The organism is Stenotrophomonas mexicanensis, from assembly GCF_032911605.1.
Taxonomy (GTDB): Bacteria; Pseudomonadota; Gammaproteobacteria; order Xanthomonadales; family Xanthomonadaceae; genus Stenotrophomonas; species Stenotrophomonas maltophilia_A.
The window spans coordinates 1-56,052 of record NZ_JAWJTG010000022.1 but is presented as its reverse complement, the minus strand read 5'-3'; the positions used below and the strand labels follow the sequence as shown (position 1 = coordinate 56,052).

General features: G+C 65.4%; 52 protein-coding genes and 1 tRNA gene (1 of these 53 only partly in view). 33 read left to right on the top strand and 20 right to left on the bottom strand.

Going from position 1 to position 56,052, the window contains the following annotated elements; all coding sequences use genetic code 11:
* Positions 1 to 869, bottom strand: partial view of a diguanylate cyclase gene (locus tag R1L06_RS11300; RefSeq protein WP_317217746.1) — the 5' portion only. The gene continues 475 nt to the left of window position 1, outside the view; only the first 869 of its 1,344 coding nucleotides appear in the window; its start codon is at positions 867 to 869; its stop codon lies off the left edge, out of view.
* A gap of 95 nt (positions 870 to 964) precedes the next feature.
* A complete protein-coding gene (locus tag R1L06_RS11295; RefSeq protein WP_317217745.1) occupies positions 965 to 2,518 on the bottom strand; it encodes an MASE1 domain-containing protein in 1,554 nt (517 codons plus the stop codon).
* Positions 2,519 to 2,867: 349 nt separating this feature from the next.
* Here R1L06_RS11295 and R1L06_RS11290 point away from each other — a divergent pair, with 349 nt between their 5' ends.
* Positions 2,868 to 3,212 (top strand): hypothetical protein, encoded by a 345-nt coding sequence (locus R1L06_RS11290; RefSeq protein ID WP_053092140.1) that lies wholly within the window; start codon positions 2,868 to 2,870, stop codon positions 3,210 to 3,212.
* 120 nt (positions 3,213 to 3,332) lie between these two features.
* Here R1L06_RS11290 and R1L06_RS11285 read toward each other — a convergent pair whose 3' ends face one another.
* The gene (locus R1L06_RS11285; protein WP_049399959.1) at positions 3,333 to 4,937 is read right to left on the bottom strand and encodes an MASE1 domain-containing protein; all 1,605 of its coding nucleotides are present in this window, start codon (positions 4,935 to 4,937) and stop codon (positions 3,333 to 3,335) included.
* A gap of 202 nt (positions 4,938 to 5,139) precedes the next feature.
* Positions 5,140 to 6,417 carry an NAD(P)/FAD-dependent oxidoreductase gene (locus R1L06_RS11280; RefSeq protein ID WP_317217744.1) on the bottom strand — a complete coding sequence of 426 codons (1,278 nt, stop codon included), beginning with the start codon at positions 6,415 to 6,417 and terminating at the stop codon, positions 5,140 to 5,142.
* Positions 6,418 to 6,578: 161 nt separating this feature from the next.
* On the opposite strand from R1L06_RS11280, the gene R1L06_RS11275 reads away from it, so the two are divergent.
* The 3 genes from R1L06_RS11275 to R1L06_RS11265 all read left to right on the top strand — a co-directional run bounded on the left by R1L06_RS11275 (position 6,579) and on the right by R1L06_RS11265 (position 9,935).
* The gene (locus R1L06_RS11275) at positions 6,579 to 7,340 is read left to right on the top strand and encodes a gamma-glutamyl-gamma-aminobutyrate hydrolase family protein (protein WP_317217743.1); all 762 of its coding nucleotides are present in this window, start codon (positions 6,579 to 6,581) and stop codon (positions 7,338 to 7,340) included.
* Positions 7,337 to 8,734, top strand: a complete 1,398-nt coding sequence (locus R1L06_RS11270) for a glutamine synthetase family protein (protein WP_317217742.1) — start codon at positions 7,337 to 7,339, stop codon at positions 8,732 to 8,734. The genes R1L06_RS11275 and R1L06_RS11270 overlap by 4 nt, the downstream gene beginning before the upstream one ends.
* A gap of 91 nt (positions 8,735 to 8,825) precedes the next feature.
* Positions 8,826 to 9,935: a polyamine ABC transporter substrate-binding protein gene (locus tag R1L06_RS11265; RefSeq protein WP_317217741.1), complete on the top strand. Its 1,110-nt coding sequence runs from the start codon at positions 8,826 to 8,828 to the stop codon at positions 9,933 to 9,935.
* A 39-nt stretch (positions 9,936 to 9,974) separates the two neighbouring features.
* Here the strand turns inward: R1L06_RS11265 and R1L06_RS11260 are convergent, their stop codons facing one another.
* Positions 9,975 to 11,375, bottom strand: a complete 1,401-nt coding sequence (locus tag R1L06_RS11260) for a flavin-containing monooxygenase (RefSeq protein ID WP_317217740.1) — start codon at positions 11,373 to 11,375, stop codon at positions 9,975 to 9,977.
* Between the two features lie 274 nt (positions 11,376 to 11,649).
* Here R1L06_RS11260 and R1L06_RS11255 point away from each other — a divergent pair, with 274 nt between their 5' ends.
* From R1L06_RS11255 to R1L06_RS11240, 4 genes are all read left to right on the top strand, one after another.
* On the top strand, positions 11,650 to 12,786 hold the full coding sequence (locus R1L06_RS11255; RefSeq protein WP_317217739.1) for an ABC transporter ATP-binding protein: 1,137 nt from the start codon (positions 11,650 to 11,652) through the stop codon (positions 12,784 to 12,786).
* Positions 12,783 to 13,715 carry an ABC transporter permease subunit gene (locus R1L06_RS11250; RefSeq protein WP_012510577.1) on the top strand — a complete coding sequence of 311 codons (933 nt, stop codon included), beginning with the start codon at positions 12,783 to 12,785 and terminating at the stop codon, positions 13,713 to 13,715. Before R1L06_RS11255 ends, R1L06_RS11250 begins: the two co-directional genes overlap by 4 nt.
* Positions 13,712 to 14,554 carry an ABC transporter permease subunit gene (locus R1L06_RS11245; protein WP_008267688.1) on the top strand — a complete coding sequence of 281 codons (843 nt, stop codon included), beginning with the start codon at positions 13,712 to 13,714 and terminating at the stop codon, positions 14,552 to 14,554. Before R1L06_RS11250 ends, R1L06_RS11245 begins: the two co-directional genes overlap by 4 nt.
* Before the next feature lie 83 nt (positions 14,555 to 14,637).
* On the top strand, positions 14,638 to 16,002 hold the full coding sequence (locus R1L06_RS11240) for an NAD-dependent succinate-semialdehyde dehydrogenase (protein WP_317217738.1): 1,365 nt from the start codon (positions 14,638 to 14,640) through the stop codon (positions 16,000 to 16,002).
* A 140-nt stretch (positions 16,003 to 16,142) separates the two neighbouring features.
* Here the strand turns inward: R1L06_RS11240 and R1L06_RS11235 are convergent, their stop codons facing one another.
* The 7 genes from R1L06_RS11235 to R1L06_RS11205 all read right to left on the bottom strand — a co-directional run bounded on the left by R1L06_RS11235 (position 16,143) and on the right by R1L06_RS11205 (position 22,070).
* Entirely contained in the window at positions 16,143 to 17,165 is a 1,023-nt protein-coding gene (locus R1L06_RS11235; protein ID WP_317217737.1) for a magnesium and cobalt transport protein CorA, read from the bottom strand.
* A gap of 6 nt (positions 17,166 to 17,171) precedes the next feature.
* Positions 17,172 to 18,422: a lipoprotein N-acyltransferase Lnb domain-containing protein gene (locus tag R1L06_RS11230; protein WP_317217736.1), complete on the bottom strand. Its 1,251-nt coding sequence runs from the start codon at positions 18,420 to 18,422 to the stop codon at positions 17,172 to 17,174.
* Positions 18,419 to 19,300, bottom strand: coding sequence for a CorC family transporter (locus tag R1L06_RS11225; protein WP_005408827.1), 882 nt, complete (start codon positions 19,298 to 19,300; stop codon positions 18,419 to 18,421). Before R1L06_RS11225 ends, R1L06_RS11230 begins: the two co-directional genes overlap by 4 nt.
* 64 nt (positions 19,301 to 19,364) lie before the next feature.
* On the bottom strand, positions 19,365 to 19,952 hold the full coding sequence (locus R1L06_RS11220) for a hypothetical protein (protein ID WP_317217735.1): 588 nt from the start codon (positions 19,950 to 19,952) through the stop codon (positions 19,365 to 19,367).
* Complete coding sequence (locus R1L06_RS11215; RefSeq protein WP_317217734.1) at positions 19,952 to 20,560, bottom strand: hypothetical protein; 609 nt, start codon at positions 20,558 to 20,560, stop codon at positions 19,952 to 19,954. The genes R1L06_RS11220 and R1L06_RS11215 overlap by 1 nt, the downstream gene beginning before the upstream one ends.
* A gap of 41 nt (positions 20,561 to 20,601) precedes the next feature.
* Positions 20,602 to 21,087 carry an rRNA maturation RNase YbeY gene (gene ybeY, locus R1L06_RS11210; protein ID WP_049399905.1) on the bottom strand — a complete coding sequence of 162 codons (486 nt, stop codon included), beginning with the start codon at positions 21,085 to 21,087 and terminating at the stop codon, positions 20,602 to 20,604.
* A complete protein-coding gene (locus tag R1L06_RS11205) occupies positions 21,084 to 22,070 on the bottom strand; it encodes a PhoH family protein (RefSeq protein WP_033834734.1) in 987 nt (328 codons plus the stop codon). The genes ybeY and R1L06_RS11205 overlap by 4 nt, the downstream gene beginning before the upstream one ends.
* Positions 22,071 to 22,551: 481 nt before the next feature.
* On the opposite strand from R1L06_RS11205, the gene R1L06_RS11200 reads away from it, so the two are divergent.
* From R1L06_RS11200 to R1L06_RS11190, 3 genes are read left to right on the top strand one after another with little or no spacing between them, the layout of a single operon-like run.
* Positions 22,552 to 23,508 (top strand): HlyD family secretion protein, encoded by a 957-nt coding sequence (locus R1L06_RS11200; RefSeq protein ID WP_317217733.1) that lies wholly within the window; start codon positions 22,552 to 22,554, stop codon positions 23,506 to 23,508.
* Positions 23,509 to 23,528: 20 nt separating this feature from the next.
* Positions 23,529 to 24,452: an ABC transporter ATP-binding protein gene (locus tag R1L06_RS11195; RefSeq protein WP_049399907.1), complete on the top strand. Its 924-nt coding sequence runs from the start codon at positions 23,529 to 23,531 to the stop codon at positions 24,450 to 24,452.
* On the top strand, positions 24,449 to 25,561 hold the full coding sequence (locus R1L06_RS11190; protein WP_049399908.1) for an ABC transporter permease: 1,113 nt from the start codon (positions 24,449 to 24,451) through the stop codon (positions 25,559 to 25,561). The genes R1L06_RS11195 and R1L06_RS11190 overlap by 4 nt, the downstream gene beginning before the upstream one ends.
* Before the next feature lie 79 nt (positions 25,562 to 25,640).
* Here the strand turns inward: R1L06_RS11190 and miaB are convergent, their stop codons facing one another.
* Positions 25,641 to 27,059, bottom strand: a complete 1,419-nt coding sequence (miaB, locus tag R1L06_RS11185) for a tRNA (N6-isopentenyl adenosine(37)-C2)-methylthiotransferase MiaB (protein ID WP_317217732.1) — start codon at positions 27,057 to 27,059, stop codon at positions 25,641 to 25,643.
* Positions 27,060 to 27,261: 202 nt separating this feature from the next.
* Positions 27,262 to 27,882, bottom strand: coding sequence for a glutathione S-transferase family protein (locus R1L06_RS11180; protein WP_012510589.1), 621 nt, complete (start codon positions 27,880 to 27,882; stop codon positions 27,262 to 27,264).
* Positions 27,883 to 27,962: 80 nt separating this feature from the next.
* On the opposite strand from R1L06_RS11180, the gene R1L06_RS11175 reads away from it, so the two are divergent.
* The 7 genes from R1L06_RS11175 (at position 27,963) to R1L06_RS11145 (ending at position 34,033) form a co-directional block, all read left to right on the top strand.
* Complete coding sequence (locus R1L06_RS11175; protein ID WP_317217731.1) at positions 27,963 to 28,931, top strand: helix-turn-helix transcriptional regulator; 969 nt, start codon at positions 27,963 to 27,965, stop codon at positions 28,929 to 28,931.
* Positions 28,932 to 28,977: 46 nt separating this feature from the next.
* A complete protein-coding gene (locus R1L06_RS11170) occupies positions 28,978 to 29,904 on the top strand; it encodes a lytic transglycosylase domain-containing protein (protein WP_049463568.1) in 927 nt (308 codons plus the stop codon).
* A 200-nt stretch (positions 29,905 to 30,104) separates the two neighbouring features.
* The gene (petA, locus tag R1L06_RS11165; RefSeq protein WP_010486121.1) at positions 30,105 to 30,725 is read left to right on the top strand and encodes a ubiquinol-cytochrome c reductase iron-sulfur subunit; all 621 of its coding nucleotides are present in this window, start codon (positions 30,105 to 30,107) and stop codon (positions 30,723 to 30,725) included.
* A complete protein-coding gene (locus R1L06_RS11160; RefSeq protein WP_317217730.1) occupies positions 30,725 to 31,984 on the top strand; it encodes a cytochrome b in 1,260 nt (419 codons plus the stop codon). Before petA ends, R1L06_RS11160 begins: the two co-directional genes overlap by 1 nt.
* Complete coding sequence (locus tag R1L06_RS11155; protein WP_317217729.1) at positions 31,977 to 32,726, top strand: cytochrome c1; 750 nt, start codon at positions 31,977 to 31,979, stop codon at positions 32,724 to 32,726. Before R1L06_RS11160 ends, R1L06_RS11155 begins: the two co-directional genes overlap by 8 nt.
* 134 nt (positions 32,727 to 32,860) lie before the next feature.
* Positions 32,861 to 33,496, top strand: a complete 636-nt coding sequence (locus R1L06_RS11150) for a glutathione S-transferase N-terminal domain-containing protein (RefSeq protein WP_032128879.1) — start codon at positions 32,861 to 32,863, stop codon at positions 33,494 to 33,496.
* Between the two features lie 84 nt (positions 33,497 to 33,580).
* Positions 33,581 to 34,033, top strand: a complete 453-nt coding sequence (locus R1L06_RS11145) for a ClpXP protease specificity-enhancing factor (RefSeq protein WP_019659028.1) — start codon at positions 33,581 to 33,583, stop codon at positions 34,031 to 34,033.
* 121 nt (positions 34,034 to 34,154) lie between these two features.
* Here R1L06_RS11145 and R1L06_RS11140 read toward each other — a convergent pair whose 3' ends face one another.
* From R1L06_RS11140 to R1L06_RS11125, 4 genes are all read right to left on the bottom strand, one after another.
* A complete protein-coding gene (locus R1L06_RS11140) occupies positions 34,155 to 34,505 on the bottom strand; it encodes a DUF3301 domain-containing protein (RefSeq protein ID WP_012510594.1) in 351 nt (116 codons plus the stop codon).
* Positions 34,506 to 34,572: 67 nt separating this feature from the next.
* Positions 34,573 to 35,574, bottom strand: coding sequence for a DUF2272 domain-containing protein (locus tag R1L06_RS11135; protein WP_032128881.1), 1,002 nt, complete (start codon positions 35,572 to 35,574; stop codon positions 34,573 to 34,575).
* Positions 35,575 to 35,649: 75 nt separating this feature from the next.
* On the bottom strand, positions 35,650 to 36,501 hold the full coding sequence (nadC, locus tag R1L06_RS11130; RefSeq protein ID WP_049423252.1) for a carboxylating nicotinate-nucleotide diphosphorylase: 852 nt from the start codon (positions 36,499 to 36,501) through the stop codon (positions 35,650 to 35,652).
* The gene (locus tag R1L06_RS11125) at positions 36,498 to 36,767 is read right to left on the bottom strand and encodes a Trm112 family protein (protein WP_005408847.1); all 270 of its coding nucleotides are present in this window, start codon (positions 36,765 to 36,767) and stop codon (positions 36,498 to 36,500) included. Before R1L06_RS11125 ends, nadC begins: the two co-directional genes overlap by 4 nt.
* Positions 36,768 to 36,825: 58 nt before the next feature.
* Between R1L06_RS11125 and purE the strand changes: the two genes are divergently transcribed.
* The 3 genes from purE to R1L06_RS11110 all read left to right on the top strand — a co-directional run bounded on the left by purE (position 36,826) and on the right by R1L06_RS11110 (position 38,928).
* Positions 36,826 to 37,329: a 5-(carboxyamino)imidazole ribonucleotide mutase gene (purE, locus tag R1L06_RS11120; RefSeq protein WP_005412808.1), complete on the top strand. Its 504-nt coding sequence runs from the start codon at positions 36,826 to 36,828 to the stop codon at positions 37,327 to 37,329.
* A complete protein-coding gene (locus R1L06_RS11115; RefSeq protein ID WP_317217728.1) occupies positions 37,326 to 38,474 on the top strand; it encodes a 5-(carboxyamino)imidazole ribonucleotide synthase in 1,149 nt (382 codons plus the stop codon). The genes purE and R1L06_RS11115 overlap by 4 nt, the downstream gene beginning before the upstream one ends.
* A 112-nt stretch (positions 38,475 to 38,586) precedes the next feature.
* A complete protein-coding gene (locus R1L06_RS11110) occupies positions 38,587 to 38,928 on the top strand; it encodes a carboxymuconolactone decarboxylase family protein (RefSeq protein ID WP_004152082.1) in 342 nt (113 codons plus the stop codon).
* A 114-nt stretch (positions 38,929 to 39,042) separates the two neighbouring features.
* Here R1L06_RS11110 and R1L06_RS11105 read toward each other — a convergent pair whose 3' ends face one another.
* Positions 39,043 to 39,621 carry a superoxide dismutase gene (locus R1L06_RS11105; RefSeq protein ID WP_032128886.1) on the bottom strand — a complete coding sequence of 193 codons (579 nt, stop codon included), beginning with the start codon at positions 39,619 to 39,621 and terminating at the stop codon, positions 39,043 to 39,045.
* A gap of 120 nt (positions 39,622 to 39,741) precedes the next feature.
* On the opposite strand from R1L06_RS11105, the gene grxD reads away from it, so the two are divergent.
* From grxD to R1L06_RS11050, 11 genes are all read left to right on the top strand, one after another.
* Positions 39,742 to 40,062, top strand: a complete 321-nt coding sequence (gene grxD / locus R1L06_RS11100; RefSeq protein ID WP_005408852.1) for a Grx4 family monothiol glutaredoxin — start codon at positions 39,742 to 39,744, stop codon at positions 40,060 to 40,062.
* A complete protein-coding gene (locus R1L06_RS11095) occupies positions 40,059 to 40,835 on the top strand; it encodes an SDR family NAD(P)-dependent oxidoreductase (protein ID WP_317217727.1) in 777 nt (258 codons plus the stop codon). Before grxD ends, R1L06_RS11095 begins: the two co-directional genes overlap by 4 nt.
* Before the next feature lie 231 nt (positions 40,836 to 41,066).
* The gene (locus tag R1L06_RS11090) at positions 41,067 to 44,315 is read left to right on the top strand and encodes a TonB-dependent receptor (RefSeq protein ID WP_317217726.1); all 3,249 of its coding nucleotides are present in this window, start codon (positions 41,067 to 41,069) and stop codon (positions 44,313 to 44,315) included.
* Between the two features lie 252 nt (positions 44,316 to 44,567).
* On the top strand, positions 44,568 to 45,956 hold the full coding sequence (ppnN, locus tag R1L06_RS11085) for a nucleotide 5'-monophosphate nucleosidase PpnN (protein WP_010486098.1): 1,389 nt from the start codon (positions 44,568 to 44,570) through the stop codon (positions 45,954 to 45,956).
* Positions 45,957 to 46,117: 161 nt separating this feature from the next.
* The gene (locus tag R1L06_RS11080; RefSeq protein ID WP_032128889.1) at positions 46,118 to 46,633 is read left to right on the top strand and encodes a GspH/FimT family pseudopilin; all 516 of its coding nucleotides are present in this window, start codon (positions 46,118 to 46,120) and stop codon (positions 46,631 to 46,633) included.
* Positions 46,630 to 47,127 (top strand): type IV pilus modification protein PilV, encoded by a 498-nt coding sequence (pilV, locus tag R1L06_RS11075; protein WP_189719760.1) that lies wholly within the window; start codon positions 46,630 to 46,632, stop codon positions 47,125 to 47,127. Before R1L06_RS11080 ends, pilV begins: the two co-directional genes overlap by 4 nt.
* An 8-nt stretch (positions 47,128 to 47,135) precedes the next feature.
* A complete protein-coding gene (locus R1L06_RS11070; protein ID WP_317217725.1) occupies positions 47,136 to 48,293 on the top strand; it encodes a PilW family protein in 1,158 nt (385 codons plus the stop codon).
* A 5-nt stretch (positions 48,294 to 48,298) separates the two neighbouring features.
* Positions 48,299 to 48,820, top strand: a complete 522-nt coding sequence (locus R1L06_RS11065) for a pilus assembly PilX family protein (protein WP_032128892.1) — start codon at positions 48,299 to 48,301, stop codon at positions 48,818 to 48,820.
* Between the two features lie 13 nt (positions 48,821 to 48,833).
* Positions 48,834 to 52,592, top strand: coding sequence for a pilus assembly protein (locus R1L06_RS11060; protein ID WP_317217724.1), 3,759 nt, complete (start codon positions 48,834 to 48,836; stop codon positions 52,590 to 52,592).
* A 23-nt stretch (positions 52,593 to 52,615) separates the two neighbouring features.
* A complete protein-coding gene (locus R1L06_RS11055; protein WP_317217723.1) occupies positions 52,616 to 53,023 on the top strand; it encodes a type IV pilin protein in 408 nt (135 codons plus the stop codon).
* A 47-nt stretch (positions 53,024 to 53,070) separates the two neighbouring features.
* Positions 53,071 to 53,147 (top strand) — tRNA-Asn (locus R1L06_RS11050).
* 53 nt (positions 53,148 to 53,200) lie between these two features.
* On the opposite strand, the gene R1L06_RS11045 is transcribed toward R1L06_RS11050, so the two are convergent.
* The gene (locus tag R1L06_RS11045; protein WP_032128895.1) at positions 53,201 to 53,695 is read right to left on the bottom strand and encodes a GspH/FimT family pseudopilin; all 495 of its coding nucleotides are present in this window, start codon (positions 53,693 to 53,695) and stop codon (positions 53,201 to 53,203) included.
* A 170-nt stretch (positions 53,696 to 53,865) separates the two neighbouring features.
* On the opposite strand from R1L06_RS11045, the gene uvrB reads away from it, so the two are divergent.
* Positions 53,866 to 55,890 carry an excinuclease ABC subunit UvrB gene (gene uvrB / locus R1L06_RS11040; RefSeq protein ID WP_032128896.1) on the top strand — a complete coding sequence of 675 codons (2,025 nt, stop codon included), beginning with the start codon at positions 53,866 to 53,868 and terminating at the stop codon, positions 55,888 to 55,890.
* Positions 55,891 to 56,052 lie beyond the last annotated feature (162 nt).

Sequence of the window (56,052 nt, the reverse complement as noted above, 5' to 3'; positions counted from 1 at the left end):
CTCTGTTCCAGGAAGCAGCGGCGGTTGGGCAGGCCGGTAAGGAAGTCTCGGGTGGCCAGATCCTGCAGGGTGCCGATCAGTTCCAGCTGGTCCACGTTCTGCGAGACCCGGCAGAAGAATTCCTCGCGCGAGAATGGCTTGCGCAGGAAGTCGTTGGCACCGTTCTTAAGGAAGCGCGGGATCAGCGAGGCGTCGGTGTTGCCGGAGATACCGATCACCGCCACCTTGTCGCGCGAGCGCAGGGTGCGCAGGCGGCGGGTGAATTCCACGCCCTGCATGCCGGGCATTTCCTGGTCGACCACCGCCAGGCGGATCGCCGGATGCGCCTCGATCGCGGCCAGGCCCTCGTTGCCATCGGCCGCTTCGTGCACCTCATGGCCATACATGCGCAGCAGGGCCGCGGCATAGCCGCGCGCGGACGGCGAATCGTCCACCACCAGCGCCGCGATGCGACGGTTGCGTTCCAGCCGCTGCACCAGCCACACCAGGTAGTCGATGCTGCCGGGGGTGTTCTTCAGTACGTAGTCGATGATCTGCTGCTGCAGCACGCGCTTGCGCAGGTCCTCGTCGTACACGCCGCTGACCACCACGGTCGGCAGGTCGCGCTTGAGGAAGAACTCGACCACCGCATCGCGGTCGCCGTCGGCCAGCACCAACCCGGTCAGCACCAGGAACCAGCCGCCACCCTCGCTCAGCAGGCGATCGGCCTCGGCCAGGGTGGAGGCGATCACCACCGGCAGTTCCAGGCGCTGCTCGATGGCCTCGCGCAGCATGCCGGTGAACGCACGGGAGTTTTCGACCAGCAGGATCCGCTGTGGCAACGGATCGGCCAGGTCGCCATCGACGGCGGCCTGCGGCAGGACGGGCATGATGCGGTGGCTCACGAAGGAGGGCTCGGCACGGATAGCGGCGGTTTCGGGTGTAACTTTAGCGGCGAACGTTGCGCGCCGGGCCAGATCCCGTGTCAGGCCGCCGCTGGCGAGGCGTGGGTGATCGATTCATGCAGGACCAGTCGCAGGCGATTGCCCCGGCAGTGGACCGTTCCGCCGTAGGCAAGCATCCGTCCGGCCAGACGCTCGACGGCCTGTTGGGTGGTGCGTGTCGACAGCGTGCAGTCACGGTCGAGCAGGCTCACGACGGCAACGATGCCGCGACGTCCGCCCGCACGGCCACTTCGGGCACGCACGCAGACCTGCCCCGTCTCCAGTTCCAACAGCAGTGACACCGCCTCGATCAAGGAGCGGTAGATGGCCAATTGCAGATCCACGGTCAGCAGACAGGGGTTACCTGCCAGCCTGGGCGGAATGACGCGGTGCGTGTTATTCCAGATTTCGCTTGCACCACCGGCTTGCAGGGCGATGTACAGCCCCACCTGCTCCAGTCCGGTGGGATAGACCAGGCTGGCCTGTTCACGGAACAGCCGTGAGTGCACGGATGAAGCGTGTTGCAGGCTGTTCGCCACTGCATGATGGCCCTGAGCCTTCAGCCAGCTGACCATTTCAACGAGCGAGCTGTCCATGCCGTCGCTCAGATGCTTCAGGTGGACGGCTCGTTCACGCAGCTCCCGCTCGCTGGTCTGGTGGGAACTGCGTGCCAGGCGCAGCGTCGTTTCTTCGGCCAGGCCGCGGGACCGGGCGCGCTGATGGAGGTAGCTGATGCTGGACCCGAGCGCGAGCAGCGCGACACTCATCACCGCCATGTTCTGCTGGGTGGCGAACGTACCGAGATCGAAGGAGGAGGGCAGGCCGGTACTGGGCGTAGCGCCGTGAAGTGGGAGATTCAAGAGCGGAATCGCGATGGCAGCGCCGCGCCAGCCATGCATGAAGGTCAGGGCGATGGCAGGTAGAGCCGCCAGCAGGACAAGGTGTGTTCGGGTGGTATGTGCGCTACTGTCTGTCAGCTGCATGCCCAACCCCAGTATCAGCATCGCCAGGATCGCCGCAGCTGTAGGCGCAACAAAGCGGGTGCTCCACCTGGGATCCGCGTGCCGCTGCGCCCAAAGGAAGGCCAGCGGGAGCAGGGTAATGATGGCCGCGAAGTGACCAAAGAGCGTTCGGTCGACCGCGTCCAGCAGGTTGCTCGGCGGAGGGTTCGACCAGAGGACATATGAAATGCTCAGGTTGAGACCCGGGACGAACAGTGCCGTGCAGATCGACAACGACAGCAGCCAGAGACCGGTGGCGGCCTCGGACGGTATTCTCCTGAGGTGAAGGTGGACCACCAGCATCGCCATCGGCATCAACAGTGTTGACGCCAGGATGACCCACGCCAAGCCGTAGGCATCAATCATGGGGATGCGCAGCGTCGCGAAGTAGATGTATTCGCCCAGCAACAGGTAGGGCCACAAGCGGGGCGGGACGATCAGCAGTGCTGCTGCCCGGATGCCTGCGGGCAGGAAGAACTGATCGAGCGAGAACTGACGCGATATGAGGCAGCTGGCCGCATAGGCGGCGGCCAGCACAAGACCGACCGGACGGATCCGGAAGCTCAGTTCAATTGCCTTCTTGAATCTGTCCAAAAACAAGACTCCTTTGCTCCCGCCCAGCCACCGCTGGCCCGCTACTGGACACTATCCAATAGATCGTCGCAGGCGCAATCAGCACCGTCCTTCTTCTGCAGATGACATGGTGCGGGCAGGGGGGAAGGGGGCAGGGGGCACGAATGAAACTAAATCGTCCGGATTATCCGTCAATCACTTTGTTGTGGCGGGAAGACGCTACTATCGTCTCGAGGTTGTTTGCTCTCATTCCGACCAGGAGGTCATTGTGCGATCCATATTTGTTGGTGTTGTAACCGGGGCAACATTGTTCGCCGCAGCTCCGGTATTCGCGAGTGATAGAGGGGGCGGTGACTACCACGGCAGTCCCTTGGCAAGTGCCGCAGTTTCGAAGGCAGGCCTTGGTGAGACCAACCCTGCCGCCGCAGACATCAGCGCCGATCCCGCTTGGCAGGTGTATGCCTTCCAACGCGATGGCATGGTCTACCTGCAGGTCAACGATCTGACCGGGCAGGTAAAGCTGATCATCGGCAATGCCGCTGGTGCGTACTTTGCATTGCCTGCCGGCAAGTCCGCAGCACTTGTTTCGCTTCCCGGTCAGCGACTCACTGTTCCATCCACTGCAAAGCGTTCCGAGGTGTATCGTGCGCAGGACGTGGTACTGGTGCGGTATGCCACCGCGGATGGCGACATCTGGTCTGTCGAAACACCGTAGCGCCCGGACCGGAGGGCTTGAGGCGTGCGAGCGATCAAAACCGCTTGCACGTTTCCGCGACCACGCTCAAGGCGGGGGCAAATGCCTGCTATCGAAACAGAAGTCAGTAGACCTTGTCATTCAAGCCTGAGCGCGTGAGGGACCCGCTTCGAGTCCCGAAAGGCTGTTCCGGGCATCTGATGAAAAAGCATCCAGAGGAGCGGCTGTACCCGTTTCCTTCATTGCCAGCACGATGCGATTTCGGTTGCATTTCAGTGTGCCGCCGTAGGCAAGCGTCCTGCCGGCCAGTCGTTCCATCGCGGCGGCGGCGGTTGTGTCCGAAAGGCGTTGATGTTGATCCAGTAGTGATACCGCTATCAGGATTCCACGATGCGAACCCGTCCGTCCGCAACGCGCCCGCACGTAGATCTGTCCCGTTTCACCCTGGATCAGCAGTGACACCGCATCTATCACAGTGCGGTAGGCAGCAAGCTGCAGTCCGACACTGAGTTGACAGGGGTCGCCAAGCAACGACGGATTGGCGACGCGAGCCGTTCTTTCCCATGCTTCGCGAACGCCACCTGCTCGGAGGGCAACATAAAGGCCGAGCTGCTCCAGGGCGGTCGGATAAATCATGCTTGTCTGCTCGCGGAACTGGCGCGAATGAATCGACGCCACATGTACAAGGCTCTCCGCAATCGCATGATGGCCTTGTGCAGTAAGCCAGTTGATCACCTCATCAAGCGCATGATCAATGCCATCCCCAAGCTTCCGCAGATGCAACGCGCGTTCGCGAAGATCCAGCTCACTGGCGACATGGGAGCTCCGAGCAAGTCTGATGGCATTTTTCTCGCCGACCTCCCGCAGTCGATAACGGTGATAGTAGTGAGTGATCCGGGAGCCCAGTATGAGCAGTGCTGCGCCCGTGACGGCCATGATCTGCTGGGTCGCGAACGATGCAGGATCGAATGACTCAGGGTGAGACGAAGGTGTTGTCAGACCGATAATCATGTTCAGGGTCGGCACGCCGATGGCGGCGCCCCGCCACCCATATACGCATGTGAGAAGAACGGCGGGAAGCGCCATGAGGAGTTGCAGGGATACTTTTGTCGTCACAGCATCGGCAGGTACGTCCGCAGCCCAAAGGCCGAACACGACCATCAGCGCAAGCGCTCCTGCCATCTGTGCGATATCCCGTTTCCGGACCTGCACTTCAGCCTTGCCTCGCGACCACAGCAGCACAAGCGGCGCAAACGTGAGTATGCCTATGAAGTCACCTACTACCAGGCGGACGATTCCGGTCAACAGCGGAAAAGCGGGAGGTGTTGGCCAGAGGAAGTTCGCCAGAAGCAGGTTGATCAGTGTGACGGAAACTGCAGCGAAGGCAGCAATCGAGATGAGCCAAGCGTTCTTTACTGCCGAGATTACATTGCGATGGAGATAGACGATCGTCATTACAACCGGCATCTGGAACACCGAGCCAAGAATGACCCATGTCAGCCCGTACCGATCGATCATCGGCACTCGCATCTGTGCGAAATAGGCGTACTCGCCCAGCAGGAGATAGGGCCAAAGCCGAGGAGGGCAGAGCAGTACCGCGGCCACGCGTACACCAGCGGGCAGATAGAACTGATCAAGGGACAGCTGGCGGGTGGCCCAACAGGCAATGGCATACAGCACAGCCAAGGCAAGTCCTGCCGGATGGATGCGCAACTTCAGCTGCAGGCCTTCATTCCACCAATTCAATCGCACTACCCCTTCACAGTACGTTCCCTGTCAGCATCCATTCGCCGCGGGACCCGGTTCTTACCGACGGTATCGACACGCGTTCGATTATGCAATCACTGCAGCGCAGCGCCGGGCAAGTGAGAAAATCATCACATGAATTGCCGTGGCGACGGGTTTCACAGTTTTCGAGGCAGCTGATTCAGGGGGATCCCTGATCAACTCACCACAACGCATCCCGCAGCTTGTACCACGACATCGCCGCCACCAGCAGCGGCGTGCGCAGCAGCCGGCCACCGGGGAAGGGCGCATGCCGCAGGCGCTGGAACACGTCCAGGCGCTCGCTCTGGCCGGCAATGGCAGCGGCGATCACCTCGCCGGCCAGCCCGGCGGCGGCCACGCCATGCCCCGAGAACCCTTGCGCGAAGTACAGATTGCCGTCCAGCCGGCCCCAATGCGGGGCGCGATTGCGGGTGATGTCCACATAACCACCCCAGACCTGGTCCAGTGCCACGTCGGCCAGCTGCGGGAACACCTGGTGCATGCGCCGCTGCATCACCCCGCGCAGGCCGGGTGGGGGCAGGGCCGAGTAGCTGGCGCGGCCGCCGAACAGCAGCCGGTGGTCGTGGCTGAGGCGGAAGTAGTCCAGAGCCCATGCGGTGTCGGCCACGGCCATGTTGTTGCCGATCAGGGCCCGGGCGCGTTCAGCACCCAGCGGCTGGCTGGCGCCGATATAGGTGCCCACCGGCATGATCCGCCGTTCCAGCTCGGGCAGCAGGCCCTGCAGCCAGGCGTTGCCGGCCACCACCAGATGCGCAGCGCGCACACTGCCCTGAGCGGTATGCAGGGAAGGCTGTGGTCCCCGCTGCACGCGGGTCACCGCGGAGTTCTCGTGGATCACCACGCCGGCCGCGCGCGCCGCATCGGCCAGGCCGCGTGCATACGCCAGCGGTTGCAGGTGCGCGCTGAGCGGATCGAACATCGCGGCGCGGTAGCGCGGGCTGTCCAGCTGCGCGCGCAGGGCATCACGGTCCCACCATTGCATCGGGTAGTCGTAGTGGCGCTGCAGGTGCTCGCAGTTGGCCAGAAGTTCACGCTCATGCCGTTCGCGGATGGCGACGCTGGCATGGCCTTGCACCCAATGGCAGTCGATGCCGTGGCGATCGATGCGGGTGCGCATCGCCTGCACCGCGTCACGCGACCAGTCGAACAGGTGGCGCGCATCGTCGCGGCCGAGCTGGCGCTCCAGCTCGTCCACCTCGCAGCCATAGCCCACCAGCGACTGGCCACCGTTGCGACCGGACGCGCCCCAACCGATCCGCTGCGCGTCCAGCACCACTACGCGCTGTCCACGCGCGGCCAGCTCCAGCGCGGCGGTCAGGCCGGTGTAGCCGGCGCCAAGTACCGCGACATCGGCCTGCACATTCCCCTGCAGCGAGGGCAGTGCGGGCGGCTCGTGCAGGCTGGCGGCGTACCAGCTGGGCGGGAAGGCGGCGCTCATCGCAGGCCTTGCGGGCGCAGTACGGACGGGCGGAGCGGGGGAGGGCGATCAGCGTTCACGCGCTTAGTTTCGCCGATGCGTGACGGCCATGGTGTGACGGCGACGACTTGCCGCGTTCGCCGGGCGACGGGTAACGTGTCGGCACGCCAAGGAGTTTTCCCATGCGCCGCCTGCCCTGGGTGGGCCTGCCCACCGACAGCACCGTGCTCGGCCATCACCGCTTTGCGGTGGCCGGCGAGAAGTACGTGCGCGCGCTGGCCGAGGCTGCCGAAGTGACCCCGGTAGTACTGCCAAGCCTGCAGCCGCCGTTGCCGGCTGGTGACTGGCTGCAGGGGCTCGATGGCCTGCTGTTGACCGGCGCGGTCAGCAACATTGAACCGCAGCACTACGAGGGCGGCCGCAGCTGGCCAGGCAATCCGCACGACCCGGCCCGCGATGCCAATGCCTTCGGGCTGCTGCGCGAAGCGCTGGCGTTGGACCTGCCGGTGCTGGCGATCTGCCGCGGCTTCCAGGAACTGAACGTCGCGCTGGGTGGCAGCCTGCATCCGCAGGTGCATGCGGTGCCTGGCCTGGCCGACCATCGCGAAGACCCGCAGGCGCCGGTGGAGGTGCAGCATGGGCCGGCCCACGCGGTCACCCTGGCCGCTGATGGCTGGTTGGCGCGGTGGAGCGGCAGTGACCGGACGCAGGTCAATTCGGTACACGGGCAGGGTATCGCTCACCTGGCGCAGGGGCTGCAGGTCGAAGCCGTGGCCGATGATGGCCTGGTCGAGGCGGCACGCAGCCTGCACCATGATTTCGTGCTCGGCGTACAGTGGCACCCGGAGTGGCGTGTCATGGATTCGCCGTTCTATCACGCTATTTTCCGTGCGTTCGGCCAAGCTTGCCGGCAGCACCAACAGAACCGACTGGATTCCCGATGAGTTCCCGAACGCGCCCGCGCAAGACGGCTACGCCCCCCGCACCGCAGGAAAGCAGTCTGCTGCGTTGGCTGAAGGAGCGGCGCATCACCGAGGTCGAGTGCCTGGTGCCGGACATCACCGGCAACGCGCGAGGCAAGATCATTCCGGCTGACAAGTTCTCGCACGACTACGGCACGCGGCTGCCCGAAGGCATCTTCGCCACCACCGTCACCGGCGAGTTCCCTGACGATTACTACGACCTGACCTCGCCATCGGACTCGGACATGATGCTGCGCCCCGATCCGGACACAGTACGCATGGTGCCGTGGGCGGCCGATGCCACCGCGCAGGTCATCCACGATTGCTACACCAAGAGCGGTGAGCCGCACGAGCTTGCACCGCGCAACGTGCTGCGCCGCGTGCTGGCGGCCTACGCCGAGCTGGGCCTGCGCCCGGTGGTGGCGCCGGAGCTGGAGTTCTTCCTGGTGCAGAAGAACACCGACCCGGACTTCCCGCTGCTGCCACCGGCCGGCCGCTCCGGGCGTCCGGAAACCGCGCGGCAGTCGTACTCGATCGATGCGGTCAACGAATTCGACCCGATCCTCGACCTGATGTACGACTACGCCGATGCGATGAAGCTGGACGTGGACACGCTGATCCACGAGTCCGGCGCGGCACAGCTGGAGGTCAATTTCACCCATGCCGATGCGATGGACCTGGCCGACCAGGTATTCCTGTTCAAGCGCACCATGCGCGAGGCGGCGATGCGCCACGGGGTGTATGCCACGTTCCTGGCCAAGCCGATGGAAAACGAGCCGGGAAGTGCCATGCACATCCACCAGAGCCTGGTGCGGGTGAGGGATGGCAGCAATGTGTTCGCCGGTGAGACCCATGCCGAGGGCGAGTTCAGCCCGGTGTTCGGCCACTACCTGGGCGGCCTGCAGAAGTACGTGCCGCAGGCGATGGCCTTCTTTGCGCCGAACGTGAATTCCTATCGCCGGCTGGTGTTCGGCGAGGTCTCGCCGAGCAACGTGCACTGGGGCTATGACAACCGCACCTGCGGGCTGCGTGTGCCGCTGGACACGCCGGAGAACATGCGCGTGGAAAGCCGTTTCGCCGGGTCTGACGCCAATCCCTATCTGGCGATGGCGGCGACCCTGGCCTGCGGCCTGCTGGGCATCCGCGAGCGGCTGGCACCGGATGCCCCGGTGACCGGCAGCGCCAAGGAACTGGGCTACAACCTGCCGCGCTCGCTGGGCGAAGCGCTGGACGGGCTGGAGCAGTGCAGCGAGCTGCAGGCGCTGCTGGGCGAGCGCTTCTGCCGTGCCTACATCTCGGTCAAGCGCAAGGAATATGAGACCTTCTTCCGCGTCATCAGCTCGTGGGAGCGCGAGTTCCTGCTGCTGAACGTCTGAGCATCTGGAATAGAAAAATCCGCCGCCGGGGGGTAGGCTGGCACCCGTTGCCGGCCCCGCCGGCCCCCCTTTCCGCATTCTGGAGCACCCGATGAAGCTGCGTATCCTCACGCTCGGCCTGGCCTCCGCCATGCTCGCCGCCTGCAGCGGTGGCAACGGCGGCGCGCAGGACAGCAAGGTCCTGAACGTCTACAACTACAGCGATTACATCGCCGAGGACACCATCCCGACCTTCGAGAAGGAGAGCGGCATCAAGGTGACCTACGATGTGTTCGACAGTGATGAGATGGTCGAGACCAAGCTGCTGGCCGGCAACAGCGGCTACGACGTGGTGGTGCCGACCCTGAACTTCTTCGGCCGCCAGATCCAGGCCGGTGTGTTCCTGCCGCTGGACAAGAGCAAGATCCCGAACCTGGCCAACCTCGATCCGGCGGTGATGAAGCGCATCGCCACCCAGGACCCGGGCAACCAGTACGGCGTGCCGTACATGATCGGCACCACCGGCATCGGCTACAACGTGGAGATGCTGAAGCAGCGCTTCGGCGGCAGCACCGACATTGCCAACAGCTGGGACCTGGTGTTCAAGCCGGAGAACATCAGCAAGATGAAGGACTGCGGCGTGACCATCCTGGACACGCCGGCGGACATGATTCCGATCGCGCTGCATTACCTGGGCCTGGACCCGCACAGCGGTGACCCGGCCGAGCTGCAGAAGGCGGCCGACCTGCTGAAGTCGATCCGCCCCTACGTGCAGAATTTCCACTCCTCGCAGTACGTGGGCTCGCTGGCCAATGGCGGCACCTGCCTGGTGGTGGGCTGGTCGGGTGACATCATCCAGGCCCGCGACCGCGCCGAGGAAGCCAGCAATGGCGTGCACGTGGCCTACTCGATCCCGAAGGAAGGCGCCCCGCAGTGGTTCGACATGCTGGCGATCCCGAAGGATGCCAAGCATCCGGAAGCCGCGTACGCGTTCATCAACTACCTGCTGCAGCCGAAGGTTGCCGCGGCCAACACCAACTTCATCCACTATGCCAACCCGGTGCCGACCGCGACCCCGCTGGTGGATGAGGCGATCCGTACCGACCCGACCATCTACCCGCCGGCCGACGTGGCCGACAAGATGTTCACCTATTCGATCAACACGCCGGAAACCGACAAGCTCTACACCCGGCTGTGGACCGAGGTGAAGACCGGCCGTTAAGCCGGTCTGGCGCCGCCGGGCCATGCCCGGCGGATTGCTTCATCCTTGGCCGGGCGCGGTACCGCCGCCCTGGCCAATGTGCCGCAGGATGGCCGGCAACAGGTCGCGTGCATCGCGGCCGCCGTTGCACAGGAACGACGAACTCATCCGCTGCAGGTTGTGCATGCCGATGAAGAACAGCCCCGGATGCGGTGAAACGCCGAACTCGCCGAGCGGATAGCCATGTGCGTCCAGCACGCCCTGCACGTCGAGCCAGGGCCATTCGGCGACGAAGCCGGTGGCCAGCACCACCGAGCGGATGCCTGCGGCCTGCAGATCCAGTTCACGCGGGGCGGCGTCCGGCTCCCAATGCAGATAGACCTCGTCGGGAATGTAGCGGGCATCGTCGGTGCGCGGTTCGGGCCGCGTGGCGTAGTACGCGCTGGCCAGCGAATCGAGATAGGCATATTCGGTCCGTGTCGCCTCGATCGCGGTGCGCAGCTGCGGGCGCACATCGGCGAAGCGGGCGACATTTCCATCGAAGCCCTGCAACCGGCCCAGCAGCCTGATGCCCGCGCGGTGCATCGCCAGCAGGCTGATCGAGCTGCCCAGGCCGGCACGTCCCTTGCCGGAAATCAGCGGGAACTCGGCGGTGCGGGCCTTGCGCAGCGCATCCGGTTCTCCGGCCAGGACGGCGGCCGCTTCACTCACGTGCTGGTGGATGCGCCCGGCCATGTCCCACCAGGTCATCGAGTCCTTGCCGCGCAGCCGGCGGGTATGCGAATGCCGCTGGGCCAGTGACCAGTGCACGCTGCGACCGCTGTCGCGCAGGTCCTGGGCGATCTGCGCGCCGGACTGGCCACCGCCAATGACCAGCACGCCGCCGTCGGGCAGCTGGCGGGGGCTGCGGTAGTCGCCGGAGTGCAGCACCGTCAGACCCGGTGCGGGCGCGAAGGGGACCCGGGGCATCCGCGCGCGCCGGTATTCGCCGGTAGCGACCACAACCGCCCCAGCCCGGATCAATCCGTGGCTGGTTTCGATGGCATAGCCGCCCGATTCGGGCGTGACCCGCTGAACCGCACAACCTTCGCTGATCGGCAACGAACGTTCGTCGGCATAGTCGCGCAGCCGCCGGATCACCTCCGGGGCCCCCATGAAACCTTCCGGGTCGTCACCCGCATAGGCATGGCCGTGCAGGGCCATCGTCGCGTTGGCGGTGTTGGTCTGGAACGAATCCCAGCGCCGCTGCCAGCTGGCGCCCACGGTTTCGGCCTCCAGCACGCGATGCTCGACGCCGGCTTCCCGCAGGAGCGCGCTGAGGGACAGCCCGGCCTGGCCGGCGCCGATGATGACCAGCGGCAGCGTTGCAGGCAGGGAGCCCGGCAGGCGGGGCGGGAAAGGGGAGGGGCTGTCCGGGGAAGTCACCAGGGTGGGTCCATGCAAGGGCTTGATCCGGGCCATTGCGCGGGGAATGCCCCGGGCCTTCAACAGATCCGGTTCTGAAAAACGTTGCAGATCGAGGCGTCGCCTGTGGTGTCTGGCCGGGACGACCGCAGGGTCGTCCAGAGGAGTCCGGGCCTTTGCACGGACAGGCCACCATGGCGGGGGAAAACCGACACTCCCAGGGCCCCCGGGGCTGGCCAGCGGCCGCTTCCGCCTGCCGCCGTCATATCCCCTGGGCCCCCCCGGCCGTTAGAATGGCGGCCGCTGTCCACCGCCCGCTCCCGGAGCCCCCATGCCCGTTGAAGCCCAGCCGGTAGCCACCGTCGTCGACACGAACGGTGCGCCCGGCTATCTCTCCATTCGTGACCTGCGCAAGGAATTCGACGGTTTCGTCGCCGTCGACGACGTCAACCTGGACGTGCGCAAGGGCGAAATCTTTGCCCTGCTCGGTGGCTCCGGCAGTGGCAAGTCGACCCTGCTGCGCTGCCTGGGCGGCTTCGAGACGCCCACCAAGGGCAGCATCACCCTCGACGGCCAGCGCCTGGACGCACTGCCGCCGTACCAGCGGCCGGTCAACATGATGTTCCAGTCCTATGCGCTGTTCCCGCACATGACGGTCGAGCAGAACATCGCTTTCGGCCTGAAGCAGGATGGCCTGGGCAAGGATGCGATCAGCAAGCGCGTGGGCGAGATGCTGGAGCTGGTGCAGATGGGGCACCTGGGCAAGCGCAAGCCGCATCAGCTGTCCGGCGGCCAGCAGCAGCGCGTGGCGCTGGCGCGGTCGCTGGCCAAAGGGCCGAAGCTGCTGTTGCTGGACGAGCCGATGGGCGCGCTGGACAAGAAACTGCGCTCGCAGATGCAGCTGGAACTGGTCAGCATCATCGAATCGTCGGGTGTGACCTGCGTGATGGTCACCCACGATCAGGAAGAAGCGATGACCATGGCCACCCGCATCGCGGTGATGGATGCCGGCTGGATCCAGCAGGTCGGCAAGCCGGACGAGGTCTACGAGCAGCCGGCCAACCGCTTCGTCGCCGAGTTCATCGGTTCGGTCAACCTGTTCGACGGGGTGATCGACGAGGACCTTCCCGAGTACGTGACCGTGCGCTCGCCGCTGTTCCCGGCGCCGATCTACATCGCCCATGGCATCACCGGCTATGAAGGGCAGCCGGTCGCGTTCGCGCTGCGCCCGGAGAAGGTGATGATCGGCAAGGACGAGCCGGAAGGGCACACCAACAAGGCGCAGGGCGTGATCGAGGACATTGCCTACTTCGGCAGCCACTCGGTGTACCACGTGCGCCTGCCCAGCGGTGCCAAGGTACTGGCCAACTTCGCCAACTCGCAGCGCTGGGCCAGTGATGGCCTCACCTGGGGCGACGAAGTGTGGGTGCATTGGCGCGACAACGACGGCGTGGTGCTGACCTCATGAGCGTCGCCGGCCTGAAGCGCTGGCTGCCGGGGCTGCGTGCCACGGTGATCGGCATTCCGTACCTGTGGCTGCTGCTGTTCTTCGCAGTGCCGTTCCTGATCGTGCTGATGATCAGCTTCTCGCACAGCCGGGTCGGCTCGCCGCCGTACACCTGGCTGCTGCAGTACGTGGACGGCGCGTTCTCGCTCAAGCTCAATCTCGAGAACTACCTGGCGCTGTTCCGCGACTCGATCTATGCGCAGGCCTTCCTGAGCTCGATCAAGATCGCGGCCATCTCCACTTTCCTGACCCTGCTGATCGGCTATCCGATGGCCTATGCCATCGCCCGCCTGTCGCCGGCCGCGCGCAACGTGGCAATGATGCTGGTGGTGCTGCCGTCATGGACCTCGTTCCTGATCCGCGTGTATGCGTGGAAGGCGATCCTGGACCGCAACGGCCTGCTCGACCAGTTCCTGCAGTTCACTGGCCTGCAATCGCTGATGACCAGCATGGGCCTGCCCAAGCTGCAGCTGATCGACACCCCGACCGCCGCCTACATCGGCATCGTCTACTGCTACCTGCCGTTCATGGTGCTGCCGCTGTACGCCAACCTGGTCAAGCACGACCACCGCCTGCTGGAAGCGGCCTACGACCTCGGTGCCAAGCCGTGGCAGGCGTTCCTGCGCATCACCCTGCCGCTGTCCAAGGCCGGCATCATCGCCGGTTGCATGCTGGTGATGATCCCGGCGATCGGCGAATTCGTGATTCCGGAAATGCTGGGTGGCTCGGAAACGCTGATGGTCGGCCGCCAGCTGTGGAATGAATTCTTCAACAACCGCAACTGGCCGGGCGCCTCGGCGATGGCAGTGGCGATGATCCTGTTGCTGCTGGTGCCGATCCTGCTGTTCAACCGTTCCCAGCAGCGCCTGCTGGAAGGGAAGCAGGCATGAGCCCGCGTTCCGCCAAGGGCCTGGGGCTGGGCGTGCTGCTGCTCGGCTTCGCCTTCCTGTACCTGCCGATCCTGTTGTTGATGTTCTATTCGTTCAACAGCTCGCGGCTGGCGATGGTCTGGGCCGGGTTCTCCACCCGCGCCTACAGCGACCTGTTCGCCGACCGCGCGCTGATGGACGCAATGTGGACCAGTCTGGTGGTGGCGTTCTGGACCGCCTGTACCGCCACCGTGCTGGGCACGCTGGCGGCAATGGTGATGACGCGCTTCAAGCGCTTCCGTGGCAAGCCGCTGTTCGGCGCACTGGTGACCGCGCCGCTGGTGATGCCGGATGTGATCCTCGGCTTCTCGCTGATGGCGCTGCTGGCCTCGATGGGTGCGATTCCCGGCTTCCCGGCGCGTGGCCTGACCACCATCTGGATCGCCCACGTCACCTTCACCCTGTGCTTCGTCACCGTGGTGGTTTCCTCGCGCCTGCAGGAAATGGACCTGTCGCTGGAAGAAGCCGCGATGGACCTGGGCGCCAGCCGGCTGACCGTGTTCGGCCGGATCACCCTGCCGATCATCGCGCCGGCGCTGGTGGCGGGCTGGTTGCTGGCGTTCACCCTGTCGCTGGATGACGTGGTGGTGGCCAGCTTCGTGGCCACGCCGGGCTCGACCACGTTGCCGATGAAGGTGTTTGCCTCGGTGCGCATGGGTATCAGCCCGAAGATCAACGCACTGGCCACCCTGCTGGTATCGGCGGTATCGATCGCCGCGGTGATCGGCTGGTACATCAATGCCCGCGCCGAGAAGCGGCGCCAGCGCGACCTGCAGCTGGCGCGGCAGGACAACGGCTGAGCACACGACCTGTCGACAGCGCCGGCAACACCCGGCTCACGGACAGCGGCGCACAATGGGGGTCTTCCAGATGGAGATCCCCCATGACCGTCGAGATCATCGACCCGGCCACCGGCCAGGTGACCTACCGCCATGAACTGATGGGCGCTGCTGACATCGAGCAGCGCCTGCAGGCTGCCGCCGATGCCTTCCCCGGCTGGGCCGATCACTCGCTGCAGGATCGCGGTGCCATCCTGCGCCGGATCGCCGCCCAGCTGCGCGCGCGCCGCGATGATCTGCAGCGGGCGATGACCCACGAGATGGGCAAGCTCAAGGCCGAGGCGCTGGCCGAGGTCGACAAATGCGCTGCCGCCTGCGAGTACTACGCTGACCACGCGGCCGACTATCTCAAGCCGCAGCTGATCGACACCGAAGCCCAGCGCAGCTATGTGCGCTACGAGCCGATCGGCTGCGTGTTCGCGGTGATGCCGTGGAATTTCCCGATCTGGCAGGTGTTCCGCTTCCTGGCACCGGCGTTCATGGCCGGCAACGTGGCCCTGCTCAAGCACGCCAGCAATGTGCCGCAATGCGCCGACCTGATCCTGGCGGTGTGCCGTGACGGAGGCCTTCCGGATGGCGTGTTCGATGTACTGCACATCGACAACGACCAGGCCGCCGAGGTGCTGCGCGACGCACGGGTGAAGGCGGTGACGCTGACCGGCAGCGAGCGGGCAGGGCGTTCGATCGCCTCCAACGCCGGCAGCCAGCTGAAGAAGTCGGTGATGGAGCTGGGCGGCAGCGATGCCTTCGTGGTGCTGGACGATGCCGACCTCGACAAGACCGTGGCTGCGGCGGTGAAGTCGCGCTTCGACAACAGCGGGCAGACCTGCATCGCGGCCAAGCGCTTCATCGTGTTCGATGCGGTGGCCGATGAGTTCACCCGGCGCTTCGTGGAAGCCGCGGCCGAGCGCCAGTACGGTGATCCGGACGAGCGCGGTACCACGCTGGCGCCGATGGCCCGTGCCGATCTGCGTGACGAACTGCACAAGCAGGTTCAGGCCAGCGTGGCCAAGGGCGCGCGGGTACTGCTGGGTGGTGAGCCGATTGCGGGTACGCATGCCGGCTATCCGGCCACCGTGCTCGATCAGGTCGGTCCGGGCATGCCGGCCTACGACGAGGAGCTGTTCGGGCCGGTGGCTGCGGTGATCCGTGTCGCTGACGAGGCCGAGGCACTGCGCGTGGCCAACGACACCCGCTTCGGCCTGGGCGGCAGCGTGTGGACGCGCGATCCAGTGCGCGGCGAACGTTTCGCGCAGCGCATGGAGTGTGGTGCAGCGTTCGTCAACGCCATCGTCAAGAGCGACGCGCGGTTGCCGTTCGGCGGCAGCAAACAGTCCGGTTTCGGCCGGGAGCTGGCCGACCACGGCATCCATGAGTTCATGAACATCAAGACCGTCTACGTGGCTTGATGCCGAACGGTAGTGCCGGCCGCTGGCCGGCATTGCCTGGTTGCCGGCCAGCGGCCGGCACTACCAGAAGCGGGTCATGCGCCACGACCCACGGTCGTGGCCTACCGGTCCGGTGGGTATCGACCGTTGGTCGATACGCCCTACAACCACTTCGCGCGCTTGAACAACCGGTACAGCCCCACGCACACGCCACCCACGCCCACGATCATCAGCGGGTAGGACCACGGCTCGCTCAACTCCGGCATGTGGCTGAAGTTCATGCCGTACCAGCTGGTGATCAGCGTCGGCGCCGCCAGCAGCGCGGCCCATGCACCCAGCCGCTTCACTGTCTCGCCCTGCGCCAGCGTCACTAGCGACAGGTTCACGCTCAGTGCGGTGCCCAGCATCTCGCGCAGCGTGTCGATCACATCACTGATGCGTACCGCATGGTCGTGCACATCGCGCACGTACAGCTTCACTTCGTCCGGCACCAGCTCGCCCTGGTAGCGGCGCAGCTGCGCCAGCACATCCTGCAGCGGCGCCACCGCCATCCGCATCTTGTTCAGCTCGCGCTTGAGCTCGTACAGCCGCACCACCGTGCTGCGCTTGTAGGTGTCGGCGAAGATGTCCTTCTCCAGCAGCTCCAGGGTGTCGCGGAAGCGGTGCACAATCGGCAGGTAGTTGTCGACCACGAAGTCGGTCACCGCGTACAGGCAGTACGACGGGCCCATCTTCAGCAGCTGCGGCTCGCGTTCCACCCGCGCACGCACCGGGGCATAGGACAGCGAAGCGCCATGGCGTACCGTCACCAGGAAGCGCGGGCCGAGGAAGGCATGGGTTTCGCCGTACTGGATGCGCTCGTCGACCATCTGTGCGGTGGTCACCACCACGAACATCGAATTGCCGTAGGTCTCGACCTTGGGCCGCTGGTGCGCGTTGCGCGCATCCTCGATGGCCAGGTCGTGCAGGCAGAACTCTTCCTGCAGTTTCAACAGCACATCATCATTGGGGTCGTACAGGCCGACCCAGACGAAGCCGTTGCCACTGGCAATGACATCGCTGATGGCGTCCAGGGTGATGTCGTGGCGTTTGCCCTCGTCATCGTAGTGGACGCAGTTGATGACGCAGGCGGGGTTGGCCGAGGCGGGCGCGGCAGCAGAGGCGGGCAATGACATGCCCGCCATCGTGCGTCAGGGCTGTGTTTTGGACAAGTGAGGAGCACGCCCCAGCACCCACGCCAGCGCGACGTGGACGGGCAGCAACAGCACGATCCACTGCACGTTGTACTGCGCCTGCAGGCTCAGCCAGTGCAGCACCAGCGCGGCCACCGCCTGTACCGCCAGCAGCCACAACGCGATCCTGAACATGCGACCCGGCACGCGACGGCGCAGCAGGGCGATTGCACCCGGCAACAGCAGCACGGCCAGCGGCGAGAGCAACAGCAGGTTGCGGTTGGCCCATGCGGCGTAGTGGATGCTGAAGCCCCACAGGAACACCAGCACGCCACCAAACAGGGCGCACAGCAGCCAGAACGGCAGGGCCAGTCCGGCCAGCAGGCGCGGGCGGTTGCGCAGCGCCAGCACGCCGCCGGCCACGATCAGCCCGAGCAGCAGCCATGGCCACCAGCGGCGCGCGAATTCCTTCGGCTCCGCATCGATACGGTGCGGCAGCAGTTCCTGTTCGGACTGCACCAGCGGACGGCCATCGCTGTTGCGTGCCTGGCGCAGCGCATCGGCCAGGCGCATCGGCACGAAGGCTTCCTGCCAGCGCGACAGCGGCTGGTCGGCGAACGGCCCAAGGCCGACATCGAAGCCCAGCCACATCCACGGTGCCGGCGACGCCAGGCGGACCGATTCACTGCGGTAGGTGTTGCCGCGCGAGCGCCCCGACAGCTGCGACTGCAGGCCGCCACCCAATGCCTTGTCCACCGTGTCGCGCACCATCGTGGCGCAGTTGGCGGTGTAGTAATCGTAGTGGTAGCGCGCGTTTTCCGGCTTGGCCCGCTCGGCCAGGTCGGCGGCCAGCGCACGCGCCTGGTCCGGGCGCAGGTCCAGCCACTGCACGCTGGCGCCACGGCCGGTCTCGTCGTAGTACGACAGGTCCTGCTGCAACGGCAGCGCCACCAGGTAATACATCATGTCGCCGCGTGCGAAGCGGCTGATGAAATCGTCCTCGGACGGATCGAAGTAGCCGAAGTTGTACGAGGTTGCCTCGCCGCTGACCGGATCGACCACGACGATGGCGTCGTGGCCGAAGCGTTCGAAGAACACGGTGCCCGGCTGCATGGTCACCACGCCGATGCGCGGGGCAGGGACTTCAGCGTTGGTTGCAGGTACGGCAGGTGTGGCTGCCACCGGTTGCGCGAAGGCGGCCAGCGGCAGGGCCATGGCCAGCACGCACAGTGCCAGCCACACCATGAGGATCAGGCCGCGGCGCTTCAAGCGTCGTCCTGCGCGTCCGGCGGCAGCACGGTCACGTGGAAGGCCTGTACCCGGCGCGCATCGGCGCGGGCCACGCGGAACATGAAGCGATCCAGCGCCAGCTCGTCACCGACTTCCGGCAGATGGCCCACGGCCTCGGTGACCAGGCCGCCGATGGTGTCGTAGTCCTCGTCGGAGAACGTCGCGCCGAAGCGCTCGTTGAAGTCGCCGATCGGGGTCAGCGCGTCGACCACGTACTGGCCGTCGGACTGGATGGCGATCTGCGCCGAGGGATCTTCAGCCTCGTCATGCTCATCGTCGATCTCGCCGACGATCTGTTCCAGCACGTCCTCGATGGTGACCAGGCCGGCGACACCGCCGTACTCGTCCACCACGATGGCCATGTGGTTGCGCGACAGGCGGAATTCCTTCAGCAGCACGTTGAGCTTCTTCGCTTCCGGGATCAGCACCGCCGGGCGCAGCAGCTCGCGCACGTTGGCCGGGCCGTTGTCGGCAACCACGCCGCGCAGCAGGTCCTTTGCCAACAGGATGCCAAGGATGTCGTCCTTGTTCTCGCCGTGTACCGGGAAGCGCGAATGGCCGGATTCGACCACCTGCTTCATCAGTTCCAGGAAGGGCGCTTCAACCGGCAGCGAGACCATCTGCGAGCGCGAAATCATCACGTCTCCCACGGTCAGCTCGGCCACCGAAATGGCGCCTTCCATCATCTTCAGGGTATCGGCGGCGATCAGACCCTCTTCCTGCGCAGTGTGCAGGACAGCGACCAGCTCGTCGCGGGTATGGGGTTCGCCGGAGAAGGCGGAGGTCAGGCGTTCAAGCCAGCCGCGCTTCTTTTCACTGTGCTCCGCAGGGGAGCTACTACTGTCGTCTTCTGACATCTCTGGAAAAAAGGCACCCGGCAGGCCGGGCGTTGACCCAAGTCTAGCAGGATGTGACGGCCTGTCAGTGACTGCCGGTGGCCGGGGTTGGGGCGGCCGGGGCCGGCTCCTCCTCGGGCAGGTCCAGGCTGTAGGTGCAGCCGGCCAGGGTCTTGCCGGGGTGGGAGGCCACGGTGGAGACGCTGAGGATGATCGACTCGATCTGGGCCTCGCCGGTCTTCGGGTCGGTCACGTCGCGGCTGACCAGTTCGCGGCCGGCCATGAACTTGCCGTCCTGGTCGTAGCCGGTCTCCAATCCCAGCCGTTTGGCCAGCGGGCGTGGGTCGGCCTGGTCGAGCACCGCCATGATGCTGGCGCCGGCCACCGCCACCCGCTCGGTCTGTTGGCCGAAGACGGTGATCGGGCCGGCCAGCCGGAACTCGCTCATGAACTGGTTGCCCTGCGGCAGCGGCTGCAGGCCCTGGGCCACGGCCTTCAGCGGATCGGCCAGCAGCGGCGCCAGCGCGGCCTGCTCGGCCACGCCCTGGCGGCATTCGATCAGGGCCGGCAGGTCCAGGCTGGTGGCGAAGGCGGAGGGAGCGGCGAGGGCACAGAGCAGGGGCAGGCAGCAGCGCAGTGACACGGTCGGTTTCCGCAGGCGAAGGGCCGCCATCATAGCCCCGGCGAGCGCCTGAACAGCCCGGTGAGAAGGCGCAGGAAACCGGTCATCGCCCGCCGCACGACCATGAGTGAGAGGGTCAGCACGACCGCAATCATGGCGACCTGCATCGATTGCCCCGCGATGCGCGCCACCGCCGGCCACAGGCCCGGGCTGGTCAGCCAGGGCATCAGTTCCGCTGCGGCGGTCCTGCCCACTTTCATGTAGATCACAGCCAGCACGAACAGCACCAGCAGCGAGGTACGGCTGGCGTGGAAGAACGGGAGTGCGTTCACGGAGCGGCCCAGGCGGCGGTGCACGATCATCCGCCACAGGAGCGGAAGGGTCAGTGCACCCACCAGCATCAGCACCATCGACGTTTCAAGCAGACCGGGGAGATGGGCCGGTTCCAACCGTCCGCTGAGGTGCGGGCCGATCATGCCGATCGCCAGCCCGGCCAGCAGGCACACGGGCGAGAGCAGGGCCAGGCTGCGCAGCAGCCAGTGCCTGCCGCTGGGTTCGCGGGCGCTGATGCGGCGCACGGCATACGCGCCCAGCACCAGCAGCATGGCGAACAAGGTGGCGCCGATCACAAACATCATTGAGCCGTTTCCCGAGGTCATCCTTGTTCCTCTCGTGTTCCTGGCGACGGGCGGTGGCCCGCTCAGCGCTCGCCCGCGTATGGATCGTCGATGCCCAGCTCGGCCAGGATTTCGCGCTCCAGCTGCTCCATCGCCTCGGCTTCCTTGTCGTCCTCGTGGTCCCAGCCGAGCAGGTGCAGCACGCCGTGCACGGTCAGATGCGCGTAATGGGCATTGAGCGCCTTGCTCTGTTCGTCGGCCTCCCGTGCCACGACCGGAGCACAGATCACCAGGTCACCCAGCAACGGGAACTTGACGCCCTTGGGCAGGCCTTCGGGCACTTCGGCCGGGAAGCTGAGCACGTTGGTGGCGTAGTCCTTGCCACGGTAGTGGCGGTTCAACGACTGGCCTTCCTTGGCGTCGACCACGCGGATGGCCAGGTCGGCCTCGCGGATGCGGCCCTTCAGCGCGGCAGCCACCCACTTGCGGAAGCTCACTGCCGCCGGCAGGCCGGCACGCGGCAGGGCATAACTGACGGCGACGTCCAGTCGCACGGGACCACGGGTCATGGAGTTGCTCCAGGTTGGATCTGATGCAGGTCGCGGCGGTCGTAGGCGCTGACGATACGCGCCACCAGCGGGTGGCGGACCACGTCGCGGGATTCGAAGAAGGTGAAGCTGACACCCTCCACGTCGCGCAGCACATCGATGGCATCGCGCAGGCCCGACTTCACGTGCTTGGGCAGGTCGGTCTGGGTCAGGTCACCGGTGACCACCGCGGTGGAGCCGTAGCCGAGGCGGGTCAGGAACATCTTCATCTGCTCGATGGTGGTGTTCTGTGCTTCGTCCAGGATCACGAACGCATCGTTGAGCGTGCGGCCGCGCATATAGGCCAGCGGCGCGATCTCGATGACGTTCCTTTCCAGCAGCTTGACCACCTTTTCCACGCCCATCATCTCGTACAGGGCGTCGTACAGCGGTCGCAGATAGGGATCGACCTTCTGGCTCAGGTCGCCGGGCAGGAAGCCCAGCTTCTCGCCGGCTTCCACCGCGGGACGGACCAGGATCAGCCGCTGCACCCGCGATTCGTTCAGTGCTTCGACCGCGCTGGCCACCGCCAGGAAGGTCTTGCCGGTGCCGGCCGGCCCGATGCCGAAGTTGATGTCGTGGGTTGCGATCTGGTGCAGGTAGCGGGCCTGGTTGGCACCGCGCCCGCGTACCGTGCCGCGCTTGACCTTGATCGCCACCTCCTGCGCTTCGTAGGAGCGCTCGGCGATCTGCTCGACATTGGCCTGCGCCAGGCGCAGGTGGATGGCGTGGTTGTCGAAGGTCGTTTCGCCGGCTTCGGCGTACAGCGCTTCAACCAGCTTCTGCGCCTCGACGATGGCTTCGTTGGGCCCGCTGATGCGGAACACGAAGCCACGGTTGGCGATTTCCACGCCGAGTTTCAGTTCGATCTGCCGCAGGTGCCCGTCGAACGGGCCACACAGGTTGGCCAGCCGTTCGTTGTCTTCCGGCGACAGGGTGAAGTCTCGATGCTCGATGCTTTTCATTGCTTCGGGTGGGGCGGACGCCTTCCACCGCAGTGTATTCAGGGGAGACAAGGGTAGCGCGCGTGCGGGGCACACGGCCAGCAGACGGTCGATACAGCGTTTTCCACACCCGGTGTGGACGGGGGGCGCGAAAACCTGTGGATAGACCTTCGCAATGCTTGTGCCACAAGGCCCATGAGGTCCTGGTGAAAAAAACGTCATGGTCGCTCGTCGCTTCGGCAGCACTGCCAAGGGGGCCTGCACGGGGGCATTCATCGTGATGACAGTGCAGGTTTCGTTGCCGGGCGAGCAACAAAGCCGCGTGCTGGCGGATTTCCACAACGGTTGTGGAATGATGCCGAATCAACCTGTGGATAGGTGGTGCGGAGCCTTGCAGCAAAAGGCGTGCCCGCGCGTGGCTAAAAAACCGCCAGGGCTGATCGGAATCATTGAGGGGGCACGGGGCACATGGCACCGTGTCGCCGTCGCAGGAGGGGATGGCATGGGCATCGGCAACGGGATGCGAGGAATCGGACTGGCGGGCATCGGCCTGCTGGCCGGGTGTGGGCAGTCAACACCGACTGCACTGGGCACGCTGGAGTGGGACCGGATCACGGTGCCGGCGCCGGCGGCCGAAGTGATCGCCACGGTGGAGGTGCGCGAGGGACAGCAGGTCAAGGCCGGCGCCGTGCTGATGCAGCTCGACCCGGCCCGCGGCGACGCGCAGTTCGCCGCAGCGCAGGCTGATACGGCGCGTGCGCAGGCGCAGCTGGAAGAACTGAAGATCGGCCCACGCCAGGAGCAGATCGCGCAGGCCCAGGCGCAACTGGCCGCGCTGCGCGCACAGGCTGCCGAAGCAAGTGCCTATTACCGACGGGTCCAGCCGTTGGCACAGCAGCGCTTGATTGCCGCCGCTGAGCTGGATCGTGCACGTGCCGCCGCCGGCAATGCCGAGGCCAGCGTGCGTGCTGCCGAGCAGGCCTGGCTGGAGCGGGTGCACGGCAGCCGTGTGCAGGATATCGCCCAGGGCCAGGCCGCCGCCGATGCCGCGCAGGCGCAACAGGCAGTGCAGGCCGTGAACCTGCAGAAGCTGCAATTGCGTGCGCCGCGCGACGGCGTGGTCGATGCCTTGCCTTACCGGCAGGGCGACCAGGCGCCGGTCGGCGCGCCGCTGGCGGTGATGCTGGTCGGCGAGCGCCCCTATGCGCGCGTCTACCTGCCGCAGCCATTGCGGTTGCAGGTCAAGGTCGGGCAGGTCGCGCAGGTGCACCTGGAAGGGCAAGGCGCTGCGTTGAAGGGGCATGTGCGCTTGATCCGCAGCGAGCCTTCATTTACTCCGTACTACGCACTGACCGGTGACGACGTCGCGCGCCTGAGCTACCTCGCCGAGATCGAAGTGGACGCTCCCTCCGACATGCAGAATCTGCCGGCGGGAATGCCGGTGCAGGTGAGCTTCTGAACACCGGCAACGACATCGCGGTGCATGCCCAGGGCCTGACCCGCCGCTTCGGCGAGCTGCTGGCCGTGGACAACGTCGACCTGACCGTACCGCGCGGACAGGTATACGGTTTTCTGGGCCCGAACGGGTCTGGCAAGTCGACCACCATCCGCATGCTGTGCGGCCTGCTGGAACCCAGCGCAGGGCAGATCGAGGTGCTGGGGTTGGCGGTTCCCGAGCAGGCCGAAGCGCTGCGCCGACGCATCGGCTACATGACCCAGCGCTTCTCGTTGTATGAAGATCTGTCGGTGCGCGAGAACCTGGAGTTCCTCGCCGCCATCCAGGACCTGCCGCGCGCACAGGCCCGGCAGCGGGTCGACGAACTGCTGCAGCAATACCGGCTGCAGGACCGCCAGCCACAACTGGCTGGCACGCTCAGTGGTGGCCAGAAGCAGCGCCTGGCCCTGGCCGGTGCCGTGGTGCATTCGCCCGAACTGCTGTTCCTGGACGAGCCGACCAGTGCGGTCGATCCCGAATCGCGCCGCGATTTCTGGGAAGCCCTGTTCGAGCTGGCTGATGCCGGCACCACGGTGCTGGTGTCGACCCACTACATGGACGAGGCCGAGCGCTGCCACCGGCTGGCGATCCTTGATCGTGGCGCACTGGTGGCCGATGGCACGCCGGCCGAACTGTGTGCACGGCTGGACGGCCGCACGCTGCAGGTCACCTCGACGCAGCCGCGTCAGGCCAGCCGCGCACTGTCTGAGCTGCCCGGCGTGCTGAGCGTGGCGCAGATCGGCACCCAGCTGCGGGTATTGTGCAGCGAGGATGTCGCGGACGCCGCCGCATTGCGGCGCGCGCTGGCCAGCGCCGATCCGCAGGCCCGCATCGAGGCGGTGGCACCGAACCTGGAAGACGTGTTCGTGGCGGCCACCCGCGGCCGTGGCCGGGAGCCGGCAGCATGAACCTGCGCCGCCTGTGGGCGATCATGCTCAAGGAGCTGCGGCAGCTGCGCCGCGACCGCATCACGCTGGCGATGATCGTCGGCATTCCGGTGATGCAGCTGCTGCTGTTCGGCTACGCGATCAATCTCAACCTGCGCCATCTCAACGCCGGTGTCGCCGACCAGGCCAACAGCGCGGCGTCACGCGCGCTGGTGCAGGACATGGTCGCCACCGGCGTGATCACGCCGCGCAGCGAGGCGTACACGCCCGATCAACTGATGCAGGCGCTGCGCCGTGGCGAAATCAGTGTCGGCATCGTGGTGCCGGCCGACTTCGAGCGTCGTCGCTTCGATGGACGCGAGGCGGTACAGGTGCTGGTCGACGGCAGCGACACCGTGGTGCAGAGCGCAGCGATCCAGCTGGCACAGGTGCCGCTGGATACGCGCCCGACCAGCAACACGCGGCCGCTGCGCGAAGGCAGCATCGCTGGTGGTCCGATCAGCGTGACCAGCTTCTACAACCCGCAGCGGCGTTCGGCGGTGAACATCGTGCCGGGCCTGATCGGGGTGATCCTGACCATGACCCTGGTGATGTTCACGGCCGTAGCGGTGGTGCGCGAACGCGAGCGCGGCAACATGGAACTGCTGATCGCCACACCGGTGTCGCGCAGCGAACTGATGGTCGGCAAGGTGCTGCCCTATGCGGCCATCGGTCTGCTGCAGACCACGCTGGTATTGGTGCTGGGCACCTGGCTGTTCCAGGTGCCGATCCGCGGCAGCCTGCTGGACATCTATCTGGCAGCGGTGCTGCTGGTGCTGGCCAACCTGGCGCTGGGCCTGCTGATCTCAACGCGCGCGCGCTCGCAGTTCCAGGCGATGCAGATGACGTTGTTCCTGTTCCTGCCGTCGATCCTGTTGTCGGGCTTCATGTTCCCGTTCGCCGGCATGCCACGGCCGGTGCAGTGGCTGGCCGAAGTGCTGCCGCTGACCCACTTCCTGCGCCTGGTGCGCGGCATCATGCTGCGCGGCGCCTCGCTGTGGGAGCTGTGGCACGATGCGCTGGCGCTGCTGGCCTTCATCGTGGTGATGATGACGCTGGCGATCCTGCGTTTCCGCAAGCGATTGGATTGAGGCATGCCATCCGGTAGTGCCGGCCGCTGGCCGGCATCAACTCCGGTGGGTGCCGACCGTTGGTCGGCACACCCTAACCTTATTCCGCCACCACCCGCGCGCGCAGCGAATTGGTCAGCGCTTCGGTGATCACCACGTCCACGAACTGGCCGATCAATCGTGCCGGCGCCGGGAAATTCACCGAACGCATGTTCTCGGTTTTGCCGGTCAGTTCGTTCGGGTTCTTCCGCGAGGGCCCTTCCACCAGCACGGTCTGCACGGTACCGACCATCTTCTCGGAAATGCCGGCAGCGTGCGCATTGATGCGTTCCTGCAGGCGCGACAGGCGCGCGTGCTTCTCGGCATCGCTGATCGTGTCCTCCAGATCCGCAGCCGGTGTACCCGGGCGACGCGAATAGATGAAGGAGAAGCTGTGGTCGAAGCCGATGTCCTCGATCAGCTTCATGGTCTTCTCGAAGTCGGCATCGGTCTCGCCGGGGAAACCGACGATGAAGTCCGAGCTGATCGAGATGTCCGGGCGCACCGCGCGCAGCTTGCGGATCTTCGACTTGAATTCCAGTGCGGTGTAGCCACGCTTCATCGCCGACAGCACGCGGTCGCTGCCTGCTTGTACCGGCAGGTGCAGGAAGTTGGCCAGCTGCGGCACGTCGCGGAACGCGTCGATCAGCGAATCGCTGAACTCCAGCGGATGCGAGGTGGTGAAGCGGATGCGGCCGACGCCATCGATCTCGGCGATGGTGCGGATCAGCAGGCCGAGGTCGGCGAACTCGCCGTCCCCATAGGGCCCACGGTAGGCGTTGACGTTCTGGCCGAGCAGGTTGATCTCACGCACGCCCTGTGCAGCCAGCTGCGCCACCTCCACCACCACGTCCTCGAACGGGCGGCTGACTTCGGTACCGCGGGTGTAGGGCACCACGCAGAACGAGCAGTACTTGGAACAACCTTCCATGATCGAGACGAAGGCCGAAGCACCTTCGGCGCGTGGCTCGGGCAGGCGGTCGAACTTCTCGATCTCAGGGAAGCTGATGTCCACCTGCGGGCGCTTCTGCTCGCGTCGTGCACGGATCAGTTCCGGCAGGCGGTGCAGAGTCTGCGGGCCGAACACCAGGTCGACGAACGGCGCGCGCTTGATGATTGCCTCGCCTTCCTGTGAAGCGACGCAGCCGCCCACGCCGATGATGACCTCGCGGCCCTTGTTCTTCAGGCCCTTCCATACGCCCAGCTGGCTGAATACCTTCTCCTGCGCTTTCTCGCGGATGGAGCAGGTATTGACCAGGATGACGTCGGCGTCGTCCGGGCTGTCGGTCAGTTCCAGCCCATCGCTGGCGGCAAGCACGTCAGCCATCTTGGCCGAGTCGTACTCGTTCATCTGGCAACCGTGGGTCTTGATGTACAGCTTGCCTTTCACCTGGTCGGGCTTGCGCGGACCGGCGGGCAGGGCAACGAGCGGGGTACCACCCGGCGTGGAGGGCGGAAAGACGTCTGGCGTCCCGGTCATGGCGCTTAATCCATTCGGGTGGCGGGAAAGCGGGCAATTCTACCCGCATCCCAGCGCGTGCGCCGGCCCAGTAGAGCCAGGCCATGCCTGGCTGCTTTCCGTCCCGCAGGCACGGCGGGCGGGTCATCCACGCATGGCGTGGATCTACTGGAATTCCGGGTCCGCCCCCCCGGTAGCGCCCGGCCGCGCCCGTCGGCATGCCTCAGGCCGCTGCCAGCTCCGCATCGATCTGCCGCGAACGGTCGAAAGCGGTCATCGCACTCATCCGTGCAATGTAATCAGCCGTTGCCGGCGCCGGCTGCACCAGGCCGAAGGCGGTGGTCCAGGCCAGCGCATTGCCCCACAGCACGTCGGCGGCGCTCATCGTCTCGCCGAGCAGGTACGGCCCCTGTGCCAGCTGGGCTTCGATCACCTGCAGCACCGTCTCCGCGTCGTTGTAGGGCGACATCAGGCGCGGCGGCGGCTCGCGGTGCATTGCCTTGTCGATCATCGCCGGCTCGAAACAGGCGCCGTAGAAGGCCATCCAGCGCAGGTAGGGGCCGCGCAGGGCGTCGCCGATCGGCGGGGCCAGCCCGGCTTCCGGGTACAGGTCGGCCAGGTACAGGTAGATCGCCACCTGTTCGGTCACCAGTGCGCCGTTGTGGACGATGGCCGGCACCTTGCCCATCGGGTTGATGGCCAGGTAGGCCGGAGCCAGATTGGCGCCGGCCTTCAGGTCCAGCACCTGCATGCGGTAGTCGGCACCCAGCGCTTCGAGCAGGGCCACGGCGCCGCTCGAGCGTGAACGGGCGGCGTGGTACAGGGTGATCTGGCGGGATGTCATGGCATTGCTCCTTGCGGTGGGTGGTGAACTGGAGCTCATCCTGGGGCACTATTGCGGACGACTTCTGTCCTCGATCCTTCATGCGCCATACCGCCCATCGACTGTTGCGCCTGATCGCCCTGCTGCAGGCCCGTCGCCAGTGGTCCGGGGCCGAGTTGGCCGAGCGCATGGGCGTGGACCGGCGCAGCATCCGTCGTGACATCGAGCGCCTGCGCGAACTGGGCTATCCGGTGCAGGCCTCATCCGGGGTTGGCGGCGGCTACCAGCTGGGGGCAGGGGCACCCGTACTTCCCATGCTGTTGGATGAGGAAGAGGCGACCACCCTGGCCATCGCCCTGCGCGCGGCCTCGGCCACCGTCGCCGGCATTGACGACACCGCGCGTGGCCTGCTGTCCAAGCTCGACCCGCTGGTGCCGACCCGTCGCCGCCAGCAGGCCGGCGAGGTGCATGCAGCGACGGCCACCCTGTCCGATCTTCCGTCCACCGATGCGCGCGTGCTCGGGCGGCTGGCCCAGTACTGCCGGCAGGCGTCGCGGCTGGCCTTCGAATACCGCAGCGCACAGGAGGCCGTCACCCAGCGCGAGGTCGAGGCCCAGCACCTGGTCAACTACGGGCGGCGCTGGTACCTGCTGGCCTGGGATCTGGGCCGGCAGGACTGGCGCACCCTGCGCGTGGACCGGATGGGCGAGGTGCGTGAGTGCTCCGAGCCGGGCATGCACCGGCGCACCCCGGCGCCGCCGGACGTGATGGTGCGGCAGGCGGTCAGCCAGGCCCCGTTCGCGCTGCAGGCCATCGTCCGTCTGGCCGGCAGCCGCGCCGAGCTGGAAGGTCGCATTCCACCCTGGTGCGGGGTGCTGGAGGCGGACGGCACCGAGCACTGCCTGCTGCGCATGGGTGCTGAGAGCCGGGGCATGATGCTGGCGCAGATCCTGAGCCTGGACCGCGTGCCGGTGGCGCTGTGGACCACCCCGCCGGGCCTGCGCGACGAACTGGCCCAGCGCCTGGCCGGGCTGGGCCAGGTGCTGGCTGTGCCGCCGGTCACAGGCTGAGCCACATCGCTTGGCAAGCCCCGGCGAAGCTGGGACACTCGCCGCCATGAAGGGGATACTGGGGACAACGGCGATCATCATCGCTGCGCTGACCGCTGCGCCGGCCAGCGCCGGAACCCTGTACAAGTGCCAGGGCCCTGACGGCGTCACCAGTTATGTGAGCAAGCGGGTGGCCGGTGCGCGCTGCAGCACCATCAGCTACAGCCGCGACACCCGTCCGGCGCCGCGCCCGGTGGTGGCCGCGCCAAGGCCGACGCCGACCGCGGTGGCCAGCATTGAACGCAATCCGGTGGCCGTTGCCGCGAGCGCCGCAACGCCGGCAGCGGCCGCGCCGACACCTGCATCCGCGCCCGCAGCTGCTCCAGCACAGCCGGTCGCCCCGCGCGCCGGACGCATGGTCAGCGGCCAGGTCTATTCCTTCATGAAGGACGGCGTGCGCCACTACACCAGTGCGCGCCCGACCCAGGTGGCCAACCTCGGCCCGGTGCGGACCATCCGCTACAGCTTCATGGAGCGCTGCTACGCGTGCGGGGTCAATCCACGCGTGGACTTCGGCACCGTGCGCCTGAACACCTCGGCCTTCCAGGCCGAGATCACCTCGGCCGCGCGCGAGTTCGGCGTGGAAGAGGCTGTGGTGCGCGCGATCATCCACGCCGAGTCGGCCTACAACCCGACCGCGCTCAGCCGCGCGGGTGCGCAGGGCCTGATGCAGCTGATGCCGCCGACCGCTGCCCGCTTCGGGGTCAGTGATTCCTACGATGCCGGGCAGAACATCCGTGGCGGCGTGCAGTATCTTGCGTGGTTGTTGAAGCGCTTCAATGGCGATCTGACCCTTGCCGCAGCTGGCTACAACGCTGGCGAAGGCGCGGTCGACCGCCACGGTGGCGTACCGCCCTACAGCGAAACCCAGTACTACGTGCGCCGGGTCGGGCAGCTGGCCGAGCGTTACCGCACCGCATTGACGCACCAGTAGTGCCGGCCGCTGGCCGGCAACCCCTGGGCAATGGCCGGTACCGACCGGCCGCTGGCCGGCAACCCCGCAATCAATGTTGTTGCAATGCGTTGTGTGGCGCGCGACGGTTCCGCTACACTCGACCGTGATTCAATGCGGCTCTGGCCCCCACCGGATCCGCTGGCAGCCTTAAAGCTACCTAATCAATATCGGAGTGCCGGATGGCCAACGATGGGGTACACGATCCAGTCAACACCGGACGTCGGCGTTTTCTTTCTGCCACCACAGCCGTGGTGGGCGCCGTCGGCGTCGGATTCACCGCAGTTCCTTTCATCAAATCCTGGAACCCCAGTGCCCGCGCCAAGCTTGCCGGCGCACCGGTGGTGGCCGACATCAGCGCCCTGCAGGAAGGCCAACGCCTGATCGTGGAATGGCGTGGCCAGCCGATCTGGATCGTCAAACGGTCCAAGGCGATCCTCGATGCGCTGCACGGGCTGGACGGCCGTCTCAAGGACCCCGAGTCCGGCGAGAAGGACCAGCAGCCGGAGTACGTGCTGAAGCAGAACCCCGAGCTGCGCTCGATCAAGCCGGACATCTCCGTGCTGGTCGGCCTGTGCACGCACCTGGGCTGCTCGCCGGAAATGGTCGCCGAGATCCGGCCTGAACCCTACGACCCGCAGTGGAAGGGCGGCTACTTCTGCCCCTGCCACAAGTCGCGCTTCGATATGTCCGGCCGCGTCTTCAAGGACGTGCCGGCGCCGATCAACCTGAAGGTGCCCGCGCACCACTACCAGGACGACAACACCATCATCATCGGTGTCGATCCGCAGGGGGCTGCCTGATGGCCAATATCCTCAGCCGTACCGCCAGCGGCGTGGCCGACTGGGTCAATGCCCGGGCACCGGGCCTGATGCCGGTGTACCGCAAGCACGTCAGCGAGTACTACGCGCCGAAGAACTTCAACATCTGGTACTACTTCGGTTCGCTGGCGCTGCTGGTGCTGGTCAACCAGATCGTCACCGGCATCTTCCTGACGATGCACTACAAGACCAACGCCGCCGAGGCGTTCGGCTCCATCGAATACATCATGCGGGACGTGGAGTGGGGCTGGCTGATCCGCTACATGCATTCCACCGGGGCCTCGCTGTTCTTCATCGTGGTCTACCTGCACATGTTCCGCGGCCTGATGTACGGCAGTTACCAGAAGCCGCGCGAGCTGGTGTGGATCCTCGGCATGCTGATCTACCTGGTGCTGATGGCCGAAGCCTTCATGGGCTACGTGCTGCCGTGGGGGCAGATGTCGTTCTGGGGTGCGAAGGTCATCATCTCGCTGTTCGGCGCGATACCGGTCATCGGCAACGGCCTGACCGAATGGATCATGGGCGACTACCTGCCCAGTGACGCCACGCTCAACCGCTTCTTCGCGCTGCACGTCATCGCCCTGCCGCTGGTGCTGCTGCTGCTGGTGGTGCTGCACCTGGGTGCGCTGCACGAAGTGGGGTCCAACAACCCCGACGGCGTGGAGATCAAGAAGGGGCCGAAGGGCAACCGCTGGTCGCCGAACGCGCCGGCCGATGGCATTCCCTTCCATCCGTACTACACGCTCAAGGATGGCGTCGGCGCCGGCTTCCTGCTGATCATCGCCGCCTTCATCATCTTCTTCGCACCGGCCTTTGGTGGCCTGTTCCTGGAGCATGACAACTTCACCGAGGCCAACCGCCTGGTGACGCCCGAGCACATCAAGCCGGTCTGGTATTACACGCCGTACTACGCGATGTTGCGCGTGGTGCCCAACAAGCTGGGCGGCGTGCTGGTGATGTTCTCGGCCATCGCGATCCTGTTCCTGGTGCCGTGGCTGGACCGTGCGAAGGTCAAGTCCTACCGCTACCGCGGCGTGCTCTCGAAGGTGCTGCTGGGCGTGTTCGCCGTGTGCTTCGTCTGGCTGGGCGTGATCGGTTCCGGCCCCGGTACCGATGCGCATGAAACCTACGTCGGGCGGGTGCTGACCTTCCTGTACTTCGCGTTCTTCATCACCATGCCGGTATGGACAAGGTTGGACAGGACCAAACCGGTACCGGAGAGGGTGACCACCCATGACTGATCGCTGGATGGTCCGGCTGGCCCTGACGGCCACCCTGATGCTGGGCAGTTTCCTGGCCTCCGCCGCCGAAGGTGGCACCAAGCTGCTGCAGGCCGGCAACGATCTTGGTGACCGCGCCTCGCTGCAGCGCGGCGCGCAGCTGTACATGAACTACTGTTCCGGCTGCCACGCGCTGAAGTACCTGCGCTATTCGCGCATGGCGCAGGACCTGGGGCTGAGCGAGGAAGAGGTGATGGCCAATCTCAACTTCACCGGCTCGGCGATCGGTGACCCGATCCCGGTCGCGATGCCCAAGGAACAGGCGGAAAAGTGGTTCGGCAAGATGCCGCCGGACCTCAGCCTGATCTCGCGGGTACGCGGCAGCGACTGGGTCTACACCTACCTCAAGTCGTTCTACCTGGACAGCAGCCGGCCGCTGGGCTGGAACAACGCGCTGTTCGCCAACGCGTCCATGCCCAACCCGCTGTGGGAAATGCAGGGCCTGCAGCATGCCGTGCATGGCAAGCCGGAGGCGCCGGGCATGGACCCGCCGGTGACCGGCCTGCGCCTGGAAACGCCAGGCAACGTCGATGCCGGACAGTACGACCAGGCCGTGCGCGACATCACCAACTTCCTCGAATACGCCGGTGAACCGGCCGCGCTCAAGCGCCAGCAGCTGGGCGTGTGGGTAATCCTGTTCCTGGCCCTGCTGACCTTCCTGCTGTACCTGCTGAAGAAGGAATACTGGAAGGACGTTCACTGAATCTGCCGCCGACCATCGCACGGGCCTATTGGCTTTTGTGATGGTCGGTTGCACACTCGGGGAGGAGTCGATCGCTGGCACGGTGCCGGCGGCGCCGATGCGGCAGGCGGTCTCCTGTCGTGGGAGAGCCTTTGATGGCGGCGAGCGTACGCATGCGCAATACACTGACGCTGTTTTCCTCGAACGACGATGTACTGTGCCACCGTGTACGCTTGGTCCTGGCGGCCAAGGGTGTGACCTTCGACTTCGTTCCGGTCGATCCCCAGAACCCGCCTGAAGACCTGATCGACCTCAATCCGTACCACTCGGTGCCGACCCTGGTCGAACGCGAACTGGTGCTTTACGCCGCGTCGGTGGTCAGCGAATACCTCGATGAGCGCTATCCGCATCCGCCGCTGATGCCGGTCGATCCGCTGTCGCGTGCCCGCATCCGGTTGGCCATGCTGCGCATCGAGCACGACTGGGTGCCGCAGGTGCAGGCCATCCAGCTGGGCAACAAGACCCAGGCCGAGGCCGGTCGCAAGCGCCTGAAAGAACTGCTGACGGCCTCGTTGCCATTGTTCAAGGCCAGCAAGTTCTTCCTCAACCCGGAAATGAGCCTGGCCGACTGCGCGATGGCGCCGATCATCTGGCGCCTGCAGTCGCTGGATGTGCCGCTGCCGAAGGACGGCAAGGCGATTGAAGACTACGGCAACCGCATCTTCCGCCATCCGGGTTTTGTCCGCAGCCTGACCGACCAGGAAAAGAAGCTGCGCGATCTGCCGGGCTGATCCCGTCTTGCTTTACCCGTCTGCACGCCGACCGGCGTGCAGGCGATCTGCCCCGGCGGGGCGCCGGGCGCGTACACTTCACGCATGACCGAAGACTTCTTCCACATGACCAGCCACCGCCCGTACCTGCTGCGGGCGCTGGTGGAATGGATCAACGACAACCAGCTGACCCCGCACATCCTGGTCGACGCCGGCGTCCCCGGCGTGCAGGTCCCGCCTTCGGCGGTCAAGGATGGCCGGGTTGTGCTCAACATCGCCGAACGCGCTGTCGTGCGGCTGATGATCGACAACGAGATGGTGAGCTTCTCGGCGCGCTTCTCCGGCACCAGCTACCCGGTGCAGGTGCCGATCAGCGCCGTGCTGGCCGTCTACGCCCGCGAGACCGGGCAGGGCATGGCACTGCCGGATGACATTCCGGGCAGCGAAACTGCGCCGACCAGCGACGAACTGCTGCACGAGGAAGGCACGCCGCCGGACGATACCCCGCCGGCCAGTCCGCCGCCCAAGGGTCGCCCGAACCTGCGCGTGGTCAAGTAATCCCTCTGACGCCGCCCCTCAAGGGTGGCGTTTTTCATTTGATGGCTTAAGCGGTGGGGGCCGACCGTTGGTCGGCACGCCGCTGCCGCTGCGCGCGCCGGGCATGGCCCGGCGCTACCGCCTAGATGTCCTCGGCATCGTCCACATCCGCGCGGATCTGGCTGATCCGCGCCGCGCCCGGGCCAGTGAACGAGATCAACTGGTCGCCGCGCAGCACCATGCGGCCCACGTGGCGATCGATGCCATCGTAGGAATACTCGAACTTGAACGTGCGCTCGAAACCGAGCCGGCCATCCTCGCCGCGCGACAGGCGCAGGCCGGTGGCATGCACCGCCTGGTCCAGCCATTGCACGTCGGCTGCGCGGCAGGCATTGCGACCCAGCTCGACCGCGCGCTCGGCGGCCGAACGCGCAGCGTTCCAGAAGAAGTAGATAATTCCGCCGGCAATCAGCAACAGCAGCAGGGTGGGCATGGCGTCAGCCGTCAGAGGTCGATTCCGCAAAGATGGCGGCGAACGTGCGCTGGATCAAGCGCTGGATTCACCGCCGCGGCTGCGGTTCGCTGGATACCGGTTGCGCGGGCACGATGACCGGTTGCGGTGTCGGGGCGGGCTGCATCGGCGTCGCAGTGGGAGAGGGCATCACCAGCGGTGATGTGGCGGTCAACTGCAGCAGCGCTGCCCAGTCCTGCCGGTTGAAGCTGCATTCGTCCTCGCGGCCCGGCGTGCAGCTGGGGTCGATGCCGGTGCTGTTGCGTTCGCGCGCGGGCGGCAGCTTGATCAGCCCGGTGCGGTCCAGCGGCAGCAACCGCATCGCCACGGTGTTCATCACATTGCCACCGACCAGGTACAGGGTCTGGTCGCCGCCAAGATTGGCCGCTACCACCACTTCGCAATGTGATTTCCAGTGGCCCACCGAGCCATTGCCCAGTGCCTGCACCAGCCCGCTGTAGCTGAGCGTGGTGCTGCGGTCGCGCAGGAAGCACAGCAGGTCGCCCGGTGCGGGCTTTGCGGTCGCGGGATCGACCAACCGGTACGGCACGCCCGAGGGGCCGCCCTGGTACGCGGCACGGATGTAGTCGATGTGGCGTGGCGAGGTGTTGAACCCGGGAACGCCGGACTGCACCATCACCCAGGAAATGAACGCGGCCGACCAAGGGTTGTCGACCAGGAAGGCGCGGCAGTCGCTGTCGGTGTAGCGCGTGCCCAGCGGTGCCAGGCAGCTGCTGGCGCCGGCGATGCTGCCCATTGCGTTGAGCGTGCCGCTGTTGCGCCAGTAGCCGGCCACGCGCTGCCAGGCGATCAGGCCGTTGTCGGCCAAGTGATCGCTTTCGGCCTCGGTGACACTGAGGCTGGCGGCGCGGCCATCGCGATCAATGAAGGGCCGGAACCACAGCCGGTGCTCGTTGCAGGCGGTATTGCGGATGGCCACCGCTAACGGGCTCAGGCCGAAGCGGGGCGGCACATCGCAGGCTTCGGCGGCCGCTGCGGACAAGGGGGCTGCGGCCAGCAGCAGGCAGGCAGGCAAGAGCATCCGGCGCATGCGCGGCTCCTGTGGGGGATGACCGCAGCGTCGCAGCGCTGTCGTGAACGCCGGGTGTGAGAACCGGGTCAGGCCTCAGCCCGGCGGCGGGCCCAGCTTCAGCGACAGATCAATCGCCTGCACGTGCTTGGTCAGGCCGCCAATGGAAATGCAGTCCACGCCGTCCTCGGCGATCGAACGCAGGCCACCGAGTCCGACGCTGCCGGAGACTTCCAGCGGGATGCGGCCCGCCGTGATGCGCACCGCCTCGCGGCGCAGGTCGGGGCTGAAGTCATCCAGCAGGATGCGTTCGCAACCGGCTTCCAGCGCCTGGCGCAGCTGTGCCAGGTCTTCCACCTCGACCACCAGCGGCAGCGCGGGCCATTGCCGGCGCGCGGCAGCCACGGCTGCGGCGAGCGAACCGGCAGCGCGGATGTGGTTTTCCTTCAGCATCACCGTGTCGTACAGGCCGAAACGATGGTTCTCTCCACCGCCGCAGCGCACCGCGTACTTCTGCGCCAGGCGCAGGCCGGGCAGGGTCTTGCGGGTGTCGAGGATGCGCGTGCCGGTGCCGGCCACGGCCGCCACGTAGCGCGCGGTGGTCGTGGCGGTGCCGGACAGCGTCTGCAGGAAGTTCAGCGAAGTGCGCTCGGCGCTCACCAGGCTGCGGCTGCGCCCGTGCAGCAGCGCCAGTACGGTGCCGGCGGTGACCGTGTCGCCCTCGGAGACATGCCATTCGATGCGCACGTCCGGGTCGAGCGCGCGATGGGTGGCGTCGAACCAGGGGCGGCCGGCGATCACCCCGTCCTGCTTGCACAGCAGGTAAGCGCTGTCGGCCTGGTCGGGCAGCAGGGCGGCGGTGACGTCACCGCTGCCCAGGTCCTCGGCCAGCGCACGCGCGACATCGGCGGCGACAACGGCCGCATCCGGCGTCGGCAGCGCGCTCATGCGGCCGGGAAGTCGGCGATCTGGGCGGTCGGGATGGCTTCCTCGGCCAGCAGCACCGGGATGCCGTCGTCAACGCGGAACACCTGCTTGCGGTCGCGGGTGACCAGCGCTTCGCGCAGCGGCTGCGCCAGCGGGTTGCCATCGGCCTTGTTCACCGCGCCGGCGGAAATGGCCTTGTTGAGGGCTTCCAGGCCCTTGCCATCCAGCAGGGACAGGGGCTGGCGGGTGTCCGGTGACACCAGCAGGTCGAGCAGCTTGCGATCCATGGTTCTTCGTCTTGCGTGGAAGATGGCTAGAATACGTCTTTAAGGCAGGTGACGGCCAATGACCCCCAACCCGATCGCGCCGCTTGTCGGCATCGTCATGGGTTCCCGTTCCGACTGGGAAACCATGCAGCACGCCGCCCAGAAGCTTGAAGCTCTGGGTGTTCCGTTCGAAGTGAAGGTAGTGTCCGCGCATCGGACGCCGGATGTATTGTTCAGTTACGCCGAGCAGGCGGGCCCGCGTGGCCTGCGCGCGATCATCGCCGGTGCCGGCGGGGCCGCGCACCTGCCGGGCATGATCGCCGCCAAGACCGCCGTGCCGGTGCTGGGCGTGCCGGTGCAGTCCAAGGCCCTCAACGGCATGGATTCGCTGCTGTCGATCGTGCAGATGCCGGCCGGCATCCCGGTCGCCACCTTTGCCATTGGCAACGCCGGCGCTTCCAACGCCGCGCTGTTCGCCGCCGCGATGCTGGCCAGTGACCAGCCGGCGATCGGCCAGGCGCTCGACGCGTTCCGCGCACGCCAGACCGAAGACGTGATGGCCCACGACGATCCGCGCCAATGAGCCTGACCGTCGGCATTCTGGGCGGCGGCCAGCTCGCCCGCATGATGGTACTGGCCGGTGCGCCGCTGGGATTGCGCTTCGAACTGTACGACCCCGCAGCCGACGCCTGCAGCGGCCCGCTGGCGCCGCTCACCGTCGGTGCCTTCGATGACCGCCAGGCGCTGGCGGATTTCGCGGCCAAGGTCGACGTGGTCACGTTCGATTTCGAGAACGTGCCGGCCGACAGCGCGCAGTTCCTGGCCGACCGCGTGCCGGTCTACCCGCCGCCGGCCGCACTGGCCGTGGCCCAGGACCGGTTGAGCGAGAAGACCCTGTTCCAGCAGCTGGGCATTCCGCTGCCGGCCTTCGCTGACATCCGCAGCCGTGACGAGTTGGCCGCGAAGGCTGCCGAGTTCGGTCTGCCGTGCATCCTCAAGACCCGCCGCCTCGGTTACGACGGCAAGGGTCAGTTCCGCCTGCGCAGCGAGGCCGACATCGATGCCGCATGGGATGCGCTGGGTGCGCAGGTCGAGCGTACTGGTCTGATCCTGGAAGGCTTCGTGGCCTTCCAGCGGGAGGTCAGCGTGGTTGCCGTGCGTGGCCGCGATGGCAGCTTCGAGGCCTGGCCGGTCACCGGCAACTGGCACGTCGACGGCGTGCTGTCGGCCAGCGTGGCGCCGGCCGTGTTGTCGGCCGCCGAGCACGAGGCTGCGATCGGCTATGCCCGTCGCGTCGCCGAGCACCTGCAGTATGTCGGCGTGTTCGCGCTGGAGCTGTTCTGCCGCGATGGCGAGCTGTTGGCCAACGAGATGGCGCCGCGCGTGCACAACTCCGGCCACTGGACCATCGAAGGCAGCGAGACCTCGCAGTTCGAGAATCACCTGCGCGCTGTGCTGGGCCTGCCGCTGGGCAGCACCCGCATGCTCGGCCATGCCTGCATGCTGAACTGGCTGGGCGCGATGCCGGACCCGGCGCCGGTGCTGGCCCAGGCCAGCGGCCACTGGCACGACTACGGCAAGGAGCCGCGTGAGGGCCGCAAGGTCGGTCATGCCACGCTGCGCGATGATGCTGCTGATGCACTGGCCGATGCACTGGACCAGGTGGGTCTGGAGCTGGGACGTCAGGCCCAGGTGGCGCCGGCGGTAGACGCGCTGCGCAACCGCTGAACCCGGTAGTGCCGGCCGCTGGCCGGCAATGCAACGATGTGGCGCGCCGGTGCAGGCATCGGCGCAACATTCCCGGTGGTAGCGTGGAGCTCCTTTCACAGGAGTCACGACCATGCTCGACTGGAATGCCTACCGCAAGGAACTGAAGGGCCGCATCGGCGAGATCGGCAAGCTCTCGCCGGATACGGTCAAGGGCTATGCCACCCTGGCCAATGCCGGCGCCCAGACCAACCACCTGGATGCCAAGACCCGCGAGCTGATCGCGCTGGCCGTGGCAGTGACCACCCGCTGCGACGGCTGCATCACCGTGCATGTGGATGCAGCGCTGAAGCACGGCGCCAGCCGCGAGGAAATCGCCGAGGCGCTGGGCGTGGCAGTGTCGCTCAATGCCGGCGCGGCGCTGGTGTACTCGGCGCGGGTCATGGACGCGGTGGCCGCGCACGAGAGCGCGTGAAGCTCCGTACTGTTTCCCGGTAGTGCCGGCCGCTGGCGGGCGGATCGGGTATGGTCGTGCGCGTATGGGGATGCCGGCCAGCGGCCGGCACTACCCCGTGGCGGAGCCGCTGCCTCAGCGCAGCTGGCTTTCGGCGAATTCCCAGTTGACCATCTGCCAGAACGCGTCCAGATAGCGCGCGCGATCATTCTGGTAGTCGGTGTAGTAAGCGTGCTCCCAGACGTCGCAGCACAGGAGCGGGGTGCTTTCGCCGGTCAATGGCGTGCCGGCGTTGCGGGTGGCCTGCAGGCCCAGCTGCCCGCCCGGATGCTGCACCAGCCACACCCAGCCCGAGCCGAACAGGCCCAGTGCGGTGCGGTTGAATTCCTCGCGCAGGCGCTGCACGTCGCCGAACTGGCGCTTGACCAGCTCGCCCAGCCGCCCCTGCGGCTCACCGCCGCCGCGCGGGCGCAGGCACTGCCAGTAGAAGCCATGGTTCCAGGCCTGTGCGGCGGCATCGAACAGCGTGCCCTGGGCGTGGCGGACGATCTCTTCCAGTGACGCTTCCTCCCACTCGGTGCCGAGGATGCCGGCATTGACCGCATCCACGTAGGCGCGATGGTGGCGGCCGTGATGCAGTTCCACGGTCTGTGCGGACAGGTGCGGCTGCAGGGAGCCGGAAAGGTAGGGCAGGGCAGGCAATTCGACAGGCATGGACAGGTTCGTGGCCAGGGGGCGGCGGCAGCCGGTTCCATCCGCTTACAATGGCGGCTACCGTGGGCAGTCTAGCCGACCATCACGGTCGGTTTGTCCGACGAAGCAAGGAGTGTGGTTGTGGCGGTAATGCAGCAAATCCAGGCCGAGGTCGATCGTTACCCGCTCGTGCTGTTCATGAAGGGCACCCCGCAATACCCGATGTGCGGCTTCTCCAGCCGCGCCGTACAGGCGTTGATGGCGGCCGGCGCGGTCACCCTGCGCACCGTCAACGTGCTGGAAGAGCCCGAGATCCGCGCCAACCTGCCGCGCTTTTCCAACCTCCCGACCTTCCCGCAGCTGTTCATCAACGGTGAGTTGATCGGCGGCTGCGACATCGTGCTGGAGCTGTTCGAAGCCGGCGAGCTCAAGCGCATCGTCGAAGAGGCGACCCAGGGATGAGCGCCTGGCCATCGACGTCACCGACCGACGGGGTGCTCGATGGCCGCCCTTTGCAGGATCGCGTGGTACTGGTTGCAGGCGCCGGTGGTGGCTTGGGCAGTGCGGCGGCCGTTGCGGCCGCAGCGGCCGGTGCCACCGTGGTCCTGCTGGGCCGCAAGCCGCGCCGCCTGGACCGTGTCTACGCCCAGGTGCAGGCGGTCGGCCCGGAACCCCTGCTGTACCCGTTGGACCTGGAAGGCGCAGGCCCCGACGACTATGCCGAGCTGGCCCAGGCCCTGCAGCGCGAGCTGGGGCGGCTGGACGGCCTGTTGGTCTGTGCCGCCCACTTCCCGGGCCTGACCCCGTTCGAGCTGGCCGACCCGGCCAGTTTCGCCCGCGCGGTGCACGTTACCTTGACCGCGCCGGCCTGGCTGGCCCAGGCCTGCCTGCCACTGCTGCGGCAGCGCGAAGATGCGGCGCTGGTGTTTGCGGTCGATGCCCCCGACCGGGTCGGGCAGGCTTACTGGGGCGGTTACGGTGTGGCCCAGCATGGCCTGCGTGGCCTGATCGCCAGCCTGCACGACGAACTCGGCCGCAGCCCGGTACGGGTCAGTGGCCTGTACCCCGGCCCGCTGCGCACAGCCCTCCGGGCCCGGGCGTATTCCGTAGACCAGGACCCGGCCGCCCAAGGCCCGGAGGCCGCCGCCGCTGCGGCCGTGACCCTGTTGTCCGGTGCTGGCGCCACCTGGCGCGGCCGGATTCTCGATGCCAGCGGGGCGTCCCCGGCCGAGTGAGCGCCGGGGAAAGGCGGAGTGAAGAACCCGTCACGATTGCGTTGCGATCCGGTGCCGTTTGTCGCACAACCGTCACATTGATGGCGTAGCGTGTTAATCTAGTGTTAACCGTTGTGGCTTCCTTCAGCCAAGCGGTAGGGAACCCCAGATAAATGTCCGACCAGCCACCCGCAGGGCTGTTTGGATGCGCTTTTTTCCGCCATCGCCAACTCGCATCGAGGCTACCGAAAAATGACCCACCCACTCCGGATGTCCAAGCTCACCCTTGGTCTCGTGGCTGCGCTCGCCGCCGCTCCCGCCTTCGCCCAGAGCACCTCTGCCGGTGTCGGCGGCCAGGTGATGTCCGCCGCAGGCCAGCCTGTGGTCGGCGCTGAAGTCACCATCACCCACACCGAGTCGGGCACCGTTTCGCGTGCCACCACCGATGCGTCGGGTCGCTACAACGCGCGCGGCCTGCGCGTGGGTGGCCCGTACACCATCACCATCACCAAGTCCGGTGAAGGCACCAAGACCGAAGAGGGTGTCTTCCTGAACCTGAACCAGGTCAACACGGTCAACGCCAATCTGGGCGGTGATCTGGCCGCGACCAACCTGGACGCCGTGAACGTTGTCGCCACCGCCGGCGGCCTGGACCTGTTCAGCGCCACCAAGATGGGTAGCGGCACCAACGTGACGCGCGAAACGATGGACGCGCTGCCGTCGGCCAACCGCAACATCCAGGACTACATCCGCCTGGATCCGCGCATCTCGCAGGTCAGCAAGGCTGACGGCGCGATCTCGGCCGGTGGCCAGAACACCCGTTACAACGCCATCCGCATCGACGGCATCAGCGCCTCCGATCCGTTCGGCCTGGGCTCCAACAACCTGCCGACCGAGCGTCAGCCGGTGTCGATGGACGCCATCCAGGAAATCAACATCGACCTGGCCAACTACGACACCACCATCGCTGGTGGTACGGGTGCGGTGATCAACGCCGTGACCAAGTCGGGTACCAATGAATTCCACGGCACCGTGTACGGTTCGTACCGCGACAAGGACATGGTCCGTTCGCGTCTGGAAGGTGATCGTACGGACTTCAACGGCTTCAAGGACGAGAAGACCTACGGCATGACCTTCGGCGGCCCGATCGTCAAGGACAAGCTGTTCTTCTTCACCAACTACGAAAAGTACGAGCGTAGCGGTGGCGGCGTCAGCCTGAGCGAAAGCCCGTACAACAAGGATCCGGCGAAGGGTGGCATCAGCGACGCCGACATCTCGGCCGTGCAGAAGCGCATGGCGGAACTGGGTCATCCGGTGGGTAGCGTCAGCGACCTGAACAACAAGACCGAGATCGAAGAGTACGCGGTCAAGCTGGACTGGAACATCAACGAGAACCACCGTGCGGCCCTGCGCTACAACAAGATGAAGCAGGACGTCGTCCGCTTCCCGCAGGTCAGCAGCAGCGCACTCTCGCTGAGCGATTTCTGGTACACCCAGCCGACCCAGTACGAAACCTGGATGGGTGAGTTGTTCAGCGACTGGTCCGAGAACTTCTCGACCGAGTTCAAGATCTCGCACAAGGACTACTCGTCCAACCGCGTCGCTGCCTCGCACCTGCCGCAGATGCGCGTCCGTTTCGGCAACAACTCGCTGTACCTGGGTACCGAGCAGAACACCCACACCAACCTGGTCGAGTCGAAGGAACTGAGCGCCTTCGGTGCCGGTACCTGGTACGTCGGTGACCACACCATCAAGTTCGGTTTCGATTACACCGACAACGACCTGATGAACTTCTACGGCCGCAACCTGTACGGCGCGTATGACTTCCGTGACCTGGCCTCGTTCCTGAAGGGCACCGCGAACGGCTACCAGCTGCGCGTTCCGCGTCCGGGCGGCAGCCTGGATGACATTCCGGCCAAGTTCCATCTGAAGAACACCGGTCTGTTCATCCAGGATACCTGGGCGGTCAACTACAACCTGAGCCTGATGTTCGGCGTCCGCGTGGACATCCCGGACTTCACCAGCCAGACCAAGTACAACGCCGACATCCAGACGCTGTATGGTTACAACAACACCAAGCTGGTGGACAAGAGCCTGATCCAGCCGCGTGTCGGCTTCAACTACACCTTCGACAGCGATCGCCCGACCCAGCTGCGCGGTGGCGTGGGCCTGTTCGGCGGCGCTGCCCCGAACGTGTGGCTGGCAGGTGCTTACCAGAACACCGGCCTGAACTACGTCGAGTACAACGTTCCGGGTAATCCGGGTGGCTTCAGCGTCGATGCCGACAATCCGTTCATTCCGGACCCGTCGCGTATCGTTGCGCGCCAGAACGTCGACATCATCAACCCGGGCACCCGCCTGCCGTCGGTGTGGAAGGCCAACCTGGCCTTCGATCACGAACTGCCGTGGTACGGCATCGTGGCGTCGGCCGAACTGCTGTTCACCAAGGTCAAGGATGGCCTGTACTTCGAGCGCCTGGACCTGACCAATGGCAAGGGCAATGGCCCGACCTACGTGTCCGCACAGGACGGTCGTGAGATCTACTGGAACGACAAGGGCCTGAACCAGGCCAACAGCAAGATCGACAACCGCAGCGGCGACAACCTGGGCATGGAGAACGGCACCAACGGCGTGCTGAACCGCAACTACCGCCCGAACAACATCGGCGACGTGCTGCTCCTGCGCAACACCAACAAGGGCCGTGGCAGCCAGGCGACCTTCTCGCTGGCCAAGCCGCTGACCGAGAACTGGGGCTGGTCGCTGGGTTACACCTACACCCAGTCGAAGGAAGTGAGCCCGCTGACCAGCTCGCAGAACACCTCGAACTGGAACAACACCCAGATCCTGAACGCCAACGAGAACATCGCGTACAACTCGCGCTATGCGATCAAGGACCGTGTCACCGGTACCCTGGAGTGGAAGCACAACTTCTTCGGTGACAACGCCACCCGCGTCGGTCTGTTCTATGAAGGCCGTTCGGGCCGTCCGTACAGCTACGTGTTCTACAACGATGCCAACGGCGACAGCGCAATCGGCAACGACCTGTTCTACGTGCCGAAGGGCCCGGGCGACGTGATCTTCGTGGGTGGTGCAACCATGGAGCAGAAGTTCTTCGACTGGCTGGCGCAGAATCCGGAACTCGATGCTTACCGTGGCAGCACGGTGCCGGCCAACCAGCACCGCGCCAAGTGGGTCAACAGCTTCGATGTCCGCATCAGCCAGGAGTTCCCGGGCTTCGCGAAGACCCACAAGGGTGAGATCGCGCTGGACATCATGAATGTCGGCAACCTGCTCAACAAGAAGTGGGGCCTGATCGACGACTACGGCTTCTACGCCACCCGTCGCGTGGGCAACTTCGCAGGTATCGATCCGGCCACCGGCAAGTACGTGTACTCGTTCACCGGTGCGGATGATTCCTCGGTGCAGGAAAACAACAACGACAAGGGCAACACCGCCGTGTCGCGCTGGTCGATGCAGCTGACCGTGAAGTACAAGTTCTGATCCATCAGAGCCTGAAGCAGTAAGTGAAAACGGCCGGGGAAACCCGGCCGTTTTCCGTTCATGCGAAAGTCCTTGCAGGTCATCTGGCATCGGCGTAGCATCCAGAAATGTGCGCGGTGCCAACGCCGCCGATGCGGTCCCGGAAAGGCGAACGCGGGAAGCACACATCCAACGGTCGGGCTTCCCGGCCGTTTTGCTTTTTAAGGGGGCGGCAGTACAGTCGGAAACCTTGAAGGAAGCGAAAAATTGGACATGACCACGAACGAAAAATCAGCCCGTGCACTGCCGGTGCAGGATGCGCGGATCTACCCGCGCGGTGGGCTGGATGTGCTGTCGCGGGCCGAAGTGGCCCGCCTGCGCGATGCGTCTGCCGGCGGTATGCACGAGCTGCTGCGCCGCTGCGCGCTGGCCGTGCTGACCAGCGGCAGCGCCTCTGACGATCCGCGCGCGGCGCGCGATCTGTATCCCGATTTCGACATCCAGGTGGCGCAGCAGGATCGCGGCGTGCGCATCGACCTGGTCAATGCACCGGCGATGGCCTTCGTCGATGGCGAGATCATCCGCGGCGTCGCCGAACTGCTGTTCGCCGTGGTGCGTGACCTGGCCTACATGGCCATCGAGATGGGCCCGGCCTACGCGGCCGAGCTGGAGTCGTCCGAGGGCATCACCAACGCGGTGTTCGGCCTGCTGCGCAATGCGCGCATCCTCAACCCGGGCGACCCGAACCTGGTCGTGTGCTGGGGTGGCCATTCGATCTCGCGCGACGAGTACCTGTACACCAAGCAGGTGGGTTATGAGCTGGGCCTGCGCGGCCTGGACATCTGCACCGGCTGCGGTCCAGGCGCGATGAAGGGCCCGATGAAGGGCGCCACCATTGCCCACGCCAAGCAGCGCCGCACCGTGACGCGCTACATCGGCCTGACCGAGCCGGGCATCATCGCGGCCGAGTCGCCGAACCCGATCGTCAACCACCTGGTGATCATGCCGGACATCGAGAAGCGCCTTGAGGCCTTCGTCCGCATCGGCCACGGCATCATCGTGTTCGCCGGTGGCGTCGGCACCGCCGAGGAAATCCTGTACCTGCTCGGCATCCTGCTGCGCGAGGAAAACAAGGACCTGCCGTTCCCGCTGATCCTGACCGGCCCGACGGTGGCAGCGCCGTACTTCGAGCAGATCGATCGCTTCATCCGCCTGACCCTGGGCGATGCAGCCGCCGAGCGCTACGAGATCGTCATCGGCGACCCGGTGGCAGTGGCAAAGAAGATGGCCAACGGCATCAAGCGCGTGCGTGAGCACCGCCTGGCACAGAAGGACTCGTTCTTCTTCAACTGGTCGATCGAGATTCCGTGGGAGTACCAGCAGCCGTTCGTGCCGACCCACGAGGCAATGGCCGCGCTGGACCTGCACCACGGACGTGCCCCGCACGCGCTGGCGGCCGACCTGCGCCGGGCGTTCTCGGGCATCGTTGCCGGCAACGTGAAGGAAGACGGCATGCGCCGCATCGAGCAGTTCGGGCCGTTCCAGATCCACGGTGACCCGGACATGATGCAGGCCCTGGACGCGCTGCTGCGCGCCTTCGTCGAACAGCGCCGGATGAAGATCTCCGGCGAATACCAGCCCTGCTACCAGGTGCTGGCCTGAGCCTGCGCCGGCGCGATGGGGATCGCGCCGGGACAGGCAGGGGAGGGCGGGCCGTCAAGGTGTTGACGCCCGTCACCCCGGAATGACCGTTCATCCTGCCGCCGCTTGCCGGTGGCAGGGCGATGGCCCATCGTGGCCATCAACACGCTGGGGAGCGTCCAATGTCTTTGCGCCGGCAAAACGGCTTTACATTGATCGAGTTGATGGTCACGTTGACCGTCTTCGTGATCTTGGCGTCGATCGCCTATCCCAGTTTCCGCGGAATGATCCGCTCGAACCGCCTGGCGACCGCCAACAATGAACTGATTGCCCTGACAGGCCTGGCGAGAGGCGAAGGCATCCGCAACAGCCGTGGTGGTGGTGTCTGTGGCAGTACCGATGGCACCGGTTGCGATGGCGAATGGTCCAAGGGTGTCCTGGCCTGGTCGGATCTCGATGGAGATGGCCAGTTGGGGGGCACCGATACCGTGTTGCGGTTTTCGCAGGGCAACCCGCAGTTGAGTGTGGTGGGGCCCGCGGGTGCGACCATCGCGTTCGACGGTCGCGGCCGTCGCAGGGCGGCTGCGGACCAGACGCTGGTGCTGTCGCCGGACACCTGCAAGACCGGTGAGCCCAAGAGTACATTGACGATCAACCAGTCCGGCCAGGTCCGGGCGACCAAGGGAACCTGCTCATGAGCCGACGCAAGCTTGCCGGCCCGCGTTCTTCGCAGGGTGGTTTCAGCCTGATCGAGGTGATGGTGGCCATGCTGATCCTGGCGTTCGGCCTGCTGGGCTTCGCCTTGCTGCAGACCACCAACGTCCGCTTTGTGCAGAGTGCGAATTACCGCACCCAGGCCACCAATCTGGCCAATGACCTGATCGAACTGATGCGTGCCCAGCGCACCGATACCCTGGCCGGAGGTGCTTACTCCGCCGCTTCGTTCTCGGCCGGCTCGGTGACCGCGAAGGGCGCGTGCGCCTGGCCAACCGGTGCTGCGGTGACGCCGAAGACCAATGTCGCGCGATGGCAGTGCGAGGTCGTCAAAACGCTTGGCGAAAAGGCCAGCGCGGAGGTGAAGTTCACCCAGAGTACCGGTCAGGTAAGCGTCGCGATCACGTGGGGGGACCAGCGCTGGGACCCCGAGAATCCCGACAGCCTGACCACCTTTGGCTTGACCACTTTCCTGTGAACGTGCCCATGAGTCCGTCTTCGCGAATCCGCGGCTTGTCGCTGATCGAACTGATGATCGCCATGGTCATCGGCCTGGTGTTGATGCTGGGCATCACCCAGATATTCATTGCGTCCCGCGCGGCTTCGCGCCTGTCCGAGGGCGCTGCCCGGACCCAGGAGAATGCCCGTTTCGCGTTGGATTTCCTGCAGCGTGACCTGCGTATGGCCGGGCACTTCGGCTGCGTGAACGACCAGGCACATGTGATCAAGAACACGGGCGATGTCCGCTACAACCTGGGAATCGCTTCCGGCAGCGGTGATCCTCTGGACTTCTCTGTACCGGTACAAGGCTATGAAGCTGCCGGCACCGCGCCGACCAACACCCTGACCCTGGGCCGGGCATGGAGTGCCGCAGGCTCGGTGCCCAAGAGCATCACCGATCTGAAGCCGAAGCCGCTGCCCGGCAGCGACATTCTCGTGTTGCGGCTGCTGAGCCCGGAGGGAGCCGTGCTTGCCTCGGCAAGCGTGGACGGCACCGCCACCACGTTGACAGTGTCCAGCGACGGCATGGCGCGTCTCAAGGCCAACGCCGCAGGTACTCCCACCGTATTCGCGCTTGCAGATTGCACCCGCGCCGACGTGTTCTCGGGCGCCATCACAGGTTCTACGGTAAAGGTGGACAAGGTCGACCTGACGGGTTACTCGGTCAACAACGCAATGACCATGCTGTACCGCGCCGATGGCCTGGTGTACTACATCGCGACCAACGGCAACAATGAGCCATCGCTGTTCAGGGCACGTGCCAATGGCGCAGGTGGTTATGGCACGGGCGAGGAGCTGGTGGAGGGCATCGAGAACATGCAGGTCCTGTATGGCCTGGATGCGACGACCGATATCGCCCTGGCCACGCCGCCGACTGGGCGGATCGTCGATCAGCGCGTAGCCAGCAGCGTCAGTACCGCTACCGATGCAACGGCAACCGCCGCGTGGCGACGTGTCGGGATGGTGCAGGTCGGTCTGCTGGCCAGGAGTCCGCAGCGTGCTTCGGCCGAAGCACCGGGTGCGGCCGACAACTATCTTGGAGTGCTCGGGGTGACCATCGCGCCGGGTGATCCCTATGACCAGCGTCATCGCGGGGCCTATGAAGTCTCCGTTGCGCTCCGCAACCGCCTGTTCGGGAACTGACGACCATGCGACCAATCACTCGCTTTTCGCGTCGCCCTTTTTCTGGTCCTGCCCGCCAGCGTGGTGCGGTGCTGTACATTTCGCTGATCCTGTTGATTCTGCTGGCCCTGCTGGGAGTGATAGGCATGCAGGTGGCAGGCATGCAGGAGCGCATGGCATCGGGCTACCGCGCTGGTAGCTTGGCGTTCCAGAACGCCGAGGGGGCTGCGCGCGGGGCGGAAAATGCAGTCGAGAAAATCGCCAACCGACAGTCAGCGGGTGACAACCCGATGGTCAGTTCCGCCGACATCGATCAACGCTGCGACGATGGTTTCGATCCGTCCGACTGGGTGGCCAAGACCAAGCTGGGCAGCAAGCCGGCGGTGAAGGTCCGGCAGATCCAGGGCTGCATCCAGGGAGAGGGGGCGCTGGACATGGGAAAGCCGCTGGAGACAGCAACGCCGGTTTACCAGATCACGACGTATGCCAGTGATACGACTTCCGACGCGACGTCGCGTTCGGCGGTCGATACCGTATTCAAGCTGTGAGGCTGGGGAGCCCATGAACACGCGCAATCGCAGAATCCTGGCAGGCGTTGGCCTTGCCGTCTTGGCCGCCGGCGGCTATCTGGTGCATACGCTGATGGCGGCACAGGCGCAGGGGGTGTTGGCCCAGGAGCCGATGAACGTTCAGGTGCAGACGCCGCCAGCGTTCATCATGGCGGTAGACGACTCCAACTCGATGACCTTTGAGCGCATGTTTCCAGGGGGCGATGGGCGTCTGATCTTCAACTCGTCAACGGGCAGCTTCTTCAACAATGATGGCAGCTTCTACAGTGTTGGCCGTGATTGCACGAGCAGCTCGGTCGATTGCTATCTTTATCTGTATCCACATTCCGATTACAACGAACGCTATTCGTACGGCCGTGCGATTCCGCCGTTGGACATCTTCGGGTTCGCACGTTCGCACGTCTACAATGCGAGCTATTACAACCCTGCTGTCACCTATAAGCCATGGATAAAGGCTGACGGGACACGCTGGGCCGACGCAGTCCTTGACAAGGTGCGCGTTGACCCTCGCACCGGATTTGCGGGCAACCTTCAGTTGTACAACATGCTGGCGACCCGTGCGTCGAGTTCAGAGGGTTTCCAGTTCGTTGACGGAATGCGGATTCCGAATCTCGCCGACACCGGTAACGAGTATTACCGGAGCGGCAGCTGGCGCACGGCTGCGCGGGATATCAGCTCCGCGGTTCAGTATGGTGTGAAGTACTTCCCGGCGACGTTCTATCTTCCAGAGAATGCGCCCGCTCCCTATGGCTACAAGAGCGACGATGCCAATCGCCCGGTGATCGCAGGTGCTTGTGGTCCAAAGTGCAATCTTCGTCGTTACCAGATCAAGAGCGAAAACTACAATATCGACGGGGCGTACGGTCTGGCGATCCAGAATTTCGCCAACTGGTTCCAGTATCACCGCAATCGCACGCTCGCCATCATCGGTGCATCGACGGAGGCTCTGTATGGCGTCGACAACATGCGCGTGGGCTACTTCACGATCAATGTCCTGAAAGACGTGAAGATGCATGATCTGGTGACCAATCGAAGCGATCTGTACGAGCAGATATACGGCCTGAAGCCGATCAGCGGCACGCCCAACCGTCGCGCGGTGGAGTACCTGGCAGAACAGTTCCGACGTACTGATGATGGCGCGCCGGTGATGCGGGCGTGCCAGCGCAATGGTGGCATGTTGTTCACTGACGGCTACACCAACTCCGGTAATGTGCCGAATGGATCGTTTGGCAATGCCGATGGGGTCAATACCACCGATCTTCCCAGCGTTCCATTCGCGGATGGTTACAGCAATACCATGGCGGACATCACGGCCGCCTATTATTCCGGTAGCAAGACCCCGCTGCGTTCGGGTACCGGATTCGCAAAGGGCCAGGTGCCAGTGGATGAGCGCTGCGCGTCACTGGACAAGAGCAGTGCAGACTGGAAGCGGCTGGATTGCCAGACTGACCTGCATATGAACTTCTACGGCGTGACTCTGGGTGCGCAAGGGCGCATCTATGGTGTCAATCCCGCTGCGACTGCGGACCCTTTCAAGAATCCTCCTGATTGGAACAGCAATCCAGATCCTGCAAAGGTTGACGATGGCACGGTTGTCGACGAAATCTGGCACGCCGCGCTGAACAGCCGCGGTGAGTTCATCAATGCGCAGACGCCCAATGACGTGACGGTTGCAATGCGCCGGGTGCTGGAATCAATCACTGCCGGCAAGTCACCGTCTGGAACACTGGGCATGACCGGCGCCCGCATTGGTGCAGGCTCGCTGTCGGTAACGCCCAGCTACGACATCCGCAATGGTGCGACCGACTGGTCGAGCAAGCTCAAGGCTTCGACCGTCAGGATCACTGGTGAACAGGTCGCTGTGTTCAGTGAGGCCTGGGAGGCGTCCGCCAAGCTGTCCTCGAGTGGTCGTCGCATTGTCGCCAACAAGGCGGGCAGCGTCGTCGACTTTGGGGCGGGTACGATCAGCCTGACCGACTTGTGCAGCAAGCCGGATGGCAAGTACGCCACGATGCTGGTGTGCAGCCAGGATAAGTTGAAGGACATTGATGCTGACCTGAGCACGGCCATCCGCTATCTGAAGGCGGATGCATCGATGGAAAAGCGCAACGGTGGCAAGTACCGTGACCGCGCGACACCGCTGGGTGACATCGTCACATCCGCACCCGTGGTGAGTTCGCCGATTGACGACTATGGCTATCGCCAGCTTGGTGGAAGCTATGCGGTCAGCTACGCCAAGTATCTCGATACCAAGGCGAAGGGCCATCGCTACATGGTGTACGTGGGCGCGAACGACGGCATGTTGCATGCCTTCGACGGTGGTATGGGTGCCTCGGGTGAGATGGACAGCAGCGGTGGCACCGAGAGCTTCGCCTATATTCCCGCAACTGCGCTGGGCCACATGGCAAACCTGTTGTTCCCCTTCAAGCCGGACAGCAAGGACCAGACCTTCCGTCATCGCTATTACGTCGATGGACCGATCACGGTCTCCGACATTTTGAATGGAAGCACGTGGCAGACAGCGCTGGTCGGCACCGCCGGTGCGGGCGGTCGCTCAGTGTTCGGATTGGATGTGAGTGCTCCGGGTTCCTTCGGCACCGGCGAAGTGTTGTGGGAAATCAATGACATCAATGCGTCGTTGCCCGAGAACGTGCGCAACAACATCGGGTTTGTGCTGGGCAAGCCAGTAATCGTTCCTGTAAAGGAAGGCAACGGCATTGCCTGGAAGGCGATCTTCGGCAACGGCTACAACAGTTTCAGTCGCAAGGCGGTGCTGTTCGTGGTCGACATGGCCACTGGCAGTGCACGGATGATCGAGGCGGCTGAAGGAACTGCTGCAAACGGTATCAGTGGTGACAATGGCCTGGGCAACGTTGTGGTGGTGGATCGTTGGCGAGGCGATAACCAGAACGTGCGTGGCCGGGATGGGCTGGCGGACACCGTCTATGCAGCCGACCAGCGAGGTGCGGTCTGGAAGTTCGATCTGACCGACGGCAAGGACACCGCGTTGTCGACTCCCGTGTTTACCACCCAGGTCAGCCAGGATACGGGCGGGCGCAATTATCGCCAGCCCATCACCGGCGGCATGACGGCAGCGACCGGGCCGTCTGGTGGCGTGATGCTGTACTTCGGTACGGGCAGCTTCTCGTTCTACTCGGACAAGGACGACAAGACACAGCAGGCGCTGTATGCGGTCAACGACCTTGCTGGAAAGAGCGTTGCGACGACGTTGACGGCTTCCAATCTCGTCCCCTACACGGCCGCCACACCAGCAACCGGCGCGGAGGCGCGCAAGATCGTTGCAGGTACTGCGCCTGCCAATGCGCGTGGCTGGATGGTCAGTCTTCCCACAACCAATGGAGAGCGGTTCGTCGGCAACCCATTGCTCGTCAGCGGCATCATGTTCCTGCCTACGTATGTCCCCAATCTGGAATCCGTGGGTTGCTCGACGAGTGGTTCGAACTGGCTGTTTGGTCTCTCGTCGCTGACCGGCGCGGCCGCGCTGGAGAATGTCCGGGCCGGATCGCCCAAGGGTGAAAAGCCAGCAGCGGGCACGGCAGGTATTCTGCTGAAGAGCGAGGGCACTGCCCCGATCAGGGACGTATCGCTGTCAGTGTTGCCGCGTCTTGGCACCGGCAAGGAGGGCCCGCCCGGGGGCAGCTCGTGCTGGATGGTGGTGGGCGCCGCCGGTAGCCAATCGCTGTATCTGCCCTATCCCTGCGGTCGCCAGTCCTGGCGCCAGCTGCAATGATTCCGATGCAAGGAACCCATCACATGTTTGCTGTCTCCTCGCCTCGTCGTGCGGCCGGCTTCACGCTGATCGAGCTGATGATCGTGGTGATCGTCATCGGCATCCTGGCGGCAATCGCGATTCCCTCCTATCAGAGCTACGTGAGGCGATCGCATCGAGCAGTTGTAAAGGCGGACATGGCCGAGTATGCGCAGCGTGCCGAGCGCTACCACTCAAGCAACAATTCCTATGCCGGATTTGCGCTGCCCAGCAAGGTCTCGCCACGCGAAGGTGGTACGGCCCGCTACAACCTGGCGTACAAGGGGGACGGCACAACCTTCACGATCACCGCCACGCCGCAGGGCACGCAGACCAAGGACAGCTGCGGCAAGCTGAGCCTGGACCAGGCCAACCGCAAGACAGCCGAAGCGGCCCTTTCGGACTGTTGGTAAGTCAGGTGTTGATCTTCCGGTAAACGGTCAGTACAATGCGCCTCCCCGCCCGAATAGCTCAGCCGGTTAGAGCACTTGACTGTTAATCAGGGGGTCGTTGGTTCGAGTCCAACTTCGGGCGCCAGATACTGCAAAAGCCGCGAGAAATCGCGGCTTTTGTTTTTCTTGCGTGGATGTTCAGCAGGGCATGTTGCGGTCCGTGCGTTCACTGCGTGTGCGCCCGCCATTGTTGACAATCAGCTTGCCATGCAGGCGGCTGCCGGCGCAGATGCGCAGGGTCAGATTGGCACCAGGGCTCCGCCCATCGGCCTGGAAAAACAGTTGCGGGCGGCCACTGCTCGCCTGGGCCAGGATCAGGACGTCGGAACGCCCGCGCTGGTGTGTCAATACCATGTCGGATGATGACGGCGATCCTCGGCGGGTGCCGCTCCGGTAGACGATCCAGCCGATGCTCCAGTCGCTGATGCAGTGCAGTCCATCGTCGCTGGCGCACACGCCGATCAGCTCGCGCCGCCTCAGGGCTTCGCTGCGAGCACTGGAAAGACCCGCATGCAGGCTCAACTGCAGGGCATCGGCGCGCTGCCGCAACAGCAGGGACTGCAGGGAGGGCCAGCCGGCCGCCAGTAGCACGGCCATCACTGCCACGACCGCCAACAGTTCGACCAGATGCATGCCTCGCGGTGCGGTAGGGCTGGGGAAGGGGAGGTGGCGCATGGGTCCAGCCTCCCTTGTCCAGCTAGGCGCCACCATCAGCCAACGCCGCGCTCACCTGCCCGAAAACCCCTCAGCGGGCCGTCACTCCATGCCCCGTATACTCACTACTCCCGGGAACTGGCACCACCATGAGCGACCGTTTTGAACTCGTCTCGCCGTATTCGCCGGCGGGCGACCAGCCTGATGCCATCGCGAAGCTGACCAGCAACTTCGAAGCGGGCATCGCCAAGCAGACGCTGCTGGGCGTGACCGGCTCGGGCAAGACCTACACCATCGCCAACGTCATCCAGAACGTGCAGAAGCCGACGCTGATCATGGCGCCGAACAAGACGCTGGCGGCGCAGCTGTATGGTGAGTTCAAGGCGTTCTTCCCGCACAACGCGGTGGAGTACTTCGTCAGCTACTACGACTACTACCAGCCGGAAGCCTACGTACCGTCGTCGGACACCTTCATCGAGAAGGACAGTTCGATCAACGAGCACATCGAGCAGATGCGGCTGGCGGCGACCAAGACCCTGCTGTCGCGCCCGGACGCGATCGTGGTGGCGACGGTGTCGGCAATCTATGGCCTAGGCGCGCCGGAAGACTACCTGTCGCTGCGCCTGATCCTGTCCAAGGGCGAGCGCATCGACCAGCGCGACCTGATCAACCACCTGACCCAGCTGCAATACACGCGCAACGAATACGAGCTGCAGCGCGGTACGTTCCGCGTGCGTGGTGAAGTCATCGACGTGTTCCCGGCCGAGTCGGACAGCGAGGCGCTGCGCCTGGAGCTGTTTGATGGCGAGGTCGAGAAGATCACGTTGTTCGATCCGCTCACCGGCGAGACGCTGCGCAACATGCAGCGCTTCACGGTCTACCCGAAGACCCATTACGCCACCACGCGCGAGCGTGTGCTGGCGGCCATCGAGACGATCAAGGTCGAGCTGAAGGAGCGCCTGGAGCAGCTGTACGCGCAGAACAAGCTGGTCGAAGCGCAACGCCTGGCGCAGCGCACCCAGTTCGATCTGGAAATGATGGCCGAGGTCGGCTACTGCAACGGCATCGAGAACTACTCCCGGCACCTGACCGGCAAGAACGCCGGCGAACCGCCGCCGACATTGTTCGACTACCTGCCAGCCGACGCGCTGCTGGTGATCGACGAATCGCACGTGACCATTCCGCAGATCGGTGCCATGTTCAAGGGCGACCGTTCGCGCAAGGAGACGCTGGTCGAGTTCGGGTTCCGGCTGCCCTCGGCGCTGGACAACCGGCCGCTGCGCTTCGAGGAGTGGGAAGAGCGCTGCCCGCGCAGCATCTATGTGTCGGCCACGCCAGGCCCCTATGAGTACCGCGAGGCCGGTGACGAGATCACCGAACTGGTCGTACGCCCCACCGGGCTGATCGACCCGGTGGTGGAGATCCGCCCGGTGGGCACCCAGGTTGACGACCTGATGAGCGAGGCCAACGCGCGCATCAAGGCCGGTGACCGTGTGCTGGTCACGACGCTGACCAAGCGCATGGCAGAGAATCTCACCGAATACCTGACCGAGCACGGCATCCGCGTGCGCTACCTGCACTCGGACGTGGACACGGTCGAGCGCGTGGAGATCATCCGCGACCTGCGCCTGGGCAAGTTCGATGTGCTGGTGGGCATCAACCTGCTGCGCGAGGGCCTGGACATGCCCGAGGTGTCTCTGGTGGCGATCCTGGATGCCGACAAGGAGGGCTTCCTGCGCTCGACCGGCTCGCTGATCCAGACCATCGGCCGTGCCGCCCGCAACGTGCGTGGCAAGGCGATCCTGTATGCGGACAAGATCACCCGTTCGATGCAGGCGGCGATCGACGAGACCGACCGTCGTCGCGCCAAGCAGGTCGAGTACAACGAGCAGCACGGCATCGTGCCGCGCTCGGTGGCGCGTCCGATCACCGACGTGCTGGAAGGTGCGCGCTCCGATGCGGCCGAGAAGGAAGCAAAGAAGGGCAAGGGCAAAGGCAGGCCCGGCGTTGCCGAGGAGGGGAGTGACTATCGATCGCTCAGCCCGGCCCAGCTGGCGTCCCGTCTCAAGGCGCTGGAGCAGCAGATGTACCAGCACGCCAAGGACCTGGAATTCGAGGATGCCGCCCGCGTGCGTGACCAGATCCGGCAGCTGAAGGAAGCGAGTCTGGGCTGAACGCGGCAGTGCAGCATCTTCTTCACAAAAGTGTTGCGCTTCACGGCCGGCATCCGTAATATACGCGGCCTGCACTGACGCAATCGCGGACGTTCAGAAGCAAAAACGGGCGGTTAGCTCAGCGGTAGAGCACTACCTTGACATGGTAGGGGTCACAGGTTC

Excerpts from the sequence above, each read along its gene's own strand:
- R1L06_RS11280 (WP_317217744.1), bottom strand. The coding sequence starts at position 6,417 with ATGAGCGCCGCCTTCCCGCCCAGCTGGTACGCCGCCAGCCTGCACGAG.
- R1L06_RS11275 (WP_317217743.1), top strand. The coding sequence starts at position 6,579 with ATGCGCCGCCTGCCCTGGGTGGGCCTGCCCACCGACAGCACCGTGCTC.
- R1L06_RS11270 (WP_317217742.1), top strand. The coding sequence starts at position 7,337 with ATGAGTTCCCGAACGCGCCCGCGCAAGACGGCTACGCCCCCCGCACCG.
- R1L06_RS11265 (WP_317217741.1), top strand. The coding sequence starts at position 8,826 with ATGAAGCTGCGTATCCTCACGCTCGGCCTGGCCTCCGCCATGCTCGCC.
- R1L06_RS11260 (WP_317217740.1), bottom strand. The coding sequence starts at position 11,375 with ATGGCCCGGATCAAGCCCTTGCATGGACCCACCCTGGTGACTTCCCCG.
- R1L06_RS11255 (WP_317217739.1), top strand. The coding sequence starts at position 11,650 with ATGCCCGTTGAAGCCCAGCCGGTAGCCACCGTCGTCGACACGAACGGT.
- R1L06_RS11250 (WP_012510577.1), top strand. The coding sequence starts at position 12,783 with ATGAGCGTCGCCGGCCTGAAGCGCTGGCTGCCGGGGCTGCGTGCCACG.
- R1L06_RS11245 (WP_008267688.1), top strand. The coding sequence starts at position 13,712 with ATGAGCCCGCGTTCCGCCAAGGGCCTGGGGCTGGGCGTGCTGCTGCTC.
- R1L06_RS11240 (WP_317217738.1), top strand. The coding sequence starts at position 14,638 with ATGACCGTCGAGATCATCGACCCGGCCACCGGCCAGGTGACCTACCGC.
- R1L06_RS11235 (WP_317217737.1), bottom strand. The coding sequence starts at position 17,165 with ATGGCGGGCATGTCATTGCCCGCCTCTGCTGCCGCGCCCGCCTCGGCC.
- R1L06_RS11225 (WP_005408827.1), bottom strand. The coding sequence starts at position 19,300 with ATGTCAGAAGACGACAGTAGTAGCTCCCCTGCGGAGCACAGTGAAAAG.
- R1L06_RS11220 (WP_317217735.1), bottom strand. The coding sequence starts at position 19,952 with ATGGCGGCCCTTCGCCTGCGGAAACCGACCGTGTCACTGCGCTGCTGC.
- R1L06_RS11215 (WP_317217734.1), bottom strand. The coding sequence starts at position 20,560 with ATGACCTCGGGAAACGGCTCAATGATGTTTGTGATCGGCGCCACCTTG.
- ybeY (WP_049399905.1), bottom strand. The coding sequence starts at position 21,087 with ATGACCCGTGGTCCCGTGCGACTGGACGTCGCCGTCAGTTATGCCCTG.
- R1L06_RS11205 (WP_033834734.1), bottom strand. The coding sequence starts at position 22,070 with ATGAAAAGCATCGAGCATCGAGACTTCACCCTGTCGCCGGAAGACAAC.
- R1L06_RS11200 (WP_317217733.1), top strand. The coding sequence starts at position 22,552 with ATGGGCATCGGCAACGGGATGCGAGGAATCGGACTGGCGGGCATCGGC.
- R1L06_RS11190 (WP_049399908.1), top strand. The coding sequence starts at position 24,449 with ATGAACCTGCGCCGCCTGTGGGCGATCATGCTCAAGGAGCTGCGGCAG.
- miaB (WP_317217732.1), bottom strand. The coding sequence starts at position 27,059 with ATGACCGGGACGCCAGACGTCTTTCCGCCCTCCACGCCGGGTGGTACC.
- R1L06_RS11180 (WP_012510589.1), bottom strand. The coding sequence starts at position 27,882 with ATGACATCCCGCCAGATCACCCTGTACCACGCCGCCCGTTCACGCTCG.
- R1L06_RS11175 (WP_317217731.1), top strand. The coding sequence starts at position 27,963 with ATGCGCCATACCGCCCATCGACTGTTGCGCCTGATCGCCCTGCTGCAG.
- R1L06_RS11170 (WP_049463568.1), top strand. The coding sequence starts at position 28,978 with ATGAAGGGGATACTGGGGACAACGGCGATCATCATCGCTGCGCTGACC.
- petA (WP_010486121.1), top strand. The coding sequence starts at position 30,105 with ATGGCCAACGATGGGGTACACGATCCAGTCAACACCGGACGTCGGCGT.
- R1L06_RS11160 (WP_317217730.1), top strand. The coding sequence starts at position 30,725 with ATGGCCAATATCCTCAGCCGTACCGCCAGCGGCGTGGCCGACTGGGTC.
- R1L06_RS11155 (WP_317217729.1), top strand. The coding sequence starts at position 31,977 with ATGACTGATCGCTGGATGGTCCGGCTGGCCCTGACGGCCACCCTGATG.
- R1L06_RS11150 (WP_032128879.1), top strand. The coding sequence starts at position 32,861 with ATGGCGGCGAGCGTACGCATGCGCAATACACTGACGCTGTTTTCCTCG.
- R1L06_RS11145 (WP_019659028.1), top strand. The coding sequence starts at position 33,581 with ATGACCGAAGACTTCTTCCACATGACCAGCCACCGCCCGTACCTGCTG.
- R1L06_RS11140 (WP_012510594.1), bottom strand. The coding sequence starts at position 34,505 with ATGCCCACCCTGCTGCTGTTGCTGATTGCCGGCGGAATTATCTACTTC.
- R1L06_RS11135 (WP_032128881.1), bottom strand. The coding sequence starts at position 35,574 with ATGCGCCGGATGCTCTTGCCTGCCTGCCTGCTGCTGGCCGCAGCCCCC.
- nadC (WP_049423252.1), bottom strand. The coding sequence starts at position 36,501 with ATGAGCGCGCTGCCGACGCCGGATGCGGCCGTTGTCGCCGCCGATGTC.
- R1L06_RS11125 (WP_005408847.1), bottom strand. The coding sequence starts at position 36,767 with ATGGATCGCAAGCTGCTCGACCTGCTGGTGTCACCGGACACCCGCCAG.
- purE (WP_005412808.1), top strand. The coding sequence starts at position 36,826 with ATGACCCCCAACCCGATCGCGCCGCTTGTCGGCATCGTCATGGGTTCC.
- R1L06_RS11115 (WP_317217728.1), top strand. The coding sequence starts at position 37,326 with ATGAGCCTGACCGTCGGCATTCTGGGCGGCGGCCAGCTCGCCCGCATG.
- R1L06_RS11110 (WP_004152082.1), top strand. The coding sequence starts at position 38,587 with ATGCTCGACTGGAATGCCTACCGCAAGGAACTGAAGGGCCGCATCGGC.
- R1L06_RS11105 (WP_032128886.1), bottom strand. The coding sequence starts at position 39,621 with ATGCCTGTCGAATTGCCTGCCCTGCCCTACCTTTCCGGCTCCCTGCAG.
- R1L06_RS11095 (WP_317217727.1), top strand. The coding sequence starts at position 40,059 with ATGAGCGCCTGGCCATCGACGTCACCGACCGACGGGGTGCTCGATGGC.
- R1L06_RS11090 (WP_317217726.1), top strand. The coding sequence starts at position 41,067 with ATGACCCACCCACTCCGGATGTCCAAGCTCACCCTTGGTCTCGTGGCT.
- ppnN (WP_010486098.1), top strand. The coding sequence starts at position 44,568 with ATGACCACGAACGAAAAATCAGCCCGTGCACTGCCGGTGCAGGATGCG.
- R1L06_RS11080 (WP_032128889.1), top strand. The coding sequence starts at position 46,118 with ATGTCTTTGCGCCGGCAAAACGGCTTTACATTGATCGAGTTGATGGTC.
- pilV (WP_189719760.1), top strand. The coding sequence starts at position 46,630 with ATGAGCCGACGCAAGCTTGCCGGCCCGCGTTCTTCGCAGGGTGGTTTC.
- R1L06_RS11070 (WP_317217725.1), top strand. The coding sequence starts at position 47,136 with ATGAGTCCGTCTTCGCGAATCCGCGGCTTGTCGCTGATCGAACTGATG.
- R1L06_RS11065 (WP_032128892.1), top strand. The coding sequence starts at position 48,299 with ATGCGACCAATCACTCGCTTTTCGCGTCGCCCTTTTTCTGGTCCTGCC.
- R1L06_RS11060 (WP_317217724.1), top strand. The coding sequence starts at position 48,834 with ATGAACACGCGCAATCGCAGAATCCTGGCAGGCGTTGGCCTTGCCGTC.
- R1L06_RS11055 (WP_317217723.1), top strand. The coding sequence starts at position 52,616 with ATGTTTGCTGTCTCCTCGCCTCGTCGTGCGGCCGGCTTCACGCTGATC.
- R1L06_RS11045 (WP_032128895.1), bottom strand. The coding sequence starts at position 53,695 with ATGCATCTGGTCGAACTGTTGGCGGTCGTGGCAGTGATGGCCGTGCTA.
- uvrB (WP_032128896.1), top strand. The coding sequence starts at position 53,866 with ATGAGCGACCGTTTTGAACTCGTCTCGCCGTATTCGCCGGCGGGCGAC.